The organism is endosymbiont of Riftia pachyptila (vent Ph05) (genome assembly GCF_000224455.1).
In the GTDB taxonomy this organism is placed as follows: Bacteria; Pseudomonadota; Gammaproteobacteria; order Chromatiales; family Chromatiaceae; genus Endoriftia; species Endoriftia persephonae.
This window is the reverse complement of record NZ_AFOC01000001.1, coordinates 1-56,387: the sequence shown is the minus strand read 5'-3', so window position 1 is coordinate 56,387 and position 56,387 is coordinate 1. Positions and strand designations below refer to the sequence as shown.

The 56,387-nt window shown below is 58.8% G+C and carries 51 protein-coding genes (1 of these 51 running past the window's edge); 35 read left to right on the top strand and 16 right to left on the bottom strand.

The annotated features are described in order from the left end of the window. Positions 1 to 776, top strand: the 3' portion of a protein-coding gene (locus RIFP1SYM_RS00250) for a citrate synthase (protein ID WP_039959410.1). 520 nt of this gene lie to the left of the window's left edge; 776 of the gene's 1,296 nt are visible here — the last part of the coding sequence; the start codon falls outside the window, past its left edge; the stop codon is at positions 774 to 776. A 9-nt stretch (positions 777 to 785) separates the two neighbouring features. Here the strand turns inward: RIFP1SYM_RS00250 and RIFP1SYM_RS00245 are convergent, their stop codons facing one another. Both RIFP1SYM_RS00245 and RIFP1SYM_RS00240 read right to left on the bottom strand, forming a co-directional pair. After that, positions 786 to 1,391 carry a hypothetical protein gene (locus RIFP1SYM_RS00245; RefSeq protein WP_005958501.1) on the bottom strand — a complete coding sequence of 202 codons (606 nt, stop codon included), beginning with the start codon at positions 1,389 to 1,391 and terminating at the stop codon, positions 786 to 788. Between the two features lie 8 nt (positions 1,392 to 1,399). After that, positions 1,400 to 3,847 (bottom strand): penicillin-binding protein 1A, encoded by a 2,448-nt coding sequence (locus RIFP1SYM_RS00240; RefSeq protein ID WP_005958500.1) that lies wholly within the window; start codon positions 3,845 to 3,847, stop codon positions 1,400 to 1,402. Between the two features lie 372 nt (positions 3,848 to 4,219). Between RIFP1SYM_RS00240 and RIFP1SYM_RS00235 the strand changes: the two genes are divergently transcribed. From RIFP1SYM_RS00235 to RIFP1SYM_RS00190, 10 genes are all read left to right on the top strand, one after another. Then, the gene (locus tag RIFP1SYM_RS00235) at positions 4,220 to 5,290 is read left to right on the top strand and encodes a pilus assembly protein PilM (RefSeq protein ID WP_039959384.1); all 1,071 of its coding nucleotides are present in this window, start codon (positions 4,220 to 4,222) and stop codon (positions 5,288 to 5,290) included. Further along, positions 5,290 to 5,850 (top strand): PilN domain-containing protein, encoded by a 561-nt coding sequence (locus tag RIFP1SYM_RS00230; protein WP_006475435.1) that lies wholly within the window; start codon positions 5,290 to 5,292, stop codon positions 5,848 to 5,850. Before RIFP1SYM_RS00235 ends, RIFP1SYM_RS00230 begins: the two co-directional genes overlap by 1 nt. Beyond that, on the top strand, positions 5,847 to 6,455 hold the full coding sequence (locus tag RIFP1SYM_RS00225; protein WP_005958497.1) for a type IV pilus inner membrane component PilO: 609 nt from the start codon (positions 5,847 to 5,849) through the stop codon (positions 6,453 to 6,455). The genes RIFP1SYM_RS00230 and RIFP1SYM_RS00225 overlap by 4 nt, the downstream gene beginning before the upstream one ends. Continuing rightward, the gene (locus tag RIFP1SYM_RS00220) at positions 6,452 to 6,991 is read left to right on the top strand and encodes a pilus assembly protein PilP (RefSeq protein WP_005958496.1); all 540 of its coding nucleotides are present in this window, start codon (positions 6,452 to 6,454) and stop codon (positions 6,989 to 6,991) included. Before RIFP1SYM_RS00225 ends, RIFP1SYM_RS00220 begins: the two co-directional genes overlap by 4 nt. Before the next feature lie 17 nt (positions 6,992 to 7,008). Beyond that, the gene (locus tag RIFP1SYM_RS00215) at positions 7,009 to 9,213 is read left to right on the top strand and encodes a type IV pilus secretin PilQ (RefSeq protein WP_005958495.1); all 2,205 of its coding nucleotides are present in this window, start codon (positions 7,009 to 7,011) and stop codon (positions 9,211 to 9,213) included. A 101-nt stretch (positions 9,214 to 9,314) separates the two neighbouring features. Next, a complete protein-coding gene (aroK, locus tag RIFP1SYM_RS00210; RefSeq protein ID WP_005958494.1) occupies positions 9,315 to 9,836 on the top strand; it encodes a shikimate kinase AroK in 522 nt (173 codons plus the stop codon). A 34-nt stretch (positions 9,837 to 9,870) separates the two neighbouring features. Further along, complete coding sequence (gene aroB / locus RIFP1SYM_RS00205; protein ID WP_039959378.1) at positions 9,871 to 10,953, top strand: 3-dehydroquinate synthase; 1,083 nt, start codon at positions 9,871 to 9,873, stop codon at positions 10,951 to 10,953. Positions 10,954 to 10,983: 30 nt separating this feature from the next. Next, positions 10,984 to 12,843 (top strand): ATP-binding protein, encoded by a 1,860-nt coding sequence (locus RIFP1SYM_RS00200; RefSeq protein ID WP_240991972.1) that lies wholly within the window; start codon positions 10,984 to 10,986, stop codon positions 12,841 to 12,843. Between the two features lie 195 nt (positions 12,844 to 13,038). Further along, the gene (gltB, locus tag RIFP1SYM_RS00195; protein WP_005958491.1) at positions 13,039 to 17,664 is read left to right on the top strand and encodes a glutamate synthase large subunit; all 4,626 of its coding nucleotides are present in this window, start codon (positions 13,039 to 13,041) and stop codon (positions 17,662 to 17,664) included. Between the two features lie 93 nt (positions 17,665 to 17,757). Next, on the top strand, positions 17,758 to 19,212 hold the full coding sequence (locus tag RIFP1SYM_RS00190; protein ID WP_005958490.1) for a glutamate synthase subunit beta: 1,455 nt from the start codon (positions 17,758 to 17,760) through the stop codon (positions 19,210 to 19,212). A gap of 59 nt (positions 19,213 to 19,271) precedes the next feature. Here RIFP1SYM_RS00190 and RIFP1SYM_RS00185 read toward each other — a convergent pair whose 3' ends face one another. Next, the gene (locus RIFP1SYM_RS00185; RefSeq protein WP_005958489.1) at positions 19,272 to 19,682 is read right to left on the bottom strand and encodes a hypothetical protein; all 411 of its coding nucleotides are present in this window, start codon (positions 19,680 to 19,682) and stop codon (positions 19,272 to 19,274) included. A 245-nt stretch (positions 19,683 to 19,927) separates the two neighbouring features. On the opposite strand from RIFP1SYM_RS00185, the gene RIFP1SYM_RS00180 reads away from it, so the two are divergent. Next, a complete protein-coding gene (locus tag RIFP1SYM_RS00180; protein ID WP_139042015.1) occupies positions 19,928 to 20,137 on the top strand; it encodes a hypothetical protein in 210 nt (69 codons plus the stop codon). Between the two features lie 63 nt (positions 20,138 to 20,200). On the opposite strand, the gene RIFP1SYM_RS00175 is transcribed toward RIFP1SYM_RS00180, so the two are convergent. Continuing rightward, complete coding sequence (locus tag RIFP1SYM_RS00175; protein ID WP_005958487.1) at positions 20,201 to 21,262, bottom strand: XrtA/PEP-CTERM system-associated ATPase; 1,062 nt, start codon at positions 21,260 to 21,262, stop codon at positions 20,201 to 20,203. 327 nt (positions 21,263 to 21,589) lie between these two features. On the opposite strand from RIFP1SYM_RS00175, the gene RIFP1SYM_RS00170 reads away from it, so the two are divergent. Genes RIFP1SYM_RS00170 through RIFP1SYM_RS00150 form a run of 5 tightly spaced genes read left to right on the top strand, consistent with a single transcriptional unit; the run spans position 21,590 to position 25,838 of the window. Beyond that, positions 21,590 to 22,054: a peroxiredoxin gene (locus tag RIFP1SYM_RS00170; RefSeq protein ID WP_005958486.1), complete on the top strand. Its 465-nt coding sequence runs from the start codon at positions 21,590 to 21,592 to the stop codon at positions 22,052 to 22,054. 24 nt (positions 22,055 to 22,078) lie between these two features. Then, on the top strand, positions 22,079 to 24,394 hold the full coding sequence (locus tag RIFP1SYM_RS00165; RefSeq protein WP_005958485.1) for an ATP-binding protein: 2,316 nt from the start codon (positions 22,079 to 22,081) through the stop codon (positions 24,392 to 24,394). Positions 24,395 to 24,428: 34 nt separating this feature from the next. Beyond that, positions 24,429 to 25,286, top strand: coding sequence for a response regulator (locus RIFP1SYM_RS00160; RefSeq protein WP_005958484.1), 858 nt, complete (start codon positions 24,429 to 24,431; stop codon positions 25,284 to 25,286). A 10-nt stretch (positions 25,287 to 25,296) separates the two neighbouring features. After that, positions 25,297 to 25,629: an ArsR/SmtB family transcription factor gene (locus tag RIFP1SYM_RS00155; RefSeq protein ID WP_006475446.1), complete on the top strand. Its 333-nt coding sequence runs from the start codon at positions 25,297 to 25,299 to the stop codon at positions 25,627 to 25,629. A gap of 5 nt (positions 25,630 to 25,634) precedes the next feature. Then, a complete protein-coding gene (locus tag RIFP1SYM_RS00150) occupies positions 25,635 to 25,838 on the top strand; it encodes a SlyX family protein (RefSeq protein ID WP_005958482.1) in 204 nt (67 codons plus the stop codon). 41 nt (positions 25,839 to 25,879) lie between these two features. On the opposite strand, the gene RIFP1SYM_RS00145 is transcribed toward RIFP1SYM_RS00150, so the two are convergent. The 6 genes from RIFP1SYM_RS00145 to argH form a co-directional block, all read right to left on the bottom strand. Next, positions 25,880 to 27,334 (bottom strand): class I adenylate cyclase, encoded by a 1,455-nt coding sequence (locus RIFP1SYM_RS00145; protein WP_005958481.1) that lies wholly within the window; start codon positions 27,332 to 27,334, stop codon positions 25,880 to 25,882. Further along, positions 27,267 to 28,313: a class I adenylate cyclase gene (locus RIFP1SYM_RS00140; protein WP_039959373.1), complete on the bottom strand. Its 1,047-nt coding sequence runs from the start codon at positions 28,311 to 28,313 to the stop codon at positions 27,267 to 27,269. The genes RIFP1SYM_RS00145 and RIFP1SYM_RS00140 overlap by 68 nt, the downstream gene beginning before the upstream one ends. Further along, positions 28,261 to 28,707, bottom strand: coding sequence for a hypothetical protein (locus RIFP1SYM_RS00135; RefSeq protein ID WP_039959371.1), 447 nt, complete (start codon positions 28,705 to 28,707; stop codon positions 28,261 to 28,263). The genes RIFP1SYM_RS00140 and RIFP1SYM_RS00135 overlap by 53 nt, the downstream gene beginning before the upstream one ends. A 4-nt stretch (positions 28,708 to 28,711) precedes the next feature. Beyond that, the gene (locus RIFP1SYM_RS00130; protein WP_005958478.1) at positions 28,712 to 29,527 is read right to left on the bottom strand and encodes a GGDEF domain-containing protein; all 816 of its coding nucleotides are present in this window, start codon (positions 29,525 to 29,527) and stop codon (positions 28,712 to 28,714) included. A 189-nt stretch (positions 29,528 to 29,716) separates the two neighbouring features. Continuing rightward, positions 29,717 to 30,091, bottom strand: coding sequence for a nucleotide pyrophosphohydrolase (locus tag RIFP1SYM_RS00125; protein ID WP_005958477.1), 375 nt, complete (start codon positions 30,089 to 30,091; stop codon positions 29,717 to 29,719). Next, positions 30,088 to 31,482, bottom strand: a complete 1,395-nt coding sequence (argH, locus tag RIFP1SYM_RS00120; protein ID WP_005958476.1) for an argininosuccinate lyase — start codon at positions 31,480 to 31,482, stop codon at positions 30,088 to 30,090. Before argH ends, RIFP1SYM_RS00125 begins: the two co-directional genes overlap by 4 nt. A 55-nt stretch (positions 31,483 to 31,537) precedes the next feature. Between argH and RIFP1SYM_RS00115 the strand changes: the two genes are divergently transcribed. The 3 genes from RIFP1SYM_RS00115 (at position 31,538) to RIFP1SYM_RS16180 (ending at position 34,537) form a co-directional block, all read left to right on the top strand. Beyond that, complete coding sequence (locus tag RIFP1SYM_RS00115) at positions 31,538 to 32,614, top strand: sensor histidine kinase (protein WP_039959367.1); 1,077 nt, start codon at positions 31,538 to 31,540, stop codon at positions 32,612 to 32,614. Continuing rightward, positions 32,611 to 33,339, top strand: coding sequence for a LytR/AlgR family response regulator transcription factor (locus RIFP1SYM_RS00110; protein ID WP_039959364.1), 729 nt, complete (start codon positions 32,611 to 32,613; stop codon positions 33,337 to 33,339). The genes RIFP1SYM_RS00115 and RIFP1SYM_RS00110 overlap by 4 nt, the downstream gene beginning before the upstream one ends. A 208-nt stretch (positions 33,340 to 33,547) precedes the next feature. Further along, complete coding sequence (locus RIFP1SYM_RS16180) at positions 33,548 to 34,537, top strand: hypothetical protein (RefSeq protein WP_138921819.1); 990 nt, start codon at positions 33,548 to 33,550, stop codon at positions 34,535 to 34,537. A 119-nt stretch (positions 34,538 to 34,656) separates the two neighbouring features. Here RIFP1SYM_RS16180 and RIFP1SYM_RS00100 read toward each other — a convergent pair whose 3' ends face one another. Beyond that, positions 34,657 to 35,217 (bottom strand): chalcone isomerase family protein, encoded by a 561-nt coding sequence (locus tag RIFP1SYM_RS00100; protein WP_005958472.1) that lies wholly within the window; start codon positions 35,215 to 35,217, stop codon positions 34,657 to 34,659. 141 nt (positions 35,218 to 35,358) lie between these two features. Between RIFP1SYM_RS00100 and RIFP1SYM_RS00095 the strand changes: the two genes are divergently transcribed. The 5 genes from RIFP1SYM_RS00095 (at position 35,359) to RIFP1SYM_RS00075 (ending at position 40,391) form a co-directional block, all read left to right on the top strand. After that, entirely contained in the window at positions 35,359 to 36,045 is a 687-nt protein-coding gene (locus tag RIFP1SYM_RS00095; protein ID WP_138921820.1) for a c-type cytochrome, read from the top strand. Between the two features lie 133 nt (positions 36,046 to 36,178). Next, the gene (gene hemC, locus RIFP1SYM_RS00090; RefSeq protein ID WP_039959362.1) at positions 36,179 to 37,108 is read left to right on the top strand and encodes a hydroxymethylbilane synthase; all 930 of its coding nucleotides are present in this window, start codon (positions 36,179 to 36,181) and stop codon (positions 37,106 to 37,108) included. After that, on the top strand, positions 37,098 to 37,907 hold the full coding sequence (locus tag RIFP1SYM_RS00085; protein ID WP_240991971.1) for a uroporphyrinogen-III synthase: 810 nt from the start codon (positions 37,098 to 37,100) through the stop codon (positions 37,905 to 37,907). Before hemC ends, RIFP1SYM_RS00085 begins: the two co-directional genes overlap by 11 nt. Continuing rightward, on the top strand, positions 37,897 to 39,126 hold the full coding sequence (locus RIFP1SYM_RS00080) for a uroporphyrinogen-III C-methyltransferase (protein WP_005958468.1): 1,230 nt from the start codon (positions 37,897 to 37,899) through the stop codon (positions 39,124 to 39,126). The genes RIFP1SYM_RS00085 and RIFP1SYM_RS00080 overlap by 11 nt, the downstream gene beginning before the upstream one ends. Continuing rightward, positions 39,123 to 40,391: a heme biosynthesis protein HemY gene (locus RIFP1SYM_RS00075; protein ID WP_005958467.1), complete on the top strand. Its 1,269-nt coding sequence runs from the start codon at positions 39,123 to 39,125 to the stop codon at positions 40,389 to 40,391. Before RIFP1SYM_RS00080 ends, RIFP1SYM_RS00075 begins: the two co-directional genes overlap by 4 nt. 47 nt (positions 40,392 to 40,438) lie before the next feature. Here RIFP1SYM_RS00075 and RIFP1SYM_RS00070 read toward each other — a convergent pair whose 3' ends face one another. Beyond that, on the bottom strand, positions 40,439 to 41,449 hold the full coding sequence (locus RIFP1SYM_RS00070) for a CDP-6-deoxy-delta-3,4-glucoseen reductase (protein WP_005958465.1): 1,011 nt from the start codon (positions 41,447 to 41,449) through the stop codon (positions 40,439 to 40,441). 89 nt (positions 41,450 to 41,538) lie between these two features. Between RIFP1SYM_RS00070 and RIFP1SYM_RS00065 the strand changes: the two genes are divergently transcribed. Next, entirely contained in the window at positions 41,539 to 42,411 is an 873-nt protein-coding gene (locus RIFP1SYM_RS00065; RefSeq protein WP_005958464.1) for an SDR family oxidoreductase, read from the top strand. Here the strand turns inward: RIFP1SYM_RS00065 and RIFP1SYM_RS00060 are convergent. Together RIFP1SYM_RS00060 and ubiD are read right to left on the bottom strand one after the other, a co-directional pair. Further along, positions 42,408 to 43,046: a nucleotide-binding protein gene (locus RIFP1SYM_RS00060; protein ID WP_005958463.1), complete on the bottom strand. Its 639-nt coding sequence runs from the start codon at positions 43,044 to 43,046 to the stop codon at positions 42,408 to 42,410. The two genes, RIFP1SYM_RS00065 and RIFP1SYM_RS00060, sit on opposite strands and share 4 nt — an antisense overlap. A gap of 69 nt (positions 43,047 to 43,115) precedes the next feature. Next, positions 43,116 to 44,582, bottom strand: coding sequence for a 4-hydroxy-3-polyprenylbenzoate decarboxylase (gene ubiD, locus RIFP1SYM_RS00055; protein WP_005958461.1), 1,467 nt, complete (start codon positions 44,580 to 44,582; stop codon positions 43,116 to 43,118). A gap of 193 nt (positions 44,583 to 44,775) precedes the next feature. Here ubiD and RIFP1SYM_RS00050 point away from each other — a divergent pair, with 193 nt between their 5' ends. The 6 genes from RIFP1SYM_RS00050 to RIFP1SYM_RS00025 all read left to right on the top strand — a co-directional run bounded on the left by RIFP1SYM_RS00050 (position 44,776) and on the right by RIFP1SYM_RS00025 (position 52,656). After that, positions 44,776 to 45,828, top strand: a complete 1,053-nt coding sequence (locus RIFP1SYM_RS00050; protein WP_005958459.1) for an efflux RND transporter periplasmic adaptor subunit — start codon at positions 44,776 to 44,778, stop codon at positions 45,826 to 45,828. Next, positions 45,821 to 49,042 (top strand): efflux RND transporter permease subunit, encoded by a 3,222-nt coding sequence (locus RIFP1SYM_RS00045; RefSeq protein WP_039959359.1) that lies wholly within the window; start codon positions 45,821 to 45,823, stop codon positions 49,040 to 49,042. Before RIFP1SYM_RS00050 ends, RIFP1SYM_RS00045 begins: the two co-directional genes overlap by 8 nt. Before the next feature lie 224 nt (positions 49,043 to 49,266). After that, positions 49,267 to 50,136 (top strand): phosphate/phosphite/phosphonate ABC transporter substrate-binding protein, encoded by an 870-nt coding sequence (gene phnD / locus RIFP1SYM_RS00040; RefSeq protein WP_005958455.1) that lies wholly within the window; start codon positions 49,267 to 49,269, stop codon positions 50,134 to 50,136. A gap of 31 nt (positions 50,137 to 50,167) precedes the next feature. Beyond that, a complete protein-coding gene (locus RIFP1SYM_RS00035) occupies positions 50,168 to 51,625 on the top strand; it encodes a HAMP domain-containing sensor histidine kinase (protein WP_039959356.1) in 1,458 nt (485 codons plus the stop codon). 77 nt (positions 51,626 to 51,702) lie between these two features. Beyond that, positions 51,703 to 51,924: a hypothetical protein gene (locus RIFP1SYM_RS00030; protein WP_006474614.1), complete on the top strand. Its 222-nt coding sequence runs from the start codon at positions 51,703 to 51,705 to the stop codon at positions 51,922 to 51,924. Positions 51,925 to 52,053: 129 nt separating this feature from the next. Beyond that, positions 52,054 to 52,656: a YqiA/YcfP family alpha/beta fold hydrolase gene (locus RIFP1SYM_RS00025; RefSeq protein ID WP_005958452.1), complete on the top strand. Its 603-nt coding sequence runs from the start codon at positions 52,054 to 52,056 to the stop codon at positions 52,654 to 52,656. 23 nt (positions 52,657 to 52,679) lie between these two features. On the opposite strand, the gene RIFP1SYM_RS00020 is transcribed toward RIFP1SYM_RS00025, so the two are convergent. Next, positions 52,680 to 53,144, bottom strand: coding sequence for an OsmC family protein (locus RIFP1SYM_RS00020; protein ID WP_005958451.1), 465 nt, complete (start codon positions 53,142 to 53,144; stop codon positions 52,680 to 52,682). Between the two features lie 41 nt (positions 53,145 to 53,185). Next, entirely contained in the window at positions 53,186 to 53,821 is a 636-nt protein-coding gene (locus RIFP1SYM_RS00015) for a uracil-DNA glycosylase family protein (protein WP_006474616.1), read from the bottom strand. A gap of 103 nt (positions 53,822 to 53,924) precedes the next feature. Here RIFP1SYM_RS00015 and RIFP1SYM_RS19100 point away from each other — a divergent pair, with 103 nt between their 5' ends. From RIFP1SYM_RS19100 to RIFP1SYM_RS00005, 3 genes are all read left to right on the top strand, one after another. Continuing rightward, entirely contained in the window at positions 53,925 to 54,074 is a 150-nt protein-coding gene (locus RIFP1SYM_RS19100; protein ID WP_005958449.1) for a PLDc N-terminal domain-containing protein, read from the top strand. Next, positions 54,075 to 55,070 carry a zinc-dependent alcohol dehydrogenase family protein gene (locus tag RIFP1SYM_RS00010; protein ID WP_005958448.1) on the top strand — a complete coding sequence of 332 codons (996 nt, stop codon included), beginning with the start codon at positions 54,075 to 54,077 and terminating at the stop codon, positions 55,068 to 55,070. It abuts the gene before it with no gap. Between the two features lie 373 nt (positions 55,071 to 55,443). Continuing rightward, a complete protein-coding gene (locus RIFP1SYM_RS00005; RefSeq protein WP_006474617.1) occupies positions 55,444 to 56,307 on the top strand; it encodes a hypothetical protein in 864 nt (287 codons plus the stop codon). Positions 56,308 to 56,387: the final 80 nt, after the last annotated feature.

Below are 56,387 nucleotides of genomic sequence, written 5' to 3'. Positions count from 1 at the left end.
TTGCGGCGGCCAGCTACAAGCACAACATCGGTGAGCCGATCGTCTATCCCCGCAATGACCTTTCTTACTGCGGCAACCTGCTGCGCATGATGTATGCCACCCCTTGTGAAGAGTATCAGCCCGACCCGGTGGCCGAACGGGCGCTCAACCTGCTGTTCATCCTGCATGCGGACCATGAGCAGAACGCCAGCACCTCCACGGTGCGGCTGGCCGGCAGCTCTCAGGCCAACCCCTTCGCCTGTATCGCGGCTGGTATCGCCTCGCTCTGGGGGCCGGCCCATGGTGGCGCCAATGAGGCGGTGCTGAACATGCTGACGGAGATTGGTGATGTTGCCAATATCGATAAATATATCGCCAAGTCGAAGGACAAGAATGATACGTTTCGGCTAATGGGCTTTGGCCACCGGGTCTACAAAAACTATGATCCACGCGCTGGCATCCTGCGGGAGATGTGCCTGGAGGTGTTAGAGAAACTCGCCGACAGTAACAATCCGATGTTTGAGCTGGCGCTGAAGCTGGAGGAGATCGCCCTCAGTGATGAGTACTTCGTGGAGCGCAAGCTCTATCCCAATGTCGACTTCTACTCGGGCATTATCTACCGGGCGCTGGGGATCCCAAACAACATGTTCACGGTGATGTTTGCCATCGGTCGTACGGTGGGTTGGGTGGCCCACTGGATGGAGATGATGAGCGATCCGCTGCAGAAGATCGGTCGCCCGCGGCAGATCTATAAAGGTGCGCCGCGGCGTGACTATGTGCCACTCGACAAGCGCTGAGTGGAGCGGTCAGGTCGGCGCCTGACTGAGCAGTGCGCTGAGCTGATCACGGTTGATGCCTCTGATCGGCTGGTCGCCGCCGGGTTCGAGTGGTCGGCTGTAGCGACCTTTCGGGGGCAGCACGATCAGTTCAAAGGCGCTCTCACCGGCGCGAAAGCGGAAGCTGGGCATGGGTTTGGGATGGCCGTTGCCAAACCGCAGCAGATGTTCGCTATCACGCCAGGGGATGTTCAAGTCGGAGAGGGCGAAGATCACCTCTTCCGGAGTGTCGGCGAATAGCAGCAGCTGGATCGCTGAGTTGCGGTCTGCGGTGCCGGCCTGCACCGCGCCGACCAGCAGCGGCAGAAAGCGGCTGAGAGCGTGCATCGCTTCGAGGGCATCGCGTTGAAGCTGCTGCAACGCGCTGGTCTGTTGCTCACCCAGAAACAGCCGCTGCTGCTCGCGCAACGCCTCTTCGATCTCCTCCCTTCGCGGCATCTGTCGTAGGTCGTTGAGGCCGAGACGGTTTGCCGCCTTGCGGCTGGCGTAGGCGTAATCCCCAGAGCGCTGTTCAGTCAGGATGCGCGCAGCTTCGTAGGCGATGCGGCGCTGAAGTTCACGTTTGTCGGCCTTCATCTGTTGTTTTAGAAAGGATCGACCTCGGATGTTGATGTGTCGCCGCCGTTGGGGTTGGAGGTGGTGCTTGGAGTTGTTTCGCTGCTGGGTGGTGTTGGCGCGTATTGCTCGCGAAAGGTCTCGAAGATTGCGTTCTTCTGGCTCGCGCTCACCGCCTCACCGGTCTCCGGATCGATACGCACGGTGACCATGCCGGGAGGCATCTCCAGAGACGATTCCGGTTTTCCTTCCAGGGCGACCCGCATGAAGTCGATCCAGGCCGGGAGCGCCGCTCTGCCCCCCACTTCACCCCGGCCGAGGGGCTGGACGTCATCGAAACCGATCCAGACGATGGCAACCAGGTCGCGGTGGAATCCGTTGAACCAAGCATCGCGTTGGTCGTTGGTGGTGCCGGTCTTGCCAGCCAGATCGCTGCGGCCGAGCTGCTTAGCGCGGGTTGCGGTGCCCGACTGGATTACATCGCGCATCATGGAGTTCATCAGGTAGTAGTTTTGCGCGGAGATGACCCGTTGAGCGCAGCGTTGCGGGGGGGGCTCGGTGGCGTAGAGAGGAGCGGCTTTGTCCGCGGCGGTTGGGCTGGATGTCTGCTCGGGTGGCTCACAGACGATCTCGGGTTCGGCTTTGAAAAGGGTTTCGCTCCGGTCGTTTTCAATGCGTTTTATCAGGTATGGCGTGATGCGATAACCGCCATTGGCCAGCACGGCATAGCCCTGAGCCATCTGCAACGGGCTGATGGCGCCGCTGCCGAGGGCGAGGGAGAGGTCGTGTGGTAGTTCGCTTTTACTGAAGCCGAAACGGCTGATGTAGTCGAGGGTGGTTTCGATGTTCATCGACCGCAGCAGCCGTATCGAGACGAGATTGCGGGATTTTTTCAGCGCATAGCGCAGCCGGGTCGGGCCAAAAAATCGACCGCTGTAGTTCTCCGGTCGCCAGGCTGCCTCCAGTGCCGGGTCTTCAAATACCACCGGGGCGTCGTTGATCAGGCTGGCGGGAGTGTAGCCTGCTTCCAGTGCGGCGGAGTAGATGAATGCCTTGAAGCCAGAACCGGGCTGGCGTTTGGCCTGGGTGGCCCGGTTGAACTTGCTCCAGTAGAAGTCGTAGCCGCCGGTGAGGGTCTGGATCGCGCCGTCGTTGGGGTTGAGGGAGATGAAGGCCCCGGCAACTTGGGGGATTTGCGCCAGACGCCAAATGGGTTCGCCCTCTGGCTGCGGTTCACGCGTAACGCGGATCAGGTCGCCGGGTTTGAGGATCTCAGCGGCGTTTTTTGGTGCGTTTCCGACCCTTTCCTGGTCGATGAACGGAGCGGCCCAAGCGAGACCTAGCCATTCAAGCGTGATGCTGTCGCCGTTACCGATGTAGACCGTGGCGGATTTTTCCTGCACTTCGGTGACTATGCCGCTGGTGAGTTGAGCGATCGGCTTGAGCTCTGCGAGCAGTGGATCGAGGGTTTCCGGGGTGGAGGGCTGTGGCAGTGTCCGATTGCCCTCCGCGCCGCGGTAGCCGTGGCGCTTATCGTAGGCAAGTAGGCTGTTGCGCAGGGCCGTGTTGGTGGTCTGCTGGAGGCGGCTGTCGATGGTGGTGAAGATGCGGTAGCCGCCAGTATAGGCCTGGTTGCCAAAACGGGCGACCGCCTCGGCACGGGCCATTTCGGCTACGTAGGGTGCGTCTACCTCGCTGAGCGCCTGGTGCAGGGAGGCGCTCAGCGGGGCGATGCGGGCCGCCTCATACTCTTCAGCAGAGATGAAGTCCAGGCTGCGCATCCTGCCGAGCACATAGTTGCGGCGCTGCTTTGAGCGCGTGGGGTTGCTGATGGGGTTGTTTTTTGAGGGTGCCTTTGGCAGACCTGCAACCATGGCGATCTCCGCCAGTGTGAGTTCGCTGACCGGTCGTCCATAGTAGACCAGCGCGGCAGCGCCAACGCCGTAGGAACGATGCCCCAGATAGATTTTATTGAGGTAGAGTGCCAGGATCTCCTCTTTGCTGAGTTCGTTTTCGATCTTGAGGGAGAGGAAGATCTCATTGAGTTTACGGGTGAAGGTCTTCTTTCGACTTAGGAAGAAGTTTCGCGCCACCTGCATGGTGATAGTGCTGCCGCCCTGACGGCGCTCTCCGGTCAGCAACAGCTGGAATGCGGCCCGTAGTAGGCCGTGATAGTCAACACCCGGATGTTCGAAGAAGCGGTCATCTTCGGCGGCCAGGATCGCCTGGATCAGGCGCTTTGGTACCTCGTCATATTGTAGTGGCTGGCGACGCTTCTCGCCGAATTCGGCAATCAGTTTGTTGTCGTTGCTGTAGATTCGAAGCGGGACCTGAAAATGGATGTCTTTAAGAACATCGATGGATGGCAGGTCAGGCTTTAGATAAAGGTAGGTGCCGTAGATACCGGACAGGCCCAGCAAAAACATGACGAGAGCCGGGAGAAGGATGAATTTTACGATTTTATGCAGTGGCTTCATGCGCTACATCACAGAAAAAAGGGGTCCTGGGAGACCAGAATGGAGTGCTCGTAGATCGAGCCATTGGGCTCTTGGTCGATCAGGGGGATGACTGAGGACAAAGATCTCTCCGTTAGTCGCGTGCTGCGCGGAAAAGTTGCGTGTTCCAATAAATGCTGTTGGTTATTTTGCCGCGGCGCAGGTCACTGTTTCTCGCTCAGATTATCCCAGTGTTTGTGAGAAGCGATATACTAACAGAACTTGGCAGAGGGTTTGTGGTTGCTGGCAAAAAACGGCTTCACAAAAAAATCATTTGCTGCTATATAGTTAACTACTCTAGTTAAAGAGATTCCTCGGTTTTGGGGCTTGGGGAAGGCTTTTCAGGAAACCCGCATGTTCTTCGGTAGAAAAAAACCACCTCTGGTTGGGATTGATATCAGCTCTACGACAGTAAAATTGTTGGAGCTTTCCTCGAATGCCGGCCGTGGTGGCGCCATGTACCGGGTGGAGGCCTATGGTGTAGAGCCTTTGCCGCCAAATGCAGTTGTTGAAAAAAACATCGCCGATGTTGACGCTGTGGGAGAGGCGATCAAGGCTGTGCTGCGGCGTTCTGCTTCCAAGGCAAAGCAGGCGGCGGTGGCCGTCTCGGGGTCGGCGGTTATCACCAAGGTGATCTCTATGCCGGCCGCCCTGTCAGACCAGGAATTGGAGAGCCAGATCCAGCTGGAAGCTGATCAGTACATCCCTTACCCCTTGGAGGAGGTCAATATCGACTTTGAGGTGCTGGGAACATCGGAAAAAAATCCGGAGTTGATGGATGTGCTACTGGCGGCGTCGCGCAGTGAGAATGTAGACGATCGGGTTGCTGTCTTGGAGTTGGCCGGGCTGACGGCGGCAATCGTCGATGTTGAAGCCTATGCGATGGAGAATGCATGTTCTCAACTCGTTGACCAGTTGCCTGAGCATGGGGTTGACCAGACTATTGCCGTGGCCGATATTGGCGCTACCACCACTACCCTCAACGTTCTGCACAACAACAAGATCATCTACACACGTGAGCAGAATTTTGGGGGGCGGCAGCTTACCGAAGAGATTCAACGGCGGTATGGGCTTTCATTGGAAGAGGCAGGAATGGCAAAGCGCCAGGGTGGTTTGCCGGACAATTATGTGCCCGAAGTGCTGGAGCCATTTAAAGAGGCGATGGCGCAGCAGGTGAGTCGTTCGCTCCAGTTCTTCTTTTCATCCAGTGCCTACAGCAGTGTTGAACACATTGTGTTGGCAGGTGGCAGTTCATCGATTCCCGGTGTCGATGAGTTGATCGAGGAGAAGTTGAGCACGCCTGCCTCGGTGGCAAATCCATTTGCCAATATGTCAGTGTCGTCCAAAGTGAAGCCACAGGCGCTTAGCGCAGATGCTCCAGCCTTGATGATAGCTTGTGGGCTAGCCCTGAGGAGTTTCGATTAATGGCGCGTATCAATCTACTTCCGTGGCGTGAAGCGGAGCGCAAAAAACGGCAGCGGGAGTTTGGTTTCATGCTGATGGCGGCTGTTGTGGTGACGGTCATCGCCATCATCTCATTGCATATGCATATTCAGAGCTTGATTGCTGCTCAGGATAGCCGCAACGCTTTCCTTGGGAGGGAGATTGCTGTTGTTGAGCAGCAGATCAAGGAGATCAGCGACCTTGGCAGAACAAAGGCGGGGTTGTTGGCACGAATGAATATTATCCAAGAGTTGCAAAGTAGCCGGCCTCAGATAGTCCATCTGTTTGATGAGTTGGTTGCGACTCTGCCGGAAGGGGTCTATCTGACCAAAGTCAGTCAGTCGGGAACACGGGTGAAGATTACAGGGCGGGCGCAATCTAATGCCAGGGTCTCTGCATTTATGCGCAAAATCGAGGCATCCCAATGGCTAGGCAAACCCAACCTTAACTTGATCGAAAATAAAGAAGAGACTGGTACTGGTCTTAGTCATTTTGTGCTGGTTGCGCAGCAGATCTCCCAAAATAGGGAGGAAGACAAGTGAACCTACAGGAGCTCAATGAACTCGATTTTAACAACATTGGCCAATGGCCGATGGTGGTCAAGCTTATCCTGGTATTGATCGTGTGCGTGCTGGTTGGGGCCGTCGGATATTATGTGGATACTGAAAAGCAGCTCAAAAAGCTGAAACAGGTTGAACAGAAAGAGTTGAAGTTGCGTGATGAATTCGTCGAGAAGCAATCGAAGGCGGCGAATCTTGATGCCTATAAAAAGCAGCTTGAAGAGATGAAGCAATCGTTCGGTGCCATGTTGCGCCAGTTGCCGAATAAAACCGAGGTTGCTGATCTGTTGGTCGATGTTTCGCAGACTGGGCTGGCAGCAGGTCTGGAATTCGAACTGTTTAAGCCTCAAGGAGAGGTGCCACGAGAATTCTATGCAGAGTTACCAATCAAGATCAAGGTGAATGGTTATTATCATGAGTTTGGTGATTTTATAAGTGGTTTGGCTGCCCTGCCACGAATTGTCACCATACATAATGTAAATATCTCGCACCGGAAAAAGAGAACAGCGGGGGCAGATGATGGCCGCCTGATATTGGAGGCAACAGCTAAGACCTACCGCTATATGAACGAGGAGGAGGAACAATGATGCTCTCCTCTCCTACTATGCGCTCAAAGTGGTGGTTTGTTCTGGTGCCGCTTTTTATGATGGCAGGGTGTACTGAGTCCCGTGTTGATGACCTGGAACGCTTCGTTGCTGATACCAAGTCAGCGACACCGCCCCGTATAGATCCTCTGCCAGAAGTGCAACAGATTGATACCTTCTTGTATGAGAGTGGGGGGCGACGTGATCCCTTTTCATCGGAGGTCCAACAGACAGAGATTGACCGGGTTACCGTGGATGATGGTGTTTCGCCTAACTTCAATCGACGTAAGGAGGAGTTGGAACACTTCCCGCTCGACTCGATTCGAATGGTTGGTACTCTGGAGCAGGATGGAACCACTTGGGGTTTGGTGCAGACGCCTGAAGGCACGATTCACAGGGTGCGGGCTGGGAATTACATGGGGCGGAATCATGGGCGGGTGACTGTGATTTCGGAAGAGAAGATAGACCTGACGGAAATTGTTCAGGATGGTTTAGGCGGATATCGTGAGCGCTTGGCCTCCCTTGCGTTGACGGAATAATCCAGAGGATTTATGAAATGAATGGTTTGCCAGCGGCAATCAGGAGCGGACTGGAAGAAGGCGTCAACACGCCGTCACGAGGGATAAAGCCCAAGTGGTTCCTGTACCTATTGCTTACCCTGTGGATTCTTCCGGTAACTGCGTTTGCAGATAATCAGCTGAAATCTATCGATTTCTCCGCACTCCCCGGCGATCAGCTTCAGCTCAGGTTGTCACTTTCCGAAAAGATTGTGTTGCCAGCCAGCTTTACGACCGAATCGCCGGCGCGAATCGCCTTGGACTTTGCAGAAGTAAGTAGCGCGCTCGACTATAAAACATTGCCGATTGGTGTTGGAGCCGTACAAAGTGTCACAGCCCTTGAGGCTGGAAACAGAACGCGGGTGGTGATCAACCTGATCAGCACAGTAGCATTTACTCTCAAGGTAGATGGCTTGGATGTGGTGTTGACCTTGGATGCGGGCAACCGGGGATTGGTTGAGTCACCGGAGAAAGGCACAGAAGAACCTCAAGTCGCGACTGCAGTAGCTGCTAAAGCAGCTGGACAGGCCGATAGCATTGAGGAGATCGATTTTAGGCGCGGAACAGATGGAGAGGGCCGCGTTTTGGTGACGTTTTCAGATCCTACTATCGCAGTTGATGTGCGGGAAGAGGGTGGTCAGGTATTGATGGAGTTTTTTGGTGTGACTGTGCCGTCATCCTTGGTGCAAACCCTGGATGTGGTTGATTTCGCGACGCCAGTGACAAAGATTGAAACAAGGCCGCGAGGGGAAAATGTTATTGTTTCGATCTCCACAACAGGCGAATACGAATACATGGCGTATCAAGCAAATGATGTATTTGCTGTGGAATTGCGACCTTTGAGTAAAGCTGAAAAGGAAGCTTTGCAGAAAGAGCGGTTAGTCTATTCGGGAGATCGGCTATCGCTCAATTTTCAGGATATTGAAGTGCGATCGGTGTTGCAGTTATTGGCCGACTTTACCGGCCTCAATCTAGTGACTAGCGATACTGTTGGTGGACGGATCACTCTTCGCCTGAAAAATGTACCTTGGGATCAGGCGTTGGATATCATTCTCAAATCCAAGGGCCTCTCAATGCGGCGCAATGATAATGTCATCATGGTCGCGCCAACTGAGGAGATTGCGGCGCGTGAGCAGTTGGAGCTGGAGTCGCAGCAAAAGATAGAAGAGCTTGCCCCGCTGAGATCGGAATTTATCCAGGTTAACTATGCAAAGGCCGCTGATCTGGCTTCATTATTGAAATCCTCCGAGAATCGTCTGCTGTCTGAGCGCGGTAACGTTACAGTAGATGTGCGGACCAATACCCTACTGGTGCAGGATACTGCTTCAAAGCTTGAAGATATTCGCCGACTGCTGCAAAGGCTTGACATTCCAGTGCGTCAGGTTCTGATTGAGTCCAGGATCGTGATTGCCAACAATGACTTTACCAAAGCGTTGGGTGTGCGATTTGGTGCAACTACCAGTGCCAGTGCGGGTAGTAATGAAGCCTTGATTGCTGGTGGAATGCCTGGCCATATCTCCTCATTCGGTATTGATAAGGGCACTTTTATGACAACGACTACCGGCCAGCCGATTGCCGCCGGTATTGAAATCCCCGCCGGCTCTGGAAATGAGGCGCTGATGGTAAACCTGCCGGCTACAGCGCCCTCTGGTGCCATCAACTTCCTGGTTGGTAAAGTGGGTTCTTATTTATTGCAGTTGGAGCTTTCTGCGATGCAGTCGGAGGGCAAAGGTGAGGTAATCTCAAGCCCGCGTGTTATCACTTCGGATCAGAATAAGGCAACTATCAAACAGGGCGTAGAGATTCCTTATCAGGAAGCCACATCAAGTGGTGCGACCTCTGTGAGTTTTAAAGAGGCAGTATTGAAGCTAGACGTCACGCCTCATATAACCCCCGACGATAGAATTCGTATGGATCTTGAGATAAACAAGGACAGTCCGGACTTCTCCCGTTCTGTATTGGGTGTGCCGCCACTCGATACTCGTAAGATCGAGACGACTGTGCTGGTCGATAATGGAGAAACGATTGTTCTTGGTGGCGTATTTGAGCGAACCAAGACCCAGAACCGGGAGCAGGTTCCGCTTTTCGGTGATCTGCCTTATGTTGGAGTTCTGTTCCGAAAAACAGAAAATACGGATGAAAACCGAGAGCTTCTGATCTTTGTGACGCCAAAGATTCTTAAGGAATCCCTTCGAATTCGCTAGGCACATCGATCGTTAAATATACAGGCGCGCCTTTTGGCGCGCCTTTTCTGTTTTAGAGTACCTTTTGCAGGCGCATCGTCAAATGGATATATCTGAGTTCAATGGCTAGGCGACAAAGTCTTTTTTTGATTGGCCCGATGGGGGCTGGCAAAAGCACAGTTGGCAGGCAGTTAGCTGAAGTGCTTGGTATGGATTTTCTGGATTCGGATCTCGAGATCCAGAAGCGCACCGGCGTTGATATCCCCACTATTTTCGAATTCGAAGGTGAGGAAGGATTTCGCAAACGTGAGGCCGTGGTTATTGATGAACTGACCGGTAAGGATTCGATTGTCCTGGCGACAGGTGGAGGTGCTGTATTGCGTGATGAGAACCGGCGCAATCTTTCATCGCGGGGTCTCGTAGTTTACCTCTACTGCTCGCCAGAACAGCAGTTTGAGAGGACATGCAGAGACAAAAGTCGTCCTCTGCTGCAGACAGAAAACCCCCTTGCCAAGTTGCAGGAGTTGATGGCGATACGGGACCCGCTCTATAGACAGACCGCGGACATAGTGATTGCAACTGAGCAGCGGAATGCCCAGGCTGTTGCGAGAGAGATCAGTAAACGCCTGGAGTTGATTGACTGATGAGTATCATTTAGGTGGTTGGTGAGAGTTGCATATGTCTACAAATACATTGACTGTTGAGCTTGGCGAACGAAGTTACCCGATCTATATCGGAGAAGCGATCCACCACCAGGCAGAGTTCTATCGTCGCCATATTACAGGTAGGCAAGTGATGGTGGTGACGAATGAGACCATTGCTCCGCTCTATCTTGATGAGACCCTGTCTGCATTGTCTGGGTATGATGTGGCCACGATCATCCTGCCTGATGGGGAGCAGTATAAGACTCTGGAGACACTGAACAAGGTCTTTACCGGCCTGCTTGAACATCGCTTTACCCGTAAGGCGACGCTGGTGGCACTTGGGGGTGGCGTGATCGGTGATATAACGGGGTTTGCGGCGGCATCGTACCAGCGGGGGATTCCGTTTATCCAGGTTCCGACAACACTGCTTTCCCAAGTCGATTCATCTGTTGGTGGTAAGACCGGTGTGAATCACGCGCTCGGGAAAAACATGATCGGTGCCTTCTATCAGCCGCTTGCGGTGTTGGCGGATACTGCGACACTCAACACACTGGATGAACGCCAATTGGCGGCGGGCATCGCCGAGGTGATCAAATATGGCCTGATTGTCGATTCAGCCTTCTTTAGTTGGCTTGAGCAGAATATGGATCGACTCCTGAGCCGGGAGCCAGCCGCCCTCGCCCATGCTATCGAGGTCTCCTGCCGTTGCAAGGCAGACGTTGTGGCGGCGGATGAGCGGGAATCTAGTCAGCGCGCCCTGCTCAATTTTGGCCATACATTTGGTCATGCGATTGAGACTGGGATGGGCTACGGAGCCTGGCTGCATGGTGAGGCAGTGGCCGCGGGCATGAGCATGGCAGCCAATCTTTCACACAGGATGGGCTGGATAACAGAAGATGACCTGCAGCGTTGTTGCAGTCTAATTGAGCGGGCTGGGCTGCCGATCCAGCCTCCCGCTGAGATCAGCCCGGATCGGTTTCTGCAGCTGATGGCGGTCGACAAGAAGGTACTGGATGGGCGACTCCGTCTCGTATTGCTGAAGGGAATTGGGCAATCAGTTGTTACGGATGATTTTGACCATCAGTCTTTGCTGGAAACGTTGGAGTCGTATCAGTAATAATCCGCCTCTCCTGAAAGGTGTGCAGTGGTGATCAGTAGTGATTTTTTCTCAACTCCAGAGCTGGCGCAGCGCCTCGATCTGCTTCGACACCTGATTGAAAACAGCGAGTTGCTGCCTGTCGTGCGGGGTGCAGCCGGTGTTGGTAAAAGCGCCATCGTTGCCCAGCTGCGTAAGCAAGCTCCGGAGTCCTGGCAGGTTTGCCTCGTCGATGCGACGCCCCTGACTCAGCCTGATGTGGTGATCTCGACGATCTGCCGTTGCTTCGGCATTGCGCAGGAGGAGCAGTGGTCAAAGGCGCTGAGCAAGCACTTTCAGATGCTACGCGCTCAGGGCGTGACGCCAGTGATCCTTGTTGACGATGCTCACGAGCTTCCCCACTCTGCGATCATCACCTTGATGCGAATCTTTGAGAAGCAGATTGACGGCCGCCCTCAGGCCAGTCTCGTCCTGTTTGGTAATCCACAGGTCGATACGATACTGACAGCCGCGCCAATTCGGGCAATGGCGACCGACAAACTTCATGTAATTGATCTGCCGGTGATTTCTCTGGAGCATGTCCGCGCCTTCATGGAGTTTATTATCCGTGCCGAGGAGTTGCCGGCACGGCTAGGGTTGAATAACGCACTGCTTGAGCGAATCCACCGGGAGACGGGGGGCAGGCCCGGCGCTCTTGCTTCCTCGATTCTGGATGCGCTCGGGGAGGCAGAAGAGGGCGCGGCTTCGTCTAAGGCTAGCAATATGGCGGTGATCAAGCGCACCGGGATTGCGGTCGTGGTCTTATTGTTAGGTGGCGTCCTGCTGTTTCAAGAGCAGATCAATCGTCTTATCGACCCCGGTGTAATTAAGCGTGGTGCAGATCGGCAAACGTTGCCGGTGGAGTCAGAGATGCTGATGCTGGGTGAACTGGACCAGCTTGTCCCGGCGCCGAAACAGACCCCGGCTGAAGTGCTGCGCCAGGAGCCTGCTTTGGTGCTGGCGAACCAGTCTGACGTAGAGGCCGGGCAAGCTCCGGCGTCTCCACCAGTGCAAATCGACTCTGCGCCAGCCACACCAGCAGAGTCTGTGCAAATACCCGAAGCGAAGGCGCCAGCCGATGCGGAATCACCGGAACCGGAGTCAATGCCCGTTGAGGTGGTTGAGGTGCCATCAGAGCAGCAGCCAGTGTCGACTGACGATGAAGTGGCTGTAGTCGATGAGTCTGTGATGGTAGATGAGGTGACGGCATCTGAGCCGGAGGAAAATCCCGAGCTGCTCCAGCAGGCGGTTGATGCCGCGCCTGAGGTGGGCGGTGAAGATGAAGCCCGAACTGCTGCTGAGTTTGAGTCTGAGCAGAGTAGTGATGCGACTGCTGTCACCGAGACTGAGGAGGTCGAAACCGCCGGTGAATCGCCGACTGTTGTCGCGGAGGTGAAGCAAGAGCTGGAGCTGCTGCCTGCGGCTGGCTTGTTGGAGGCAGCCAGTGTAAAAGACAAAAAAGGGGACTCGCCAGCGCAGACTTCTGAGCCGTTTCGACGCGATGCGTGGCTCAAGAGCCAGAAGCCGGATGCCTACGCGATCCAGATGCTGGGTGTCGGTCGGCTTGAGTCATTACTGGAGTTTGTGCGGCGTCATGGGCTGGAGGAGCGGGCGATCTATTTTGAGTCGCGTCGTAACAAAAACCCTGGCATGTGCTGCTGTGGGGTGTCTATCCTGACAGGAAGAGCGCGAAGGCGGCTCAGGCCGAGCTTCCGGCCTCGCTGCGGCGAAAAACGCTCTGGATTCGCGGTCTGGGTTCGATCCAATCGAGCATGCTTGAATCACCTCGATAGACGAGGTAAAGCATCCATATTTCAGCCACTTAAGAGCAGAATGCCTGCTTCATTCTGGAGCTGGACAGCCTCCCGTTAGGCTGCTGATTGTCAAGCACTGGCTTGTGCTCCATTTCTCATATATGCTACGCGGTTTCGTGCGCGCCATATTGCGGTGCAGCAGGTGCTATTGCCCGGCGATCAGCGCCAAACAGGATTCAACTGCCTTGAATAAGCGCCAAATGTCTGGTTTATATCCGGCCTTGGCGCATTAATCGACCTTAGAGGTTTTGCAATGAACCAAGGTGCTTTACCTCCGCGCCAGGGGTTGTACGATCCCGCTAACGAACATGATGCCTGTGGTGTCGGCTTTGTTGCCAACATCAAGGGCGAGAAGAGCCACCAGATCGTCCAGCAGGGGCTGGAGATTCTTGATCGACTGACCCACCGTGGTGCAGTCGGTGCCGACCCCAAGGCGGGTGACGGTGCTGGCATCCTGATGCAGTTGCCTGATGTCTTCTTCCGCGCAGTCGTCGATTTTGATTTGCCGGCGGTGGGTGAGTACGCGATTGGCATGTTGTTTCTGCCGCGTAACGAGGCGAGCCGCACTGTCTGCGAAGAGGTCGTCGAGCGCCTTATCAAGGAAGAAGGCCAGCAGCTGATCGGCTGGCGTGATGTGCCGGTAGACAACAGCGGTCTCGGCTACAGTGTGACCCCGACCGAGCCGGTGGTGCGTCAGGTGATCGTAGCGCGTGGCGACAACTGTGCAGATCAGGAAGCTTTCGAGCGCAAACTGTTTGTGATCCGCAAGCAGATCGAACAGCTGGTGCGTAAGGCTGAGATGGAAGGCGGTAGCTCCTTCTACTTCAGCTCCTTCTCCTCGCGCACCATCGTCTACAAAGGCATGCTGCTGTCGAACCAGGTCGGTGAGTACTATGAAGATCTGCGTGATGAGCGGATGACCAGCGCCCTGGCGCTGGTGCATCAGCGCTTTTCCACCAACACCTTCCCCACCTGGGATTTGGCCCACCCCTTTCGCATGATCGCCCACAATGGTGAGATCAACACCCTGCGCGGCAATGTCAACTGGATGCGGGCGCGTAAGCACTCGATGGCCTCCGGTATCCTGGGCGAGGATCTGGAAAAGATCTGGCCGCTGATCCCGGAAGGCCAGTCCGACTCGGCCTGCTTCGATAACGCCTTGGAGCTGCTGGTGGCCGGCGGTTACAGCCTCTCTCACGCGATGATGATGCTGATCCCAGAAGCCTGGGGCGGTAACAAGCAGATGGATCAGCAGCGCCGCGCCTTCTACGAATACCATGCGGCCCTGATGGAGCCCTGGGATGGCCCTGCCGCAGTCGCCTTCACCGATGGCCGGCAGATCGGCGCCACCCTCGACCGCAACGGCCTGCGTCCTGCCCGTTACCTGATCACCGAGGACAATCTGGTGGTGATGGCCTCTGAGATGGGCGTGCTCGATATCCCGGAAGAGAAGATCGTCAAAAAGTGGCGTTTGCAGCCGGGCAAGATGTTTCTCATCGATATGGAGCAGGGGCGCATCATTGACGATGCCGAGCTGAAACAGCAGATCGCCAGCGCCAAGCCTTACCAGGCGTGGCTCGATAAGACCCAGATCCACCTGGACGCCCTCCCCTCGGATGTCGCTCCAATGGCTCCGGATGCCGCGACTCTGCTGCGCGCTCAGCAGGCCTTCGGCTACAGCCAGGAGGACATCAAATTCCTGCTCACGCCGATGGTGCTGACTGGCCAGGAGGGCACCGGCTCGATGGGTGCAGACAACCCGCCCTCGGTGCTGTCGCTGCGTGCCAAGCATCTCTCCACCTATTTCAAGCAGAACTTCGCCCAGGTGACTAATCCGCCGATCGACCCGATTCGCGAAGAGATCGTGATGTCGCTGGTGAGCCTGATCGGGCCGCGGCCAAACCTGCTGAACCTCTCCGATGCGGGTCGACAAAAGCGCCTGGAGGTCTCCCAGCCGGTGCTGACCAATGAGGACCTGGAGCGCATCCGCCACATCGAAGACAACACGGGTGGTGCCTTCCGCACCAAGACCCTGCATATCAGCTACCCTGTCAGCGAGGGCGCGGCAGGGATGAAGGCGGCGCTGAGCGCGCTCTGCGAACTGGCAGAGCAGAGTGTTGAAGAGGGCTACAATATCCTGATCCTCTCCGACCGCCGGGTCGATGCCGACAACATCGGCATCCCGGCGCTGCTGGCCACCTCTGCGGTGCACCACCACCTGATCCGTAAAGGGCTGCGTACTGAGTCGGGGCTGGTGGTCGAGACTGGTGGCGCGTTGGAGATACACCACTTCGCCACACTCGCCGGCTACGGTGCCGAGGCGGTCAATCCCTATCTCGCCTTTGACACCATCCAGGCGCAGCTTGCCTCACTGCCTGAGCCGCTGGCGTTTGCCGAAGCCCAGGCCCGCTACATTAAGGCGATTGGTAAGGGGCTGAAGAAGGTGATGTCGAAGATGGGCATCTCCACCTACCAATCCTACTGCGGTGCGCAGATCTTCGATGCGGTGGGTCTCTCCAGCGTCTTCATCGACGACTACTTCAGCGGTACCACCACTACCATCGAAGGTGCGGGCTTGTTGGAGGTTGCCGCCGAGGCAGTGAAGTGGCATGGCAAGGCCTTTGGTGAGCAGCAGATCTACCAGAAGCATCTCGATGTGGGCGGCGACTACGCCTACCGGCTACGTGGTGAGGATCACAACTGGACCCCTGAGAGCATCGCCAAGATGCAACATGCGGTACGTGCCAACGACTGGAACAGCTACGAGGCGTTCGCTAAGTCGATCAACGAACAGAATGAGGTCCTGCTGACTCTGCGCGGCCTGTTCGAGTTCAAGTTTGCCGAGCAGCCGATCCCGCTGGACGAGGTCGAGCCGGCTAAGGAGATCGTCAAACGTTTCGTTACCGGCGCCATGTCCTTCGGCTCCATCTCCTATGAGGCTCACTCCACCTTGGCGGTGGCGATGAACCAGATCGGCGGCAAGTCGAACACCGGTGAGGGTGGCGAGGAGCCCGCGCGCTTCAATCCGCTGCCGGACGGTTCGCGTAACCCGGAGCGTTCCGCCATCAAGCAGGTCGCCTCCGGCCGTTTTGGCGTAACCACCGAGTATCTGGTCAACTCCGATGATATTCAGATTAAGATGGCCCAGGGTGCCAAGCCCGGTGAGGGTGGTCAGCTGCCGGGCCACAAGGTCAACCAGCAGATCGCACGGGTACGCCACTCCACCCCGGGTGTGGGGCTGATCTCGCCGCCGCCGCACCACGACATCTATTCGATCGAGGATCTGGCCCAGCTGATCCACGATCTGAAGAACGTACAGCCCAAGGCGCGGATCAGCGTCAAGCTGGTCTCGGAGGTGGGTGTGGGCACGGTTGCCGCTGGCGTTTCCAAGGCCCACGCCGACCATGTCACCATCTCTGGCTACGATGGCGGCACTGGCGCCTCGCCGCTGACCTCGATCAAGCACGCCGGTTCGCCCTGGGAGATCGGCCTCGCCGAGACCCACCAGACTCTGGTGCTGAACCGCCTGCGCTCACGCATCGCGGTACAGGCTGACGGCGGCATGCGCACCGGTCGTGACGTGGTGATCGCCGCCCTGCTGGGCGCCGATGAGATCGGCTTCGCCACCGCACCGCTGATCGCTGAAGGCTGCTTGATGATGCGCAAGTGCCACCTCAACACTTGCCCGGTGGGCATCGCCACTCAGGACCCTGAGCTGCGCCAGCGTTTCACCGGCAAGCCCGAGCATGTGATCAACTACTTCTTCTTCGTCGCCGAGGAAGCGCGTCGTTTGATGGCGAAGCTCGGCTTCCGCAGCTTTGGCGAGATGATCGGCCAGTCCGAGCGTCTCGACATGCGCAAGGCGATCGGCCACTGGAAGGCGAAGGGGCTCGACTACTCCCGGTTGCTGGCCAAGCCGCAAGCCGCCGAGGGCGATGCGGTCTACAATAGCGAGCGCCAGGACCATGGTCTCGACAAGGCGATCGACAACGAGCTGATCAAACAGGCCGCACCCGCCCTGGAGAGGGGCGAGGCAGTGAAGATCGCGATCGACATCCACAACTACAACCGCACCTTTGGCACTATGCTCTCTGGTCGGCTGGCGGAGCGGTACGGCTTCGCTGGGCTGCCGGATGACACCGTCTATATCAAGGTGAAAGGCACTGCTGGTCAGTCCTTTGGGGCCTGGCTGACCAAAGGCGTAACCCTGGAGTTGGCCGGTGAAGGCAACGACTATGTCGGCAAGGGCCTCTCTGGCGGACGTCTGGTGATCTACCCGCCTAGCGAGTCAAAGATCGGCAAGGCGGAGGAGAACATCATCGTCGGTAACACTGTGTTGTACGGTGCGATCTCCGGTGAGTGTTACTTCCGCGGGGTCGCCGGTGAGCGTTTCTGCGTGCGCAACTCCGGTGCCAGCGCAGTGGTAGAGGGCGTGGGCGACCACGGCTGTGAATACATGACTGGCGGTGTCGTGGTGGTGCTCGGTAGTACCGGCCGTAACTTCGCTGCAGGCATGTCGGGCGGTATCGCCTATGTGCTCGACGAGGCGGGCGACTTCGAGGCTCGCTGCAACCTGGCTCAGGTTGAGCTCGAGCCGATCGCCGAAGAGGACGACGCGCTGGAGGCGCTGGAGCACCAGGGCGGTGATCTGGAGACCCATGGTCGGGTTGATGTCAGTCACGACATGACCCGCTTCGACGCGATCCGCCTCAAGCAGCTGATCGCAAACCACCTGCACTACACCAATTCTGAGGTTGCGAGGAACATTCTTGACAACTGGGAGGCGTACCTGCCGAAGTTCGTCAAGGTGATGCCGGTGGAGTACCGTCGCGCACTGAAGGCGCTGCAGGCAGAGAAGCAGGCCGGGGCCGGCGCCTGATAGCCATTGATTATTGGTCCGCGAAAAACGCAAGACACGCAAAGAGTTTATTGTTTTGCGTTCCTCGCGGATAAAAACCGGAGTTAACTAACGATGGGTAAGCCCACAGGTTTCAAAGAGTTTCCGCGCCAGGACCGCGGCTATGCGCCGGTCGCCGACCGGCTGACTCACTACGGCGAGTTTATGATTCCGCTCAGCGATGAGGCGCTGAGTCAGCAGGGCGCACGCTGCATGGATTGTGGTATCCCCTTCTGCCATCAGGGCTGTCCGGTGAACAACATCATCCCCGACTGGAACGACCTGGTCTATCGGGGCGAGTGGCGTGCTGCCATCGATGTGCTGCACTCCACCAACAACTTCCCTGAGTTCACCGGTCGGATCTGCCCTGCCCCCTGTGAGGCGGCCTGCACACTCAATCTTGACGATGTCCCGGTAACCATCAAGACGCTCGAATACAGCATCATCGAGCGAGCCTGGGAAGAGGGCTGGGTGACGCCACAGATCCCACGCCACAAGAGTGGCAAGCGGGTTGCGGTGGTCGGCTCCGGTCCTGCCGGCATGGCGGCGGCGCAGCAGCTGGCCCGTGCTGGTCATGCGGTGGTGATCTATGAAAGGCAGAATCGCATTGGCGGTCTGCTGCGCTACGGCATTCCCGACTTCAAGCTGGACAAGAAGGTGATCGACCGGCGCATGGCGCAGATGCGTGCGGAAGGGGTCGAGTTTAAGACCAACGTGCATGTAGGTGTCGACATCAAGGCGAAGCAGCTGCTCGAGGCGTACGATGCAGTGGTGCTGACCGGCGGTTCTGAGAAACCCAGGGATCTGCCGATTCCGGGGCGCGAACTGCGGGGCGTCGAGTTCGCCATGGATTTTCTGCGCACCAACAGCCGTCGGGTGCAGGGTGATCAGATCCCCGAGGATGAGTTTATCTCTGCCGAAGGCAAGCATGTGGTGGTGATCGGCGGTGGTGATACCGGCTCCGACTGCATCGGTACCTCCAACCGACATGGCGCAGCCTCCGTCACCCAGCTGGAGATCATGCCGCAGCCGCCGGAGAAGGAGGACAAATCCATCACCTGGCCCAACTGGCCCAACAAGATGCGCACCTCCTCCTCTCAGGAAGAGGGCTGCGAGCGCATCTGGCAGGTCGCCACCAAGGCGTTTGTCGACGATGGCAACGGCCAGGTCAAGGCGGTGAAGTGCGTCAAGGTCGAATGGAATAAGGATGATGCGGGCAACTGGCAGATGTCCGAGGTCGAGGGCTCTGAGTTCGAACTAAAGGCCGATCTGATCACCCTGGCGATGGGTTTTGTCCATCCGGTTCACGAGGGCATGCTCGAAGAGCTGGGCGTGGAGCTGGATGGCCGCGGCAACGTCAAGGGTGAGACCGAAGGTGTGGATGCCTACAAGACCTCGATCGAGGGGGTCTATGCGGCGGGAGATATGCGCCGGGGGCAGTCGCTGGTGGTCTGGGCGATCCGTGAGGGGCGTCAGTGCGCCAAGGCGGTGGACGAATATCTGATGGGTTCGTCTGATCTACCTCGATAAGGCTGAGTTATCGGGCTGGCTAAAAAAGGGGCTGCGGCCCCTTTTTTTGTGGTTGTCACTCAGGTCAGATGGAAAACCGTCAGCTCCTGGTCGGGATTGAAACGCCAGTCGATGTGGGTCCAGCTGGGGGCGATCTCCAGTCCACCAATGTTGAAGCGCTGGTACTTCTCCTGAATGACCGCCTGCATCTCCTGGGGCGTGAGGCCGACACAGATGATGTCGTAGGCATTGGCAATGGCATGTTGTGAGGTGGCCGAAAAGTAGGGGCTCTCGGGGGTTCGAAAACCACTCCACTCTCTCTCTCCACCGCAGTGATAGTTGTTGATTATGAGCGGCTTGCCAAGATATTTGCGCAGTTTGATGAGATTCTTATAGGCGCGCCGGTTAACGAAATTCCAAGCCCGTTGCTCGCCAAACCGGGTGTAGATTGCCGGTGGCACCAGTTCGGCAAGGTGGAAATAGTCACTCATTGTTTTCTCCTTTCAGTTTGATCGGGCCAGTGACGAGGGTGGCCGGCAGATTGTCTAATAACAGTGGGATTAAATCATCGTGTATGGCTGAGGTGCGTGATCCTGATAGAAAAGAGTGTAGTTGACCTGCCTGGGTGGCTGGCTAAGCTGAAGAAATAGCTTGGTTTTATGGAGACTTCAGGTCGGTTATGATGCTCCTTGTCGTTGCAAGCAGAGAAGCCGAGGTTTTCATGAAGGAGAAGTTGATGGTGCTTCCTAGCACCCATTTTGAGCAGATCAGGGTGGTCTCGATTCCCAATGATCTGGATGCCAGTGAGGCGTTTCGCTATGCCACCGGCATTATTGCCCAGGCCGAGGAGTCAGAGGGCGACTACTCATGGGATGATATTGCAGAGGCGCTGGAGGCGCGGGGTTTTATCCAAGTCGATGTAGTACTCGGTCCTGAACTCGACTGAAACAAAAAGGGGCAACGGCTTGCTGCCGCAGCCCCTCTCTTCGATATCAAGGTTTCGGAAGGCTCAATTGTCGCCAAACTCGTCCATATCCATCTGCAGCAGGATCGCCTTACGCAACAATTTCTGCTCGTTCTGCATGGTCCGCTTGATATTGCTGATCTCCTTCTCCAGGTCCTGAATGCGGTAGATCAGTTCTTCGGCATTCATCTCTACATCCGGCGAGATGCTGATACCGCCGCCAGCGACTGCCCGATTGCCACTGGAGTGTATCTCCGAGACTGACGCGAGTTGTGTTTGATTTGGCTGCTGGTAGCTGACTTCCTGCTGAAGTTCAGTGATCACCGAGTCGATGGCTTTGTCGTCAAGGGTGTGCAGCTCTTCGAGGCAACCGTAGAGCATCAGGCGGTCGCAGATCGAATTGATCCGGCGCGGAACGCCATTGGTGAAGTCGAAGATCTTCTTGAAGACCTCGTCAGTGAGCTCCGGATCATTCTTCCAGCCAACCAGCTGCAGTCGGTGCTTGATGTACTTTTCGGTCTCGTCAGCGCTGAGCGGCTCTAGGTGGTAGGAAGCGATGATGCGCTGACGGAATTGCTCCATGCCGGGGCTTTGCAGGGTGCGCTTGAACTCCTCCTGGCCGAGCAGGAAGGTCTGTACCAGTGCCTTATCAGCAACCTGAAAGTTGGAGAGCATGCGTAGCTCCTCGACAGAGCGGGCCGGCAGGTTCTGTGCCTCGTCCACCACCAGCAGGATCTGCTTGCCCTCAGCATGACGGGTGCGGGCGATCGCCTCCAGATTATGCAACAGGGTGGCCTTGTTGAGGCCCTCGTGGGCCAGACCGAAGGAGGCGCAGACCATGCGCAGCATATCGTCAGGATCGACCTGGGTGGTGACTAGCTGGGCGGCCATCACATCTTTGTTGGATATCTCTTGGAACAGGTTGCGCACCAAGGTGGTTTTGCCGGTTCCGATACCGCCGGTGATGACGATGAATCCTTCGCCCTGCTCGAGACCGTAGCGCAGGTAGGCCATTGCGCGGTTGTGGCCCTTACTGTTGAAGAAAAACTTGTGGTCTGGGGTGAGTTGAAAGGGCTTGCCTTTCAGCTTGTAGAAATCGTCATACATTAGATCTTGCCCGTATGGTCTCTTTACCGTCCCTTGGAGTGGCCGTTGGCCCGGGTCGGGATCTTAATTCCTAGGCCAGTCATGTTAAAGACTTGTCAGGGAACCCCGGCGGCAGCTGCGGAAATCGTGAAATTTCACCGGCTCAATTATGCATAGAAAGGTTTGCTTTGCATACAGCACGAGCCGCAAAGCGTTGATCGGTTCATATCTTGGAAAAAGCGGGGATTGGCATCGGGCGTTTCCCCCTATTGACGCTGCCAAACCGGCTCAACTATCTTCCATGCCTAATGAACGTCGCATAATTTCAATAACCGAAAAGGAGCGTTTATGTTGCAAATCGGAGAGGTGGCACCGGAGTTTGAATTGCCGGATGCCGATATGTATATGGTTAAATCCACAGACTTTATAGGTAAAAAGAACCTAGTTCTCTACTTCTATCCCAAGGACGACACTACCGGCTGTACCATCGAGGCGGTGGAACTTTCGGACCTGGTTGAGACGTTTGAGCAGTCCGACACACAGATTTTTGGGGTGAGTCGGGACAATTGCGTCAGCCATGCGGCGTTTCGTGACAAACATGGTTTGACGGTGCGCCTGCTGGCCGATCCAGATGGCGAGGCGTGTGAGGCCTATGGAGTTTGGCAGGAGCGAGAGGCGCACGGAGAAAAGCGCATGGGAATCGTGCGCTCGACTTTCATCATCGACAAGCATGGAGTGCTCCGGCATGCGCTCTATGATGTCAAGCCCAAGGGGCATGCCGCCGAGGTGCTGCAGCTGGTGCAGCAGCTCTGAGCCAGACAATCTTGGGATGAGGGATTGAAACTACGTACCCAACTGCTGCTGTTTCTGTTTCTCTACGGGTTCATCCCGCTCATTGCTATGGTGGCGATCAACCTTCCGTTCGTGCTCGATCGGATGGAGCTGTTTTACCATAAGGCGCACCTGCAAAACTTGCGCGCCGATTTTAAGGATTTGGACGAGCATCTGGCCAGCCGCCATGTGATCCTGCGCCTGCTGGCGAAACTCCCCGAGCCGGGCACGATTCTGGAACGGCAGCCTGAGAAGTCGTCGTCGGAGATCGATGCTGCCCGGCTGCGCTATACCGGCTGGATCAATGAGACCCTGCGTGACCAGCTCGATATCGTGCAGATTCTCTTCATCGATAATCAGGGGCGACCGCGCTTTTGGCTGGAGCGGGATTCCCGTGACCAGCAGTGGAAGCCAACCATCAAAAAACCTGAACTGCCCTCAAAGGCACTGTTTCAGGCGAGTATCAGGCGGGAATTTGGTTTCGTCGGAGTGAGCCAGATTCGCCTCAATCAGCGCACTAACGACCCGCGTCGGCTGATGACGCTGACCCTGATCAGCCCGGTGTTCGAGCGGGCCAAGCCGGGTGGGCCGATCGGAGCGGTGGCGATCAGCATCGACGTCGGCGGCATGGCTCAAGCCTACCGGGATACCCTGTGGGTCACCAACAACGGCGCCTACCTTGAAGAGCGTCTCAAGGGCGACACTCGGCCGCTTGCGTTTGCGGATTTTCAGGGGCTGGAGGAGATATTCAGGCAGGGTAGCCTGGCGCTCTGGAAAGGAGATAAGCAGCAGGTGATCTGGGTGCCCCTGTTTATGACCGAAGAGTCTGGCCCGCTCTGGGTGGGGCGTTCGGTGGACCCCTCTCCGCTGGCCGAGTTTCGTACCAGCCTCTCGTTGCGGGTGATCTTGATCGTGTTGGTGGCGTTGATCATCGTCCTGCTCTCATCGCGTTGGATTGCCCAGCAGATCGCCCATTTCAGCGAAACCCTGGCCGATGGCATCGGGCGGGTGCTGAAATCGGATCAACCGGTGGCGTTTCATTGGCGTGGCCCGCGGGAGATCGAAGAGCTCGGTGAAAAGCTCACCGCCCTGGCCGAGACCCATGCGCATCACACCCAGGCCCAGCGCGAGCATGCCCGTCAGCTGGAGGAGTCGAACCGCTACAAATCAGAGTTCCTGGCGAATGTGAGCCATGAGCTGCGCACCCCGTTGAATTCGATCCTGCTGCTGTCGAAGATGCTGAGGGAGGAGGGGGACAATCTGGGCGAGCAGCAGTGCAAGCAGCTAAAGGTGATCCACGAGGCCGGCAGCGATCTGAAGGCGCTGATCGATAACATCCTCGATCTCTCGCGTATCGAGGCCGGGCAGGCTGGCCTTGTCCTTGATCAGATTGATATCAGGCGCATGGTAGAGGAGCTGCTGGAGCTGGTGCAGCCCCAGTTCGAGGCCAAGGGGCTCTATCTGAAGGCGGAATTTGATCCGCAGTTGCCGGATGGCTTTCTCTCCGATCAGGAGAAGGTGCGGCAGATATTGAAGAATTTCCTTTCCAACTCGATCAAGTTTACCGCAGAAGGCGGCGCAATCCTGCATGTCTATCGAGACCTGGACTCCGCCTGTTGTCCGCTCTGTTTTGCGCTGCAGGATAGCGGTATCGGCATCCCGCAGGAGAAGCACGAACTGATCTTCGAAGCCTTCAAGCAGGCGGATGGCTCCACCAATCGGCGCTTTGGCGGTACCGGGCTGGGGCTCAGCATCAGCCGTCAGCTAGCGCAGCTGCTGGGCGGCGAGATTAGGCTGCAGAGCCAGGAGCAGCAGGGCGCACGATTCACTCTCTGTCTGCCGCTGCAACCGCCGGCTGATGCTGCGATAGAGCCGCCGCCGGAACAGCCCTCTCTGCTTACCGTCAGTCGGCCGCGATCGCAGCCGGAGGAGCCGCCTGTGGATGCGTTCACGGGGGTGCGTTTGCTGTTGGTCGACAACAACCTGAACAACCTGCTGGCCCTGACGCCGCTGCTCGAGGGCTGGGGCCTGGAGGTGACCGCTGCGGGGGATGGCGACGAGGTGTTGGAGACGCTGAATGAAGAGAGTGACTTCGCCATCACACTGGTAGATACCATGATGCTGGGTATGGATGGCTATGATACGATTCGCCGTATCCGCGAAGAGGCGCGCTTCAGTGCCATGGCGATCATCGCGCTCACTGCAGACACGACGGCTGAAGATCGGGAGCGCTGTCTCGAAGTGGGGGCTGATGATTTCATCTCCAAACCGATCGAGATGGAGGAGTTGAAAACAGTGATCGAGCGGCACCTGCCCGCATGACCATTGAGACAAGCTGACGGACCGCCAGGAGCAGATGAAGCGCTACACCGGATTCAAGTTACTGATCGTTGACGATCATGAGCATAACCTTTTTACCCTGCGGACCCTAATCGAACGCCACATGGATGTGCAGGTGTTCGAGGCGGATTCCGGCCAGCAGGCGATCGACATCGCGCTGCATGAGCCGGCTATCGACCTGATCATCCTCGATGTGCAGATGCCGGGGATGGACGGATTCCAGACTGCCTCGATGCTGAAGATCCGCAGCAAGACCAAAGATATCCCGATCATCTTTCTCACCGCGGCGTTCAAGACCGAGGCGTTCCAGCAGAAGGGTTACGAGGTCGGCGCGGTGGACTATCTGCTCAAGCCGATCGATGATAATCAGTTGATCAACAAGATCAGCACCTACTTCCGCCTGATCGAGAAGGAGCGTGGCCTCAACCGGGTGCTCGAGCAGAAGGTAAAAGAGCGCACCGCGGAGTTGGCGGCAGCGAAGCGCCATCTGGAGAATATCCTCACCCATATGGGCGAGGCGCTGCTGCTGCTTAATCCGGAGGGAGAGATCGAATCGGTAAACCCTGCCGCCTGTGAGATGCTGAGCTATCCTGAAGATGATCTGGTTGGCATGACTATCGCTGATATCTTCGAGGAGGAGGAGCAGGAGCAGGCGGGTGCCTTCTTCGGCACCTGGCTTGAGGCTCTGATTCGGACCGGAGCGTTGAACCGCATCGAGGCGCGGTTCATCGCCAAGGATGGTCGGCGGGTACCGATACTGTTCTCCCGCACCGCAGTGAAGGATGAGGCGGGGGAACTTCAGCATATCATCTGCATTGCAAAGGATATGACTGGATATGTACGTGAAGAGGATGCAGTTGATTCAGCATCCTGAGGAGTGTGTCATGAGTGAACCAACAGACCCGGAAATCCAAGGTGAAGATACCGTACTAACGGCCAATGCATTGAAGGCGATGGCGCATCCACTGCGCTGGAAGATCCTCTGTTCGTTGGGCGACAGTGAATTGTCTGTCGGTGAGATCGTGGAGCGTACCGGTACCTCACAGAGCAACATCTCCCAGCACCTGGAGCAGCTGCGTAACAAGAACATTGTGGTCTCCCGCAAGGAGGCAAACCGGATCTTCTACCGTATCCGCAACCATCAGTTACTCGACCTGATCGGCACCATGCGCAATGTGCTCTGCCCTGCCAATCTTGATGACCGCTATCCGAGGTAGAAACGATGGATGAAGCGCTGATCGATTTGCAGACTCGTGTGGCCTTTCAGGAAGAGAGCATCCAGGCACTGAATCGTGCGCTGCTGGATCAGCAGCAGGTCATCAATGCGCTGCAGGCGGAGCTGGAGACCGTGCATCAACGGCTGCGTGCGCTCACGCCATCGCCACTGGAAAGTGATGCGGTGGAGCCGCCTCCGCCGCACTATTGAGAACGGCTCACCCCGGTCGACATAGAATAAAAGGGCAATCTTCAGCCAAGCTCTTCCAGGGCGTGGTTAAGCTTCTGTTCAATCGCCCTTTTCAATTTTAGCAGGGTCACGGTGGCTGGTGCCTCATCCTGGCGCATGCTGCTAATCCTGAGTGAGGTCAGATAGATTGGATAGCGCTTGTTGCCTGCCCGTAGTCCTTGCAGAAAACCTGCGGTGGCGCTGTAGATCATCTCGCCATATTCAAGCCGGCTGAACTCACGATCACCACATACCAGAGCCACTGGCATGGCGTCGGATGCTAGGGAGTCGGTGACCAGGGTCAGCTCCATGTAGTCGTCCGGACCGTTCAGCGGTACTCGGCGCCGCTCTATGCTCCAGTCGCCGGACGGCGCTTGTTTTAGCTCGTAAAACTCGGTCTCAGCGAGCAGATTGCCCGCCCCCCCTGGCAGCATCAGTCGCAGCTGTTGCAGGCTGTTCAGAAACCGCCGCTGCTGCAGCATCATGAAGCGTGGGCTGTCCATCAGCATCGACTGGCGGAACAGCGCACCCTGTTCATCCAGCAGGTAGATCTGCACCGACTCCCGTTGTACATGAAAAAACAGCTGGATGAGATCTGGCTTATTGTGTCGATAGAGAGCTGGGTAGGGAGTCTGGCGCAGGATACGGGGGTCGATCTGCAGAGGCTGAAACACATGCTGTGGTGTTTCCAGCGCCTGCAGAAAATGTTCGAAGGAGTCGAGGTTACGCCACTGAAAGCCTTGCTCCTTCTGCTGGATCAGATAGAACGCTTCACTGATGCGAAAGGCGTAACGACCGCCGTGGCCCGGCTGCTGGTTGAAATAACCCAGGATGTGGCGATACAGCCCGGCCAGTCGCTGTGCCACCTGTGGGCCCTTGCTGGCAGCGTGGCTGAATGCTTCGATGTGCGCCAGGGCTGGCATTTGGCTTGGCTGCTGCTGCATTGTCAGCAGCTGACAGAGAGAGTCGAGCAGACCCTCCGGCCCCTCCCGGTGCAGCACCAGCCGCTCGCCCCAGCTGGTTACCACCAGCTCTTCCATATTGATCAATAGGTTGGCACGGGCTGAACCGTAGCTGAGTGGGTCGTAGCGGTCGCTGGTGAGCTGTTTCCCTTCAGCGGAGAGGTGCTGCATCGGATCCTGGCCGAGATTGACGAACAGCGCGATTAGGGTGGGATAGGCGGGGCCTGCGAGCTGGTCAATCGTCACATGTGCGCTCTTGTGCTGCGGGAAGAGGTGCTGGAGATCATAAAAGATAGCGTTCAGTTCGTGGCGTTTGATCGGACCGTGGCTGGGAAACAGATGGGTCAAGGTGGCGCTTCCCCAGACCTGGTTGAGCAGGCACCAAAGCAGCATCTCTACCAGATTGAGGGTGACCTTGATCGGCTGCTGTTGATCGGCCTGTTCGACCTTACCGCGGAACAGCATCCAGCTGAGGGTGCCGGCCTTTTGAGGGGCTGTGGTGGAGTGACAGCTCACTCTCCGTAAGATTCTTTGAGATGCCGGGATTGATGCTGTCGATCTTGCCGGGGCGGTGGTCCAGTGCAGTGTAGAGCTTGCGTCCGAGCAGGTTGAGCTCCATCGGGTCGATGGTGCTGGTTTGGGCATGGGTGCGGGCAAAGTCGGTGAGCAGGCGGTAGCTGCGCGAGAGCACGCTGACCATCACGTTGCGTTCACGGATTACCCGGTCGATCTTCCACTCTGGACGGGTATCAAGCATCTGCAGCTGAGTCTGGCTCCAGCCCCACTCCCGGGTCAGTTTGAGCAGCTCGCGGGTGCGCCAGTGATGATGTGTCGAGAGGCGACTGAGCGGCTTGTCGACTTTGAAGTAGAGACAACGCCGGGCCAGCTCAAGGCGCTCCTGGTCCTGCAATTGTGTCAGGTACTCTTCCACCTGACGATACATCAGGATATAGGCATCGAGCTGGTTAAGATCGGTCTCACCGGCGTAGATAGCGCGTTTGGTCTGCAGGGCAAGCCACGGGGTGTCAGGGTAGTGCTTGCTGTAGGCCTCCATCAGGAAGATCTTGAGGATCGATTTGTAGGGTGAGTCGATGCCCTTGTAGAGCTGCCAGAGTGCGGCGCCAAAAAATTCCCCGGCAGGGACCTGATCGAGTCCGCCCAGATCGAGTAGGTCACTGGGCTCGACAAAACGCTTTGCCAGCAGGTTTTCAGTGTAGCGCTGATAGTCCTGCTCCTTGTCGGGGGGCACCAGCCACCAGAGGGGGGGGAGGCCGGCCAGCATTACCGCACTGCGGTAGAACTCCTCCAGCAGCAGGCTGTGTTGGGTGCTGCCGCTGCTCTCGGCATCGAGTTTGGTTGCCTCCCGGCGGCGAAACCGCTCTGGATCGACGAGGAAGATGTGCAGTTCGATACCGAGTGCATCGGCCTCCCGTTCGATCGCATTAATCTTTTTTTTGCAGATTCTGGCGTTGCTTCTCCGAGAGGCTCGGGGCATGACAGAGCCAGAGATCGAAGTCGCTGCCAGACGATTGGCCGATGGTGCCGATGCTGCCCATCAGGTAGAGGCCGAGGATGTGAAACACTCGGTGGGCGCGTTTTTTATAATCGAAGCTGCGATTCAGGTGGTGGGCTGCCTCCAAAGCCTTACGCGAGGGGCTGAAGTCAGGGATGCCGGCCGGTACCTTGCTGTTGATGTAGCCTGGCAGTACCGGATGGTTGATGTGAAACAGCAACGGCAACAGCTGCAGCAGATCCTGTTGTGTGGGTCTCAGCTCCCCCAGGATGCGCCGCAGCCGCTCCCGGTGGAGTCGCTGGAAGCGCTGCCGGATGATCTTCAGATCTTTGCGGCTGATTCCCTCATCGAAACTAATGGCGCGCGATTCAGGCATCGCTTTAGCTGGTGGTCTCCTCAAGCTGTTGCTGAGCGGAATCGATCAGGCGTTGCGGATCGAAGCCCTTCTCCCAATGGGCAAGCCCGTAGCGGATCAGTGGCAGTGGTGTCTTATCGGGCAGGCTGAGCGCACCCTCGTGACACTCCTGCACGATCTTTTCGAGCAGCACCCCGGCATCGGCCAGGCTGGTCTCTGGTAGCACCAGCATAAATAGATTGCTCTGGTAGCGGCCGATGGTGTCGGCCCAGCGCAGTCGGTCACGCAGGTAGTGCGCAAAGGTGAGGATGAGCGCTTCGGGTACGGGCTCTTCGGGGGTGTTGGGGATGTTGATCTCCACTATCCCCAGGGTCAGCGGATTGCCGTAGCGGCGGCTGCGCGTCACTTGCACACCCAGTGCCTGCAGGGTGGCCTTGCGGTTGGAGAGGCCGGTCAGCTCATCGGTGATGGTCAGCTCCTCCACCTGACTCTTCAGCACGTCGCGTTCAAGCTGGGTGCTGATCTGGTTGCTGATGTCCTGATAGTAGTGAATGCGCAGAGGGCCGGGTTCCGAGTCGTTGATCTCGCGGATCTCCCGGCGGAACCAGCGTTCGCCATCGCCATTGATGGAGATGTGGAGCATGTCGCTCTCATCGAATAGGGGGTGCAGCCCTTCCGGCAGGGTCTGTTTATCTTTGCCGATCAGCTCGGCCGAGTCGAGATGGAGCATCTGCTCCAGGGCCGGGTTGAGCCAGCAGATGCGGGAGTCTTGGTCGAAAGCCAGCATGCCGGTGGGGCAGGCTTCGAAAAACGCTTTACTGAAGTTGATCAGATCACTCATGACCGGAGTTCCAGATTCAATTTTAATGCCCGGGCCAGCGCGACGGAGCGGCTGACGTTATGCGACCGCAGCAATTGGGCTGCGGCAATCTACACAGCAGTTAGCGACAGGGGAAAAAAAATCTTTAGGGGAAATCCCTGATCATTGGCGTGAAAAATGCGCTGAAGCCCGAGTGAGGAAAACCTCATATCACTCATATTCAGAGGCGCGACGGGCATCACCGTAGACTTTGTCTGCGGGATAGCGGGCCTCGTTGATCTCGATCTTGCGCTGGGCGGCCTCGATCAGGTCGATATCGAGCCGTTCTGCGCAGCGGATCAGATAGATGAAGATGTCTGCCATCTCCAGCGCCACGGCATCGTGTTTGTCTGGCGGCAGCTGATAGCTCTGCTCCTCGCTGAGCCACTGGAAATGTTCGACCAGCTCGGCGCACTCGGCGATCAGCGCCATCGAGAGGTTTTTCGGCGAGTGGAACTGCTCCCAGTTGCGTGTCTGGGCAAACATCTTGAGGCGCTGGTTGAGCTGCGCCAGGCTGTCAGTCTGCGGTGTGGGCGAGCTGCTCATCGGTTGATCCGCTCCCGTGCTCTGCCGATCGCCGCTCGTACCTGGCTCGGCGCGGTGCCACCGATGTGGTTGCGGGCGGCCACTGCCCCCTCCAGGGTGAGTACCTTGAAGACATCCTCCTCGATGTCTGCGGAGAAGCCCTGTAGCTCCTCAAGGCTCATCGCTGAGAGGTCGCGCCCCTCGGCCACCCCGAAGGCGACGGCGCGTCCCACTACATCGTGAGCATCACGGAACGCCATCCCCTTGCCCACCAGGTAGTCGGCCAGGTCGGTGGCGGTGGCGAAGCCTTTCATCGCCGCCTCGCGCATGTTTTGCTTGCGGCAGGTGACGCCGGGCATCATCTCGGCGAATACCTTCAACGAGCCCTGCAAGTTATCGACAGTATCGAACAGCGGCTCCTTGTCCTCCTGGTTGTCCTTGTTGTAGGCCAGGGGTTGCCCCTTCATCAGGGTCAGAAGGCCGATCAGGTGGCCAAAGATGCGCCCGCTCTTGCCGCGGATCAGCTCCGGTACGTCCGGGTTCTTCTTCTGCGGCATGATCGAAGAGCCGGTGCAAAAGCTGTCGGAGAGCTCTATGAAGGCGAACTGGGCTGAAGACCAGATGATTAGCTCCTCGGAGAAGCGCGAGAGGTGCATCATCAGGATGCTGGCGTCGGCGCTGAATTCGATGGCGAAGTCCCGGTCCGAGACCGAGTCCAGCGAGTTCTCGCTGGGGCGCTCGAAGCCGAGCAGCTCGGCGGTATAGTGGCGGTCGATGGGGTAGCTAGTGCCGGCCAGGGCCGCCGCCCCCAGGGGCATCACGTTGAGCCGCCGGTTGCAGTCGGCGAAGCGCTCCCGGTCCCGCTCCAGCATTTCGAACCAGGCCATCATGTGGTGGCCGAAGGTGATCGGCTGGGCAGTCTGCAGATGGGTGAAGCCGGGCAAGATAGTATCGGCCTCGTGCTCGGCCAGGTCGAGCAGCGCCTGCTGCAGACGCAGGATGCCGTCGCGGATCACCTCGATCTCATCGCGCAGCCAGAGGCGGATGTCGGTGGCGATCTGGTCGTTGCGGGAGCGGCCGGTGTGCAACTTCTTGCCAGCATCGCCGATGGCGGCGGTGAGCGCCGCCTCGATGTTCATGTGCACATCCTCCTGGGCGATCGACCAGTCGAAGCCGCCGGCCTCGATGCGTTCGCGGATCTGCTCCAGCCCCTGGACGATGGCGTCCCGCTCCGCGCTGGTGATGATGCCTTGGCGGGCCAGCATCCTGGCGTGGGCGATGGAGCCCTCGATATCATGCCGGTAGAGACGCTGGTCGAACTCGACCGAGGCGGTGAAGGCCTCGACAAAGGCGTCGGTGGGGGCGCTGAGGCGGGCGGAGGAGAGTTTCGCGGAGGCGCTGTTGTCGCTCATCTGGGGCTATCCTAATAACGGGCCGGAAGCGCACCATTATACAGGCGAATGTTCCATGCATCAGGTGGAAAGGCGTGACGAATCGAAACGGCAGGGCACAAGCGATAGCGGCTGTTTTCTGCCCAACTTCTGCTCGATCCGGGCGGTATTCGGGGCGGTGGTCACTGCCGAGCTACTGGCGTTGCTACTGGTGCTGGCGTCAGCGACGCCGCTAGCGCGGTTCTGGACCGAGCTGAGCAGCCTCTCGCTGGTGGTGCAGTGGATCGCCCTGAGCAGCGCGCTGCTGCTCTGCCTGCTGCGCCCCCTGCTGTGCCGGTTTGGCAACCGGGTGGCGGGGGTGTCGGCCTGGCTGTTGCTGCTGCTGACAACCCTGCTGGCCTGCGAGGCGGCGCGAATGCTGACCAGCGCCAGCTACCGCCCCTTCGACGGTGCCGACTGGGAGGCGCTACTGCGCTATCTGGGGATCGCCGCTATCGTTGGCCTGCTGCTGTTGCGCTATCTCTATCTGCAGTTTCTCTGGCGCCGGCAGCAGCAGGCGGAGAGCGCGGCGCGGCTGCAGGCGTTGCAGTCGCGGATTCGTCCTCACTTCCTGTTTAACAGCATGAATACGGTGGCCAGCTTGACCCGCACCGACCCGGCCCTGGCTGAACGGGTAGTGGAGGATCTGGCGGATCTGTTCCGCGCCGCCTTCGGCGATGCACAGCGTGACTCGACCCTGGGGCGTGAGCTGGAGCTGGCGCGTCACTATCTGAATGTGGAGCGCCTGCGCCTGGGTGAGCGGCTGCAGCTGGAGTGGGATCTGCAGGATCTGCCTGAAGCGGCGACCCTGCCGGCGCTGACCCTGCAACCGCTGATCGAAAACGCGGTCTACCACGGTATCGAGCCTGCGCTGGAGGGGGGGCGTATCGAGATCGTTGGCCGCTACCGGCGCCGACGCATCAACCTTAGTATCCGCAACAGTCTACCGCCGGAGAGCGCGGAGAAGGTGCGTGAAGGCAACCGTCTGGCGCTGGAGAATATCCGCCAACGGTTGGCGGCGCGCTTCGATACCGAGGCGAGTCTGATTCATTCTAAGGTGGATGGGATGTATCAGGTGCGGTTGGTGATCCCCTACCCTTGGAGCGAGACATGAATATCCTGCTGGTGGACGATGAGCCCCTCGCCCGGGAGCGGTTGACGGCGCTGCTGGTCGAGCTGGGTGGCGACTACCGGGTAGTGGCGATGGCGGCAAATGGCGAACAGGCGCTGCAGCTGTGTGACGAACTGCAGGTGGATCTGCTGCTGCTCGACATCCGCATGCCAGGCATCGATGGCCTGACAGTGGCGGCACGACTGGCTGAGATGGCGACGCCGCCGGCGGTGATCTTCACTACCGCCTATGATGAGCACGCGCTGCAGGCATTTGAGCAGAATGCGGTGGGCTACCTGCTGAAACCGGTGCGCAAACAGCGCCTGCTGCAGGCGCTTGAGCAGGCGCGGCGGCTGACCCGACCGCAGCTGGCGGCGCTGAGCGTGGCACAGGCGTCGAGCGCCCCGCCGCTGCGCTCCAGCTATCGGGGCGGGCTCGAGACCCTGCCGATCGAGGCGGTGATTTACCTCAAGGCCGAGGCCAAATACGTAGTGGCCCGCCATGCGGGTGGCGAGCTACTGCTGGAGGAGTCCCTGAAGAGCCTGGAGGGGCGTTATCCCGAACAGCTGTTGCGCATCCATCGTAACGCCCTGGTCGCCCGGCAGCGGCTGGTGGCGCTGGAGCGAGGGACGAATGGCGGTGCCTGGGTGCGTCTGCAGGGGTGTGATGAGCGGCTGGAGGTGAGCCGCCGCCATTTGCCAGAGATACGGCGCTGGTTGAGTCGGTGAGAGTAGGTTTGGGCTTGTGGGGTGTCAGGAATGCTCGCTCTGCAATCTTGTATAGGCGCCTGACTCGGATATAGGAAGGTTTTTGCGTTGTAATGCCTGTGGTTAACAAAACCCTTGGCGCAAATACTAGAATTTATAGTGCAGGAAGGGAGTTCCGAGGCCGTATTCGTAGGGATGAACGTTCACCTGTCAAATGTGGGGGTGTGCGATGTTTAGACAAACACGCTTGAGTTCGCCGACCCCGTCTTTCAAATGGAGCCTGATCTTCGCGGTGTTGGCAGGGTGCCTGTTCGTAGCACCGGCGTTAGCGGGTACGCTCGTCGTCGAGAGTAGCAGTGACTGGAAGTCCTTTAACGCAGTGGCTGATCCAGGAGTCTGTCCTGGGGTCATAGATTCAGCGGGTCCAGCATGGACCCAAGCTGGCTTCGATGATAGTGGTTGGCGCAACGCCAAGGCACCAACGGAGTTTTACCCCTGGTATGGTAATCCGCCCGGACCTGAGTTGGAGGTCTTTATGTGGGACTGCCCCCAGGGATGCACCTCGTATAGCAATGGTCCGGATGAGGCATTCTTCCGTTATCAGTTTAGCATCGACAGACCGTTGCTTGCGGCAACAGTTAAATTCGATGTGAATGACGAGTTCCAGTTCTATATCAACGGTACGCTGGCCTATATCGACCTTACCGGTGGTGCCAATCAGACTGGCTGGATTGATGTCACTTCCTATCTGAATCAGGGGGAGAATACTCTGGCCATGCGGGCCTGGGATGGTTACATGTGCAGCGTATTCGATCGGGGAGTGGCTGAGGCCGCAATTAAGTTGCAGATTGAGACCGATGACACGATCTATGTCGAGATCGACATCAAGCCGGGTAGTGAGGTCAACAGCATCAATCTGGGTTCATCGGGCGTAGTGCCGGTGGCGATCCTCAGCTCGTCTGAGTTTGATGCTACCACAGTCGTGCCTGAGAGCATCGAGCTGGCTGGTGCCCAGGTGAAAATGGCGGGTAAGAGCGGTAAATACCTCTGTCACCAAGATGATGTCAACGGTGATCAGTTGATCGATCTGGTCTGCCAAGTCTACACCACCCAGTTCATGATCGAGCCGGGTGAGGCAAGCGCGGTACTGGAGGCCAAGACCGAAGATGGCATGATGGTTCGCGGCGAAGATAGCGTGCGAATTGTGCCCGACCACTAGGCATAAGAGGCTGCCGATATCCCCTGTTGTCGAGCAGGGGGTGTCGGCTGTTTGAACGCGAGACTGGCCTGTCCAGAATGGTGCTCAGTGACGGAGTGTTCCCGCACCCGATCCGCCGCTCATCGCGCCAACATACCCTCCTTCAGCCCTTTGTCCGCGGGCTCATTTCCCAACCAAATTTTCAGCCAGGCGATATGAAAATCTGCGCCCTTGATGGTGGCCTTGAGCTGACCGCGAATCCATATCTCGGTGCCACGCCCTGGGATGTAGTCGAGATGGATCTCATCCCCCTCATCGACGCCACTGAAGGCGGCATTAAAGGCATCGATGCGCGGCTGCAGGGTGGTCAGTTCGGTGCTGTCGAGGTTCTTTCTGAACCCCTTGTTCCAGCCATCGACCAGCTTTTCTCTATCCAGGTGATCGTAGAGAAAATGCATGCTGACCCTTTTGGGTCCAGACATCGGGTAGATGGTCTCAGGATCAGTCGATTTTTGGGGCAAATAGAGGGCGCCCACATAGATCTTGAAGAAGAACTTTGTTCGGATGCCGGCGCCATTCAGCAGCAGTGACTTACCAGCAACTGTGGTTGTCTCAGCAAGCGGCACGCCGGTTATTTCACGGGCAAAAAGCGAGGGTGCCAGCAGTAGCGTGGACAAAGCAATAAGAAGCACACGAATCATGTCCTGGCCTTTGTATAAAGGACGCGATCGTCCAATTGGTAGAAGGTGACGGGCCTGAGTCAGGAGGAGTGCGGTAAGATTCGCCGTTGTCGAGATAGCAAACTCATACCCAAGAACTCAGGCTACTGGAATACTAGCACGGTGCTGCATTTTAACCGGTTTTTGAAAAAGGCTTCTCTGGTGCTGCTCTGTTCGCTGCTGCAGGCCTGCCTGCCGTTGCGTCAGTCACAACTCCCGGCCCAACAGACGCCTTCCCCACCCCTGCCATCAGGCGCAACGCGAATTACCGCTCCAGCAGCCAGCTCGATGCTTGCACAGGGCTGTTTTGGTTGTCATGGCCCGCAGGGCGCATCGTCAGGCCCGGCCACCCCAAATATCGCCGGCCTGCCGGCAGATTACTTCATCAAAGTAATGCGGGCCTATCAGCAGGGGGAGCGCATTGCCACCGTCATGGGCCGCATCGCCAGAGGCTATTCGAGCCAAGAGATCGCACGCATGGCCGGCTACTTTGCCGCCCTGCCCCGGCGTTCGACCCGCCTACAGGGGGTGGATTGGGTTGCAGCGCGCTTCGGTCAGCGGCTGCACTCGCGCTACTGTGGAGAGTGTCACGATGCGCAGGACAAGGGCGCGCCACGCCTGCAGGGTCAGCACTCGGCCTATCTGCGCTGGACCCTGCATGACTATGTGCTGGGCGCCAATCGTACCGGCAACGGCATGCAGCGCCAGCTGACCCGGCTGATCCGGGCCGAGGGGAAGGCAGGACTGGAGGCGCTGCTCGCCTACTATTCGGCGGATCTCTCCATACCGGAGGCTTCGCTTAGCCGATAGGCGTGAGAAATTGCCTCCAGCATAGGCAGGCTTTAGCATAGTGGCCCAGCACGGCGCCCCTTCCGTCACTGCCTGCGGGCTGAGATGGGGGCGAAGGCGCCGAGAATATGAATCTTGCAAGGCCCATCTCCTAATGTCCGACAATAGAATCCGCATCGCTACCCGAAAATCCCCTCTCGCCATGTGGCAGGCAGAACATGTCGCCGCCGAATTGAAGCGGGCGCATCCCGGATTGGAGGTGGAGCTGCTGGGTATGAGTACCCAGGGCGACAAGATCCTCGATACACCGCTGGCGAAGATCGGTGGCAAGGGGCTGTTCGTTAAGGAGCTGGAACAGGCCATGCTGGAAGGGCGCGCCGATATCGCGGTGCACTCGATGAAAGATGTGCCGGCTGAGCTGCCGGAGGGGCTGCACCTGCCGGTGATCATGCAGCGGGAGGATCCGCGTGATGCCTTTGTCTCGAACCAATACTCCAGCTTCGAGAGCCTGCCCGAAGGCGCGCGCGTAGGCACCTCCAGCCTGCGCCGCCAGTGCCAGTTGGCCGAGGCGCGCCCCGATCTGCAGATCAAGCCCCTGCGGGGCAACGTCAATACCCGTCTGCGCAAGCTCGATGAGGGCGAATACGATGCGATTATCCTCGCCTCCGCCGGTCTCAAACGGCTCGGCTTTGAACAGCGCATCACCGCCTTCATCGCTCCTGAGCAGAGCCTACCGGCGATCGGCCAGGGTGCGATCGGCATCGAGTGCCGCAGCGACGACGCGCAGGTCAATGCCCTGATTGCGCCGCTGCATCATGTCGACACCGCTGCCTGCGTGCATGCCGAGCGGGCCATGAACAATCGCCTAATGGGTGGTTGTCAGGTGCCGATTGCCGGTTACGCGATGCTGGAGGCCGGCAACCTCTGGCTGCGTGGTCTGGTGGGCGAGATCGACGGTAGCCAGATCCTGCGTGGTGAAGCTGAAGGGACGCCGGATGAGGCGGAGTCCCTTGGTGTCGGTTTGGCCGAGCGCCTGCTGGAGTGGGGCGCTGACGAGATCCTGTCGACACTCTATGCCGACTGAGTCCGACAGCGCTTGTGATTTGCAGGGTGTCGGGGTATTGGTGACACGGGCGGCCCACCAGGCTGCGCCGCTCTGCCGGGCGATCGAAGCGCACGGTGGGCGGGTGGTTCGCTTCCCGGCGCTGGCGGTTGAGCCGGCCGGGGGGACGGCAGAGCTGCGGGCCAGTCTGGCAGTGCTGCAGCAAGGGGCGCTGCTAGTCTTCGTCAGCCCAAACGCCGTCGAGTATGGTTTGAAGTTGCTGCCACGGGATAAGCCAGCAGTTCAGTTGGCAGCGGTGGGTCGGGCCACCGCCAAAGCCCTGGAGCAGGCCGGCTGGCCGGTCGACATCCTGCCGCAGTCGGGCTTTGACAGCGAGGGGCTGCTGGCCAGCGAGGCGCTGCAACAGGTTGCAGGGCGGCAGGTTTTGATCTTCCGTGGTGAGGGGGGCCGCGCCCTGCTGGGCGATACCCTGATCGAACGGGGAGCGCAGCTGAGCTATGTCGAGGTCTACCGGCGGGTCTGTCCGCAACTTGACGTTGGCCCGCTGTTGCAGCGTTGGCCGACAGAGGTGCAGCTGGTCACCGCGACCAGTAATGCGGTGCTGGAGAATCTGCTGCAGATGCTGGGGCCGGCTGCACAGCCGATGCTGCTGGCCACCCCCTTGCTGGTGATCAGTCGGCGCATGCGGGAACGGGCGCAGCAGTTGGGATTCAGACGGATCCTGTTGGCGCAAGGCGCCGACGAACAATCGATTATGGAGCGGCTCTGCAGTTGGATGGCACAGAGCAACCACTGGCAAAGCACAATAGATGATGGATGAAGAGTCGATGACAGAGCAGGATAAGCGCGAACAGTCCGGGTTGGAACAGGAGCCGGAACAAGCGAAGCAGCCGGCGCCTGAAGGGGTCAGCAAAACCGTAGGCGAGGAGCCGCCAGTCCAGTCTGCCGAGAAACAGTCGGCCTCCCGCCTGCCTTTGGTGCTGGCAGTGATCGCCCTGCTGGCGGTGCTGGTCGGATTGTTGATGGGCCAGCGCTACTGGGAAGGGATGCAGCAGTCATTGTTTCAGGTTCAGGCTGAGCTGAAGCAGACGAGTCAGGAACAGAGCCGCATGAGTGAGCTGTTGCAGCAGACCGCCCGGGAGTACCAGTCCCAGCAGGCGCAGATCGAGTCGCAGCAGCAGGCGCTGGCCAGTCAGCGCCAGGCGTTACTGGCCCAAGTAGAGAAGATGGAGCTGGAGCGCCAGTTGCTGCAACAGCGGGGTCAGCAGCTCGACAGCTCGCTGCAGGAGATGCGCAACCGGCTCGGCAGTAACAGCAATCGTTGGCGGGTGGCGGAGGCGGAGTATCTGATGCGCCTGGCCAATCATCGCCTCTCCCTCAGCAGTGACCTGAAGAGCGCAGCGGCAGCGCTGCAGGCGGCGGATACGCGGCTGCGCGATACCCTTGATCCCGGCTGGAACGGGGTGCGGGATATTTTGGCCCAGGAGATCAGCACTCTACAATCGACCCCATTGCTCGATTTGAGTGGGCTGAGCGGCCGTATCAACGGACTGATCGAGCAGGTTGATGGCTTGCGGCTACTGGATGAGGGCGGCGTGGTGTTGCGTCCCAAGGCGAACGTTGAAACCTTACAGCCGCCGATGGAGGATGGGCGCATCGACTGGCGCCAGCTGGCGGAGGATCTGTGGCAGGGCTTCAAATCGCTGATGGTGATTCGCCACCACCAGCGTCCGGTGACGGCGATGTTGCCGCCGGAGCAGCGCTACTTCATCTACCAGAATCTGCGTCTCAAGCTGGAAGGAGCGAAGCTCGCCCTGCTGAGCAACAGCAGCGAGCTCTATCAGGATAGCCTGCAGACCGCCCATCAATGGGTGGCGCGCCATTTCGATAGTCATGTGGCGGAGACCGGTCTGTTTCTAAAGCAGCTCGACCTGTTGGCACAGCAGCCGGTGCAGCTCAAGCATCCCGATATCTCCGCCTCGCTGCGGGCGTTGCAGGGGCGGCGTGCGCTGCTGCGTGATCAGCAGGAGGCCAAGTGAAAAATCTGTTTACTGCCTTTATCGTCGCGCTGTTCGCGATCGTCCTGACCCTGTGGGTTAAGGAGGACAACGGTTATGTGCTGATCGGCTACGGCGAATGGACCGTGGAGGGAAGTCTGGCGCTCTTCACGCTGGCCAATCTGCTGCTGTTCTTGCTTCTCTATCTGTTGCTGCGCAGCCTGGCCAAAATTTGGTCGATCCCGCGCGGTCTCTCGGCCTGGCGCGGACGGCGGCGCAATCGGCGTGCGCAGAAGGCGCTGACTCAGGGGCTGGTGGAGCTTTCTGAAGGCCACTGGAAGGTGGCGGAGAAGCAGTTGGTGCGTTATGCCCATCAATCCGAAACGCCGTTGCTCAACTATCTGGCGGCGGCCCGGGCGGCACAGTTACAGGGTGAGGATGGGCGACGCGATCACTACCTGCAGCAGGCCCACCAGAGCATGCCGATGGCGGATGTGGCGGTGGGGCTGACCCAGGCGGAGCTGCAGCTGGCGCACCAGCAGTATGAGCAGGCGCTGGCGACCCTGACCCATCTGCGCAGTCTGGCACCCAAGCATGTCTATGTGTTGCGGCTGTTGCGCCGTCTCTATGAAAGTCAGGAAGAGTGGCAGCAGCTCGAGGCGCTGCTGCCGGAGCTGCGCAAGCGCAAGGTGGCGGATGCAGGGGATCTCGATGCCCTCGAGCTGCGGTTGGTCGAGCAGCGACTGCAGCGGGTTGCGCAGAAATCCGGCGAGGAGGGGCTGCGCCACGCTTGGGGCGAGCTCTCAGCTTCATTGCGCCGGCGTGCCGAGCTGATCGGTGCCTATAGCCGGTTGATGTTGGCGGAAGGGCGCGGTGAGCTGGTGGAGTCGCTGCTGGCGGATGCCCTGCGCAGTCAGTGGAGCGAATCGTTGCTGCGGCTGTTTGGCGCGATCGAACGGGGGGATCCGGCGCAGCGTCTGGAACTCGCTGAGAGCTGGCTGCGCGATCGGCGGGAGGATCCGCTGCTGCTGTTTATTCTGGCCCGGCTCTGCCTGCAGAACAAACTCTGGGGTAAGGCGCGCAGCTACTTCGAGGCGAGCATTGCGATTGAACCAAACGCTGATGCCTACCGGGAACTGGGGGCGTTGCTGGAGCAGATGGACGAGCCCGCGGCGGCGCTCGACTGCTACCGGGAGGGTTTGCGTTGCGCTACCGAGAGCCGCCAGCCGTCAGCACCGGCGGCGTTGCCGCCGCCAGCGAAGCCGGCAGTGATGGGGTCAGCGCACCTGATCGGGGTGGAGGGCTGAAGCCTAGCTGTCTGGCCGAACGTCTAAAGCAGCCCGGCTCGCATGGCTCACTTGCCGGAGGCGGCACCGTACTCGAATGAGTCGGAGTAGAGGTGATCGGGGCTCAGGCCTTTGTCGAGAAAGGCCTGTTTAGCGGCATTGATCATTGGTGGCGGACCGCTCATGTAGAGTTCATAGTCGCTCAGATCGGGGTGATCCGCCGTCACGGCTTCGTGCACCCAGCCGGTCTGACCCTGCCAGCCCTCGTCCGGTTCCGAGAGCACTGGCACATAGCTGAAGTTGTCGTGATCTGTAGCCCACTGCTTGGGCAGCTCGGGCAGGTAGAGGTCGGCCTTGCTGCGTACACCCCAATAGAGCACCATCTTGCGCTTGACGCCGATCTCAAAGGCGTGTTCGATGATCCCCTTGAGCGGCGCGAAGCCGGTGCCGCCTCCGGCGAAAATAATCGGGCGCTCCGACTCCTCGCGCAGGAAGTAGCTGCCGAGGGGTGCCTCCAGGCGCAGGATCGTCTTCGCCTGCATATCATTGAACAGGAAGTCGGTGAACTTGCCGCCTGCTATATGGCGGATATGCAGCTCGATGAACTTGTCGTCGTGGGGCGCGTTGGCAATGGAGAAGGCGCGTTTGCTGCCATCCTCGAGGATGAAGTTGAGGTACTGGCCGGCCAGAAACTGCAGCCGTTCGCCCTCGGGGAGTTTGATATAGAGGCGGATTACGTCGTCATTGAGATGCTCGATCCGGTCGACCTTGCAGGGGAACTCTTTGATTTCGATATCGCTGGCCTGTGTGGCTTCTTTTACCTCGATGCGCAGATCGCTGTTGGGGGTTGCCTTGCAGGTCAGGCAGCTGCCGGCCGGTTTGCCGTCCAGTGCTGGTGGCTCACCATCCGGGTAGCTCACGCTGCCTTCAGAGAGGCTGCCCTGGCACTCACCGCAGAAACCGTTGCGGCAGCCGTAGGGAAGATTGATGCCTTGACGAACCGCAGCCTCGAGGATGGTCTCGTTTTTTTCGACGTTAAATTCGTGCCCACTGGGCTCGACATGGACTTTAAAACTCATGGGAATCCTTGATATCTAGAGCGAACTGCTAATGGGGCGAAATTCTCGCCTATTTAAGTCAGGAATTAAACCTAGGAGAGTTTCAGGTAATGGCGGAGATCACCATCGTGGGTTGTGGCGATATCGGTGCGCGGCTGGCGCAGCGGTTGATCGGGGCGGGTGAGGCGGTGCGCGGCTGGGTGTGTAGTCCGGACGGTATCGAGCGGCTGCAGCGGTTGCGCATCCCCGCCGCGTTGGTCGATCTAGATCGGCCCGATGCCCAAGGATCTGACCTGGAGGGTGCGCAGCTCTTCTACTTTGCGCCGCCACCTAAACAGGGAGTGGAGGATGGCCGGGTGGCGCACCTGATCGAGCTGTTCGCCCAGCTCGGCCAGCCGCGACGGGTGGTCTATCTCAGCACCACTGGTGTCTACGGCGACTGCCAGGGTGAGTGGGTCGATGAAACGCGGCCGCCGGCGCCACGGGTCGACAGGGCGCGCCGCCGGCTGGATGCGGAGCAGCGCTGGCGGGCCTGGAGCGAGGCAACGGGTGGCGAACTGGTGATCCTGCGAGTGGCGGGGATCTATGGGCCTGGCAAGCTACCGCAGGCGCGACTGCAAAACGCCGTGCCGATGGTGTGCCAGGCAGAGTCACCGCTCACCAACCATATCCACAGCCTCGATCTGGTGGAGATCTGTGTTGCGGCGATGCAGCGTGGACACAATGGCGAGGTCTACAACGTCAGTGACGGCCAGCCTGGCAGCATGACCGACTACTTCATCCAGGTGGCCGACTTCCTCGGCCTGCCGCGGCCACCGTTGATCTCCCTGGAGGAGGCGAAGCAGCAGCTCTCGCCGGGTATGCTCTCCTATCTGGCGGAGTCGCGCCGGCTCGATAACCGCAAGATGTTGGAGGAGTTGGTGGTGCAGCTACGTTACCCGAATCTGGATCTGGGGCTACCGGCGGCGCAGGAGGCTCCTTAAGAGTTAAGTCCCTCGTCGACCCAGTCGAGCAGGCTGTTCCAGGGCGGAAGATCTTTATAGACCGATGAGCGCGGCAGTTCAAACACCCCGAGGCCGGTCTCGGCGGCGCGGATGTAGCTCTGGCTCTCGCGCAGGTGGCCAATTACCGGGAAGTTGAGGTCGCCGAGGAAGCGTTTCAGATCTTTGTAGGCGCGGGTCTTGCGGTTGACCCGGTTGGCGACGAAGCCGATGCGGGTCTGATGGCGTAAGACCCGACCGCTGCGCAGTAGCTCGTCGAGGTGATGGCGGCAGGCACGGATGTCGATGGGGGAGGGCAATACCGGGATGATCAGGCTGTCGACCCGGCGCAGCATCTGATTGATCTGCTTGCCGTGCACTCCGGCGGGTGCGTCCATCACCAGAAGGTCGGTGCCGCGAGCCGGTTTGGGGGCGGCCTTGGTGGCGTCGATGGCCTCGATCTCCGGGATGCCAGTGTAGTCCTGACGCGCCTCCAGCCAGTCGAGACTGGAACGCTGCGGGTCGAAGTCGGCCAGTGCCACCTTCAGCCCTTCGTCGGCGTACCAGCTGGCCAGGTTGGTGGCCAGGGTGCTTTTGCCGCAGCCCCCCTTGGCGTTCATCAGCATGATCTTGTGCATGGTTTCCCCCTGCCGTTTCGCATCATCCCAAGCCTAGCGGAGCTTGAGCCCTGCCGAAAGGGGCCTCGCTCAATCTATTCCCAACTCATCCCAGATCGCATCGACCCGCTGTTTCACCGCCTCCTCCATCTGGATCGGCGTACCCCACTCGCGGGTGGTCTCGCCGGGCCATTTGTTGGTGGCGTCGAAGCCAATCTTCGAGCCCAGGCCGGAGACCGGCGAGGCGAAGTCGAGATAATCGATCGGCGTGTTCTCGATCAGCGTGGTGTCGCGGGCCGGGTCCATGCGGGTGGTCATGGCCCAAATCACGTCGTTCCAGTCGCGGGTGTTGATGTCGTCATCCACCACGATGACAAACTTGGTGTACATGAACTGGCGCAGGAAAGACCAGACGCCGAGCATCACCCGCTTGGCGTGCCCAGGGTACTGCTTCTTCATGCTTACCACGGCCATGCGGTAGGAGCAGCCCTCTGGTGGCAGGTAGAAGTCGGTGATTTCGGGGAACTGCTTCTGCAGGATCGGCACAAAGACCTCGTTCAGCGCCACGCCGAGGATTGCCGGTTCGTCCGGCGGCCTGCCAGTGTAGGTGCTGTGGTAGATCGGTTCTTCTCGATGGGTGATGCGATCGATGGTGAAGACCGGGAAGCTCTCCACCTCGTTGTAGTAGCCGGTGTGGTCACCGAAGGGGCCCTCCGGGGCCATGTCGTCGGGGTGGATATGACCCTCCAGCACAAACTCCGCCGACGCCGGCACCTGCAGGTTGTTGCCGATAGACTTCACCACCTCGGTGCGTGAGCCGCGCAGCAGCCCGGCGAAGGCGTATTCGGAGAGGGTGTCGGGCACCGGCGTGACCGCGGCGAGAATGGTGGCCGGATCGGCGCCCAGCGCCACCGTTACCGGGAAGGGTTCGCCGGGATGGGCCTCTTGCCACTCCCGATAATCGAGTGCACCGCCGCGATGGGCCAGCCAGCGCATGATCACCCGGTTGCGGCCGATTACCTGCATGCGGTAGATGCCCAGGTTCTGGCGCGACTTGTTGGGCCCCCTGGTGATCACCAGTCCCCAGGTGATTAGCGGGCCGGCGTCACCGGGCCAGCAGGTCTGCACCGGCAGCTCGCCCAAGTCCACCTCGTCAGCCTCGGTGCTGATCGCCTGACAGGGGGCGTTGCGCAACTCCTTGGGGGCCATGTCCAAAACCTTTTTAAACACCGGCAGCTTCTGCCAGGCGTCCTTCATCCCCTTCGGCGGATCGGGCTCCTTGAGAAAGGCGAGCAGCTTTCCGACCTCGCGCAGTGCGCTGACATCTTCCTCACCCATGCCTAACGCAACCCGCTCGGGAGTGCCGAACAGATTGCCGAGCAGTGGGTAGCGGGAGCCCTTGACCCGCTCGAACAGCAGTGCTGGCCCGCCGGTCCGAAGGGTGCGGTCGCAGATCTCGGTGACCTCCAGGTTCGGGTCGACCTCACTGTGGATGCGTTTGAGCTGGCCGCGTTGTTCGAGTTGCCGGATAAAATCGCGCAGATCCTGGTATTGCATGGCGGTGCTACAGAGTTGGTTGAGACCGGGAGACCCTACCCAGCCAGGCAAAATGGGTCAACTTTGCCACCCAAGCCCATTTTATGGCGACGTCAATTTGGCAAAGTAGGGTTTATGGGGCATAAGAAAAACTTGAAAAATCTGTTTTGGAAGCTAGTGTTAGCAAAATCTAATATATCGGGAGAATAATTCCATGTACGCCAAATTCATGGTCTGGCTGTTGCCAGCACTACTGATAATTAGCGGGGTTTCTGGTGTGTCAGCGGCCGAACTGCCGAGCGAGCCGGCGATCTACCGGGAGATCCCCCGTGAGTTCCGTCTCGATGGGACGGTCGAGGCGATCAATCGGACCACCGTCTCCGCCCAGACCCAGGGGGTGGTAGAGCAGATCCTGGTCGATGTGGATGACTTTGTAGAGAAGGGCATGCTGATCGTGCTGCTCAACGACACCCAGCATCAGGCTAAGCTGAAACAGGCCCAGGCCGAGCTGAAGGAGGCGGTGGCGCGGCTGCAGGAGGCGCAGGATGAGTTCAAGCGGGTCAAGGGGCTGCACGAGAAGAAGCTGGTTTCCCAGTCGCAGATGGACAAGGCCACGGCGGCCCTGAAGTCGGCCAAGGCGCGTCGCGAGGCGGCCAGCGCGGGTCTCGATCAGGCCCGTGAGCAGCTCGAATACACTCGGGTAAAGGCCCCCTACAGTGGCATTGTCACGCACCGTCATGTGGAGGTGGGTGAGATTGCCCAAGCGGGTCAGCAGCTGATGCGAGGCATCTCGCTGGATGAACTACGGGTCACTGTGGATGTGCCGCAGAGCCTGATCCCCACCATCCGTAAGTTTGGCAAGGCGTGGGTGGAGCAGCCGGAGGGTGGCTTCGTGGCGGCGACCAGGCTGACGATCTTCCCCTTCGCTCATCATGGCAGCAATACCTTCAAGGTTCGGGTCGACCTGCCGGAGGGGGTTAAGGGGCTGTTCCCTGGCATGTTCGTCAAGACCTCGTTCCTTACCGGCAGCAAGCGTGAACTCGTGGTGCCGGCAATGGCAGTGGTCTACCGTTCTGAGGTGACCGCGCTCTATGTGATCGATGCTGATGGTCGTATCGGTTTTCGCCATGTGCGGGTTGGTCACTACACCGAGGATGGCATGCAGGCGGTGCTGGCGGGGCTCTCCGAGGGCGAGCGGGTGGCGCTCGACCCGGTGGCCGCCGGTGCGCTTCTGAAGCAGCAGCGTGCGGAGGCCGCTAATGACTAAGCTGGGCATCTCCGGGCGCATCGCGGAGCGCTTTCTGGTCACTGAGATCACCCCGCTGCTGGCGCTGGTGGGGCTGTTGCTGGGGGTGTTTGCGGTGCTGGTGACACCGCGCGAGGAGGAGCCGCAGATCAACGTCACTTTCGCCAACGTCTTCATCCCCTTTCCCGGAGCTACCGCCAAAGAGGTGGAGAGCCTGGTGGCGACGCCGGCCGAGCAGGTGCTCTCCGAGATCGATGGCATCAAGCACGTCTACTCTACCTCGCGTCCCGGCATGGCGGTGCTGACGGTGCAGTTTCTGGTGGGCGAGGATCGAGAGGACGCCATTGTGCGCCTCTTCTCCAAGGTCTACTCCAACCAGGACTGGTTGCCGCAGAACCTGGGTGTGGGTCAGCCGATTATCAAACCCAAGGGTATAGACGATGTGCCGATTATCACCGCCACCCTCTGGTCGGAAAACCCAGAGGTGGGCGCCTATGAGCTGGGCCAGGTGGCACATGCTCTCGAGTCAGAACTGAAACGGGTGCCCGGGACCCGCGACATCTATACCATCGGCGAGCCCGACCGGGTGGTGCATGTGCTGCTTGATCCGCAGGCCCTGTCGGGCCACAACATCGACCTGAGCGATCTGCGCCGGACGCTGCAGGCGGCCAACCAGATCCACGACTCGATCACTATCACTGCTGATAACCGGGAGCTGCTGGTGCAGGCCGGTACCTTTCTCACCTCGGCGGAGGAGATCGGCCAGTTAGTGGTGGGAGTACAGGAGGACAAGGCAATCTACCTGCGCGATGTGGCGAGCATCAAACATCAACCCGACCTGCCGGCACAATATGTCTGGATGGGTGGTGGTGCCCAGGGTGCGCAGAAGGGGCTGCAGCCGGGGATGAGCTATCCTGCCGTGACCATTGCGGTGGCGAAGAAGGCGGGCACCAATGCGGTGGAGATTGCCGAGTCGGTGATCGAGCGGTTTGCGCAGCTCGAGGGCACCTTCATCCCCGATGGAGTCGAGGCGACCATCACCCGCAACTATGGTGAGACCGCCGAGGCCAAGGCCAACAAGCTGATCACCAAGCTGGCGTTTGCCACCCTCTCGGTGATCGTCCTGGTGTTTCTCGCCATCGGCTGGCGTGAGGCCTTTATCGTTGGTGGTGCGGTGGTGGTGACCCTGGCGATCACCCTGTTCGCCTCCTGGGCTTGGGGGTTCACCCTCAACCGGGTCTCGCTGTTCGCGCTGATCTTCTCCATCGGTATTCTGGTGGATGACGCCATCGTGGTGGTGGAGAACATTCACCGGCACCTGCAGATGGGCTCCAAGCAGCTGCTGGAGGCGATTCCGGCGGCGGTGGATGAGGTGGGTGGCCCGACCATCCTGGCTACCTTCACAGTGATCGCAGCACTGCTGCCGATGGCCTTCGTCACCGGCCTGATGGGCCCCTACATGAGCCCGATCCCGATCAACGCCAGCACCGGCATGTTGATCTCGCTGGTGGTGGCGTTTGTCTTTACCCCCTGGCTCACCAATAAGGCGCTAGCCAATCAGGCAGAGCAGATTGCTGCCCATGCCCATGATGAAAAAGAGGAGACCGGCCTGAGCCGTTTCTTCGGCCGCGTGATGCGGCCCTTGCTGCTCGGTTCCCGCGGCAACCGCAACCGCTGGTTGCTGCTGAGCGGCATCATGCTGCTGATCGTGCTGTCGATCTCGCTGGTGGTGAACAAGGCGGTGGTACTGAAGATGCTGCCCTTCGATAACAAGTCAGAGTTCCAGGTGGTGCTCGATATGCCGGAGGGGACCAGTCTGGAGCAGACCACGCGGGTACTTAGCGAGATGGGTGACTATCTCGCAACAGTGGATGAGGTGAGCGACTATCAGGTCTATGCTGGCAGCGCCGCTCCGATTGGCTTCAATGGCCTGGTGCGTCAGTACTACCTGCGTGAGGGGGCCTACCTGGGCGATATCCAGGTCAATCTGGTGGACAAACATCAGCGCGATCGCAAGAGCCATGAGATCGCCCGGGCGGTGCGCGAGCCGCTGCGACAGATCGCGTTGACCCATAACGGCAACGTCAAGGTGGTGGAAGTGCCGCCGGGACCGCCGGTGATGTCGCCGCTGGTGGCGGAGGTCTACGGTCTCGACTATCGTGGTCAGACCGAGGCGGCTTGGGAGATCCGCCAGGTGTTTGAGAACACGCCGGATATCGTCGATGTGGATGACAGCGTCGAACACCCCGCGGCGAAGTTTGTGGTGCAGGTTGATAGGGCTAAGGCGGCACGCCTTGGAGTGCCGCAAAGCAGCATCGTCGAGGCATTGGCGACGGTGCTGGCTGGTGAGGATGTCAGCTTTCTGCACGGTGAGAACCTGAAGTATGCGGTGCCGATCCGTCTTGAGTATTCAGATGCCGACAAGGCCGATCTGGAGCAGGTGTTGTCGCTGCGGCTGCGCTCCCAGAGCGGCAGTCTGGTGCCGCTGTCGGAGATTGTTGAAGTGATCCCGCGGGTGCGTGAGTACTCGATTTACCATAAGGATATGATGCCGGTGGTCTATGTTACCGGTGACATGGCGGGTGAGACCGACAGCCCGCTCTACGGTCTATTTGGGATCTCTGGCCAGCTCGATGGGGAAGGCGGTATCGACCAGTGGTTTCTGAGTCAGCCGGAGAATCCTTACGAGTACAGCCTGAAGTGGGATGGTGAGTGGCAGATCACCTACGAGACCTTCCGCGACATGGGCATTGCCTACTCGGTGGGGCTGCTGATGATCTATCTGCTGGTGGTGGCCCAATTCCGCAGCTACCTGGTGCCGCTGGTGATCATGGCGCCGATCCCGCTGACGGTGATCGGCATCCTGCCGGGTCATGCACTGATGAATGCGCAGTTCACCGCCACCTCGATGATCGGCATGATCGCGCTGGCGGGCATCATTGTGCGTAACTCGATCCTGCTGGTGGATTTCATCAATCAGCAGGTGCGGGAAGGGATGGTACTGGAGGCGGCGGTGGTGCGCTCGGCGGCGGTGCGCGCCAAGCCGATCGCACTCACCGCGCTGGCAGCAATGGCCGGTGGCCTCTTCATCCTTGACGACCCGATCTTTTCGGGGCTGGCGGTATCGCTGATCTTCGGCCTCTTCGTCTCCACCCTGTTGACCCTGGTGGTAATCCCGGTGGTCTACTATGCGGCGATGCGTAACCGGGTCGAGATGCTGCGTGCCGAGGCCTGAGTGGGGCTGTTAAGGCGATAGTTCGTGACTCGAGGGTAGCTCGCCCTCGGGTCGCCCTTCGCTTGCTGACTGATGTCGTTGTTGCCCCTGCCATTCTGCATGTGACGCCCTTATTCAAGCCTCAACATTTAGTGAGCTCTGCCGATGAGGTCTGAACGGAAGGAACTATCTTCCAGCCGCAGAACCCGCTGTGGCAGGTTGCCACTGGACATAGAGACAGTCTCATGCAACAGCTGTTATCCCGATCTATCACCATCTCTGTTTTGTTTGTGTCGCTGCTCGCTTGGGGCTTGAGCGGTGCAGCAATGGCCGACACCATACTCAATTTCGGCGTCTATACGGCGGACAAACCGACTTCGGTAGTGCGTCAATTTAGGCCCCTGCTGAGTGGGCTCGAACAGCGTCTGAGCCTGTTGCGCGGTGAGCCGGTAAAGATCCGCATCCAGGTGGCAAAAAACTATCAGACGGGCATAAACGACCTGGTCAAGGGACGGGTCGATTTCTCCCGTTTTGGGCCGGTTTCCTACATCTTGGCGAAGCGGCAGAATCCGAGCCTGAGCATCATCGTGGCGGAATCCAAGCAGGGGAAAAAGGAATACAACGGTGTTATCTGTGTTCACAAAGATAGCCCGATAAAACGGATCGAAGAGTTGGCCGGCAAGCGGTTTGCCTTTGGCAATCAACGTTCCACCGTTGGCCGCTATCTGTCGCAACTCTATCTGGTGGAGCATGGGGTGCGGGAGAGTGATCTGGCGTCGTATGACTACCTGGGGCGGCACGACAAGGTGGGAATGGCGGTGGCAGCGGGTACCCATGATGCGGGGGCGCTGAAAGAGAGCACCTTTTTCAAGTTGGCCAAGAAAGGCAAGCCTCTGCGGCAGCTTGTCACCTTTCCGCTGGTCACCAAACCCTGGATTGCCAGGGCAGGATTGGCCCCCGAACTGCGGGCCCAACTGCGTCAGGCACTGCTGGAATTTCGGGATGACAAGGCATTCAAGGCGCTGAAGAAGGATGGCTTCCTGCCGGCGGACGATACGGATTACGATCGAATCCGCCGTGCGATCGAGCAGAATGAGCAATTTTTTGCGGATTAGTCGGGCGGTTTGAGTGACAAAGCAGATAAAGATGTTGCGCAGACTGCAATGGATCCGTTGGCTGCAGGATTGGCCGCTGTGGCTGCAGTTAGGCCTGGGGCTGGCGATCATCATGTTGTTGGCGGCACTGGGTGGCGGAGAGGTGGTGCGCCAGTTTGAACAGCAGCGTCAGCTGCAGGCTGCCCGTCAAGATGCCTCCCATCTATTGTCGGTGTTGGCGGCCTCTGTGGTGGAGGCGGTAATTTCGGAGGATATCCCTCTGTTGGAGGCCCAAGTGCGGCAGCTGGTGTTAACCGATCTGGATGTCTACAGCCTACAAGTGGTGAATGAGGTGGGCGTGCAGCTGCTGAGCTGGCAAAGGGACAAGTCGGCTCCGGCAGCAAATGTGGTGCTGCAACGGCAAGGCATCGAGCTGGAGGGCGAGCGGTTTGGNGAGATCCAGATCGCTCTAGACATGACGTCCCGTTATGCTGAGGTCAAGTATAGCGTTGAGCTGGCGAGGCAGCTGTTGTTTCTGCTGCTGTTTCTGATCGCCGCAGCGCTGCTGCTCCTCTCCGAGTTGTTGGTGGTGCGGCCGCTGAGACAGATTGGCGAGCGCATCCATGCATTGGGTGACGGGCAGCTAGAGGGTGACCTCGAGCTGAGGAGCTCTCGCGACATGAATCTGCTGGCCGAGAGTGTGAATATGCTGGCGGATGCCCTGCGCAACGAGGATGTGCATAAGCAGGAGCTGAAGATGACCAAAGAGGCGGCAGTGGCGGCGAGTCGCTCCAAGTCCCGTTTTATGGACAACATGAGCCATGAGCTACGCACCCCGTTGAATGCGATCCTTGGTTTTTCCCAGCTGTTGAGCAGTGACGATGACGAGCTGCTGAGCTCCACGCAGGCGAGTTTTGTGGCGGGAATCAATGCTGCCGGCAGCAGCCTGTTGCAGCTGGTGGATGAGCTGTTGGTGTTGTCCAGAAACGAGTCTGATGACCTGGAGATTAGTCTTGAGTGGGTTGAGCTCCAGCCACTGCTAAAGAGCTGCTTGGGGCTTGTGGAGTCTTTGGCAAAGCGCAGTGGGGTGCGGTTGGTGACGGTAGCTGCCGAGGGTGGGTTGGTCTCTGTGTATGCAGACCGGGAACGTCTAAAACAGGTGTTGTTGAGTCTGCTGTTCCGTGCGATCGAGTTCAGTGGCAAGGGCGGCGTGGTTGAGTTGCTCGGTCCCGAGCCGGGCGAGTTTGGGGTGCGCTTGCAGGTGACTGACAGTGGGCCGGGGATGGGCCTTGAACAACAGTTACGGGTGTTTGAGGGGTACTCATGTGGTGAGGACGGCAGTGGGTGTGGAGGTGCCGGTATCAGCCTTGAACTCTGTCATCGATTGATCCAGATGATGGGGGGCATTATGGGGATGACGAGCGAACCAGGTCAGGGCTGTAGCTTCTGGATTGAACTGCCTGATATAGAAAGCGCTGAGCCTCAGCTGCAGGCGTCGGTGTCCGATTGATGGATCTCATCGGTTTGTCGTTCCATCTGCCCCATGATCGATTGCCGAAAAGCGGCTTAATGGAGTGGGAGCAAAGTATGTGTTACGCCATCTATACGATTCTTATCGGACTTTTTCTCATCTACAGTGATGCCGTGCTGGAGCCACTCGCGCTCTCGGAGCTGGTGGGTGAGGGGGAGTGGATGGTGGTGGCCCTGGGGTGGGAGATGGTGTTTTCGATCTGGCCGCTACTGCTGATGGCGATGGTAGTAGCCAGCGCTCTGACATTTTTTGGTATGCGTTGGCTGAAGTGGAGTTAGGCGCCAGGCGTACCCGGGTGGCCTCTGATTTATTAACAGCCTGTGCTGAGTCCGACAGGTCGTCAATGCTCCTGATTCCGGTTGCGAGGTCGCCGAATCGATGGTTAAACGGTTAATTTAGGTCAGCCGATGCTCATCTATCTTCACGGCCTTAACAGTTCCGGTGGATCGGCCAAGGCCAGGGTGTTGCGCGATGCTCTGCCGCAAATCAGCCAGGATGCGCCGACTTATCCGGCGCATCGTCCGGTTCAGGCGGTTGCAGCACTACAGGGCTATTTTGAACAGCTGCTGGCATCGCTTTCCAGCGGCGAGCCGCTGCTGCTGATCGGTAGCTCGATGGGGGGATTCTACGGGCGCTATCTGGCGCAGCAATTGCCCTTTGACCATCTGCTGATGATCAATCCGGCGTTGCAGCCCTGGGACTTGTTGCCAGAGCATGAGGGTTGGCAGGAGACTGCGTTGGGAGAGCATTACTATCTGTCGGCGCAGACCTTCGCTGAGACTCGTGATTACGCCGTCGAGGCTGGCGACGGCCCAGTGCCAGTGACCCTGCTGCTGGATGAGGCGGATGAGGTGATCGACTACCGCATCGCCGCGCGGATCTTTCGTGGCAGTGCCGATCTGCATATCTACCCGGGCGGCGATCACGCCTTCCAACACATGGATGAGGCGGTGGCGATCATCGCCAGGCTGCACGCCGGGATTGCTGAGCGCAAGCGTGTTCCCGGATAGCAGCGTCGCGGCCTGGCGGCTGTTCAGTCGTCGCTCTTGTGCAGCACTTCGCCTGCCTGGTTGACTACCTCCACCCCCACCGGGATACCTTCGCGGATGCTGGCAGTAACCACGCAGAAGTCCTCGAACAGGTCCATGCAGCGCTCGAGCTTCTTTGTTTGCAGCAGTTCGTCGCCGGCGGTGATGCGCACATCCATGCGACCGACCCGCAGGCGTCGCTTCTCGTTGCGCACCATGGTGCAGGTGACCTCGGTCTGCACGTTGCGGTCGGGCACCTCCTCCTTCGCCAGGCAGAACATCAGGCTGGCGCTGAGGCAGTTGGCGGCGGCTGCCGCCAGCATGCGCGAGGCGTTGGGGCCGTTGCGTTCGCCGAGTGGCGGAGGCTCGTCCATCAGCACATCCTCGGCTTTTTTAATGTCGAACTTGACGCGGAAGGCGTAGTCTTCTTCCTGCTCCAGGTGGATGGTAAATTTGCCAACTTCCGACATGGTTCTATCCTCGTTTGGTTATTTGGCTGCCGAGTGGCCCTTCAGCGGGGGCGCGTCGGGATTGAGTGATTATCGATGAGCTGTTGCCAGGCTGAGTGGCGGTGGATCAGTTCCAGTGCATCGTTGAGTAGCTGTTTGCCAGGCTCGGTGCGGTGCCAGGTGGAGGCACCGGAGGGGTGCGGCAGGGGGATCAGATCGGCCGGGCTGTCATTGAGATCGATCGAGTGGCACTGGCCGATCACCTCGGTGAGTCTATTGAAGTGGCAAAATTGCTCGATCGCCAGCTTGCCGACCGGGATCAGCAGGCGTGGCTGCAGCAGTTCGAACTCGCTCCGCATCCAGTCGGCACAGTGGGTGATCTCCTGCTTGTTTGGCACTCGGTCGCCTCCCTTAGGCTTTTTGCCTGGAAAACAGCGGCAGACCGCCGCCATGTAGACCTGGCTGCGAAACTGTGCCTCATCCATGCCGATCTGCTGAAACCATTTGAACAGGGTCTTGCCGGCGGTCCAGGCGAAGGGGTGACCGGCTGGGCCCTCCCGGTCGCCGGGGGCCTGGCCGATCAGCATCACCGCTGAGAGTGCCGGCTGGCCTGTGACCACCGGGCCGATCATCTGCGGACAGCGCTGGCAGGCGCGAAGCTGCTGTTGATGGTGTTGCAGGGCTTGAAGCGTGCTCATACGGAGAGTAGTTTTCGCTTTTTGGTTCTGGTGAATCGAGAGTGATACAGACCTTGCTTGGTTTCGGGTTTGCGCGCTGTTCGGGGCGCTGTTTATCTGGCTATTGCCCATTGTACTGATCCTGCGCTCAGACAAAACGGCTGGTGTAGAGAAGCTGCTGTGGCTGCTGGTTGTGCTGTTTGTCTCTTGGTTTGCCTGGATTCTGTATGCGCTGTTTGCCCCGCTTGGGCCGATCGACAAAAGGAGAGTGTGAATGAAAGCGGTAGTGATGCCTGCACCTGGTGGTCCTGAGGTGCTGTTGTATGAGGATATCCAAGAGCCGGGGCTGGAGTCGCCGAGCCAGGTCAAGGTGCAGATCCGGGCGGCCGGGGTCAATCCGGTGGACACCAAGATACGCAGCCGCGGGGTATTTATGGCCGACGGCCTGCAGGCGGTGCTGGGCTGCGATGCGGCTGGGGTGGTGGTCGAGGCGGGCGAGGCTGTGCAGCACCTTGAGGTTGGCGATGAGGTCTGGTTCTGCAATGGTGGTCTGGGGGGGAGCCACGGCAACTACGCGGAGTTTGCGGTGCTCGATGCCTGTCTGGTGCGCAAGAAGCCAACTACCTTCAACTTCGAGCAAGCCGGTGCGGCGCCGCTGGTGTTGATCACCGCCTGGGAGGCCCTGTTCGGTCGGGGGCGTCTGGCTGAGGGGCAGACGGTGCTGATCCATGCCGGAGCTGGTGGGGTGGGCCATGTGGCGATCCAACTGGCCAAGTCGGTTGGGGCGCGTGTGCTGACCACGGTTAGTTCGGTGGAGAAGGCTGACTTTGTGAAGTCTCTGGGGGCGGATGAGGCAATCCTCTACACGCAAGAGGATTTTGTCGAGGTAGTGGACCGTCTCACCAAAGGGCGGGGCGTCGATCTGGTGCTCGATACGGTGGGGCCAGAGGTGTTCGCCAAGTCGATTCCAACGGTGGCCCACTACGGAGATCTGGTGACCCTGCTCGATCCGGGTGGTGAGCAGGTCTGGAAAGAGGCGCGCAACCGTAACATCCGCGTCGGATTTACCCTGATGCTGACGCCGATGCTGCGTGATCTGCCTGAGGCACGAGACCATCACGGCGAGATATTGGAGCAATGCGCCGAGCTTGCGGATAGCGGCAAGCTGGATCTGCGGGTTAGCCGGGTGATGCCGTTGGAGGAAGCGGCTGAAGCTCATCGCCTGGTCGAGGTGGGGCATACTCGGGGCAAAATTGTATTGATTCCTTGAGTGTTTCGACGCTAAAAAGTCGCTGTTTTTCTCTCTCCGCGTCTCCTATGTCGCGGAGAAAGCGAGTTGAGGAGGGGCGTTTTTTCACGATAATTGTCAGGCTTGATCGCACAGTTTGAGTGTCCGGAACGAAATTCTTATAGATTTCGCTGAGAATCCGGGTAGAATTGTATATAAATAAACGCTAATACTCTTACACTGGTTCTTGGTTTTGGTTTGGCTCCTGTGGGGCGGGAGGCAGGCCATCGGGTCGGGCCGCCGTGTGCGGCGCATCGCAGTTTGACGATACAGCAACAGGGAAGCATCAAAGTCGTAATTTAGTTGCCGAACAGTTAATTGTGACCGAACCCGAACTGGAACGGAGACGATGATCATGGCAGGCAATCTCGACTCGATAGATCGGGTACGCATAATTCGACAGGAGCTGACCAAGATGGCAGCTGGCGGGGCGATGGAGATGACGTCTGATTCATCCTGCGCGCTTCTGCGTAACTATTTCGACTTCCTCGAACAGCAGTTGTCAGATGCTGGGGCGATTCCTGATGTAAGCCAGATCCAGGAGATGCTGCTGGAGGTCTCGGAGTTTATTCGTTCCGGGAAGACGGGCTACTACTCTGACGAATACGGTCGGATTCTCAAGCGACTAGTCAGTATCTATGCCGGCGGCTTCAGCTCCAGTAGCAGCAGCGCCTTCACGCTGACCTCGGCAAACTATGCCGATGTGGTGGAGGCGATCAGTAACCGCTTTCCCGGTTACGACTACACCGAGGCGATGGGACAGTTGCTTGCCTATATGGAGCAGCTTTTCGCCAACCGCAAGTCAGACTGGAAGACCATCTACGAGCACATCATTTCCATGCCCGAATCGGTTGAAGCCAAGCGCCTGATTAAGGCTGCGCGCTTTGAGGAGGTCCGGCAGTGGGCGGAAGAGGGGGCGGGAAACCTGTTTGGTATCCGTGCGGATCTGCTGGAGGTGATCGGGCAGCTCAGCGCTGAGATTGATCAGTTGAATGCCGATATCGAGCACCTCGGGCGGGCTTGGCGAACCGGCCGGGTGGTAAGTTTGGCGGCCCGGCGCAAGGCGAATGAAGTGCCGGCCCTGATCGAGGCGAGGGAGCGTGTGATTCATCAGCGAATGGATAAACAGAACCTGGTTGAGTTAATCGAATCGAATATCGAGGAGTTCGAGATGCTGCTTCGGAGTGCCCGCCGGGCGTTCTTTTTTCACATCGTTTAGGGGCGTCTGGGCGGGGTGTTTGGAAACTGCCCCAGATAGTCGGCCCGCCACCAGTTGCCGCTCTCCCGCCGCTCCTGACT

Bases quoted from the DNA above. Each gene is read 5' to 3' on its own strand.
- RIFP1SYM_RS00245 (WP_005958501.1), bottom strand. From the start codon at position 1,391: ATGAAGGCCGACAAACGTGAACTTCAGCGCCGCATCGCCTACGAAGCT.
- RIFP1SYM_RS00240 (WP_005958500.1), bottom strand. From the start codon at position 3,847: ATGAAGCCACTGCATAAAATCGTAAAATTCATCCTTCTCCCGGCTCTC.
- RIFP1SYM_RS00235 (WP_039959384.1), top strand. From the start codon at position 4,220: ATGTTCTTCGGTAGAAAAAAACCACCTCTGGTTGGGATTGATATCAGC.
- RIFP1SYM_RS00230 (WP_006475435.1), top strand. From the start codon at position 5,290: ATGGCGCGTATCAATCTACTTCCGTGGCGTGAAGCGGAGCGCAAAAAA.
- RIFP1SYM_RS00220 (WP_005958496.1), top strand. From the start codon at position 6,452: ATGATGCTCTCCTCTCCTACTATGCGCTCAAAGTGGTGGTTTGTTCTG.
- RIFP1SYM_RS00215 (WP_005958495.1), top strand. From the start codon at position 7,009: ATGAATGGTTTGCCAGCGGCAATCAGGAGCGGACTGGAAGAAGGCGTC.
- aroK (WP_005958494.1), top strand. From the start codon at position 9,315: ATGGCTAGGCGACAAAGTCTTTTTTTGATTGGCCCGATGGGGGCTGGC.
- aroB (WP_039959378.1), top strand. From the start codon at position 9,871: ATGTCTACAAATACATTGACTGTTGAGCTTGGCGAACGAAGTTACCCG.
- gltB (WP_005958491.1), top strand. From the start codon at position 13,039: ATGAACCAAGGTGCTTTACCTCCGCGCCAGGGGTTGTACGATCCCGCT.
- RIFP1SYM_RS00190 (WP_005958490.1), top strand. From the start codon at position 17,758: ATGGGTAAGCCCACAGGTTTCAAAGAGTTTCCGCGCCAGGACCGCGGC.
- RIFP1SYM_RS00185 (WP_005958489.1), bottom strand. From the start codon at position 19,682: ATGAGTGACTATTTCCACCTTGCCGAACTGGTGCCACCGGCAATCTAC.
- RIFP1SYM_RS00180 (WP_139042015.1), top strand. From the start codon at position 19,928: ATGGTGCTTCCTAGCACCCATTTTGAGCAGATCAGGGTGGTCTCGATT.
- RIFP1SYM_RS00175 (WP_005958487.1), bottom strand. From the start codon at position 21,262: ATGTATGACGATTTCTACAAGCTGAAAGGCAAGCCCTTTCAACTCACC.
- RIFP1SYM_RS00170 (WP_005958486.1), top strand. From the start codon at position 21,590: ATGTTGCAAATCGGAGAGGTGGCACCGGAGTTTGAATTGCCGGATGCC.
- RIFP1SYM_RS00160 (WP_005958484.1), top strand. From the start codon at position 24,429: ATGAAGCGCTACACCGGATTCAAGTTACTGATCGTTGACGATCATGAG.
- RIFP1SYM_RS00155 (WP_006475446.1), top strand. From the start codon at position 25,297: ATGAGTGAACCAACAGACCCGGAAATCCAAGGTGAAGATACCGTACTA.
- RIFP1SYM_RS00150 (WP_005958482.1), top strand. From the start codon at position 25,635: ATGGATGAAGCGCTGATCGATTTGCAGACTCGTGTGGCCTTTCAGGAA.
- RIFP1SYM_RS00140 (WP_039959373.1), bottom strand. From the start codon at position 28,313: ATGCCCCGAGCCTCTCGGAGAAGCAACGCCAGAATCTGCAAAAAAAAG.
- RIFP1SYM_RS00135 (WP_039959371.1), bottom strand. From the start codon at position 28,707: ATGCCTGAATCGCGCGCCATTAGTTTCGATGAGGGAATCAGCCGCAAA.
- RIFP1SYM_RS00130 (WP_005958478.1), bottom strand. From the start codon at position 29,527: ATGAGTGATCTGATCAACTTCAGTAAAGCGTTTTTCGAAGCCTGCCCC.
- RIFP1SYM_RS00125 (WP_005958477.1), bottom strand. From the start codon at position 30,091: ATGAGCAGCTCGCCCACACCGCAGACTGACAGCCTGGCGCAGCTCAAC.
- argH (WP_005958476.1), bottom strand. From the start codon at position 31,482: ATGAGCGACAACAGCGCCTCCGCGAAACTCTCCTCCGCCCGCCTCAGC.
- RIFP1SYM_RS00115 (WP_039959367.1), top strand. From the start codon at position 31,538: ATGCATCAGGTGGAAAGGCGTGACGAATCGAAACGGCAGGGCACAAGC.
- RIFP1SYM_RS00110 (WP_039959364.1), top strand. From the start codon at position 32,611: ATGAATATCCTGCTGGTGGACGATGAGCCCCTCGCCCGGGAGCGGTTG.
- RIFP1SYM_RS16180 (WP_138921819.1), top strand. From the start codon at position 33,548: ATGTTTAGACAAACACGCTTGAGTTCGCCGACCCCGTCTTTCAAATGG.
- RIFP1SYM_RS00100 (WP_005958472.1), bottom strand. From the start codon at position 35,217: ATGATTCGTGTGCTTCTTATTGCTTTGTCCACGCTACTGCTGGCACCC.
- hemC (WP_039959362.1), top strand. From the start codon at position 36,179: ATGTCCGACAATAGAATCCGCATCGCTACCCGAAAATCCCCTCTCGCC.
- RIFP1SYM_RS00085 (WP_240991971.1), top strand. From the start codon at position 37,098: ATGCCGACTGAGTCCGACAGCGCTTGTGATTTGCAGGGTGTCGGGGTA.
- RIFP1SYM_RS00080 (WP_005958468.1), top strand. From the start codon at position 37,897: ATGATGGATGAAGAGTCGATGACAGAGCAGGATAAGCGCGAACAGTCC.
- RIFP1SYM_RS00070 (WP_005958465.1), bottom strand. From the start codon at position 41,449: ATGAGTTTTAAAGTCCATGTCGAGCCCAGTGGGCACGAATTTAACGTC.
- RIFP1SYM_RS00065 (WP_005958464.1), top strand. From the start codon at position 41,539: ATGGCGGAGATCACCATCGTGGGTTGTGGCGATATCGGTGCGCGGCTG.
- RIFP1SYM_RS00060 (WP_005958463.1), bottom strand. From the start codon at position 43,046: ATGCACAAGATCATGCTGATGAACGCCAAGGGGGGCTGCGGCAAAAGC.
- ubiD (WP_005958461.1), bottom strand. From the start codon at position 44,582: ATGCAATACCAGGATCTGCGCGATTTTATCCGGCAACTCGAACAACGC.
- RIFP1SYM_RS00050 (WP_005958459.1), top strand. From the start codon at position 44,776: ATGTACGCCAAATTCATGGTCTGGCTGTTGCCAGCACTACTGATAATT.
- RIFP1SYM_RS00045 (WP_039959359.1), top strand. From the start codon at position 45,821: ATGACTAAGCTGGGCATCTCCGGGCGCATCGCGGAGCGCTTTCTGGTC.
- phnD (WP_005958455.1), top strand. From the start codon at position 49,267: ATGCAACAGCTGTTATCCCGATCTATCACCATCTCTGTTTTGTTTGTG.
- RIFP1SYM_RS00030 (WP_006474614.1), top strand. From the start codon at position 51,703: ATGTGTTACGCCATCTATACGATTCTTATCGGACTTTTTCTCATCTAC.
- RIFP1SYM_RS00025 (WP_005958452.1), top strand. From the start codon at position 52,054: ATGCTCATCTATCTTCACGGCCTTAACAGTTCCGGTGGATCGGCCAAG.
- RIFP1SYM_RS00020 (WP_005958451.1), bottom strand. From the start codon at position 53,144: ATGTCGGAAGTTGGCAAATTTACCATCCACCTGGAGCAGGAAGAAGAC.
- RIFP1SYM_RS00015 (WP_006474616.1), bottom strand. From the start codon at position 53,821: ATGAGCACGCTTCAAGCCCTGCAACACCATCAACAGCAGCTTCGCGCC.
- RIFP1SYM_RS00010 (WP_005958448.1), top strand. From the start codon at position 54,075: ATGAAAGCGGTAGTGATGCCTGCACCTGGTGGTCCTGAGGTGCTGTTG.
- RIFP1SYM_RS00005 (WP_006474617.1), top strand. From the start codon at position 55,444: ATGGCAGGCAATCTCGACTCGATAGATCGGGTACGCATAATTCGACAG.